Source organism: Quadrisphaera setariae, from assembly GCF_008041935.1.
Classification (GTDB): Bacteria; Actinomycetota; Actinomycetes; order Actinomycetales; family Quadrisphaeraceae; genus Quadrisphaera; species Quadrisphaera setariae.
In genome coordinates this window covers 56,727-113,848 of sequence record NZ_VKAC01000010.1, presented here as the reverse complement: position 1 = coordinate 113,848, position 57,122 = coordinate 56,727, and the positions used below count along the sequence as shown (strand labels likewise).

Genomic DNA, 57,122 nt, shown 5'->3' with positions numbered 1-57,122 from the left:
ACCGGCCAGCTCCACCAGCGCGTGCAGGCCAGCCGCGTCGAGGAAGGTGACCCCGGAGGCGTCGACCGCGGCCCGGTGCCCGTGGCGCTCCAGCAGTGCTGCGACCGAGCGCAGCTGGGCGGCCGTGGAGACGTCCACCTCACCGGACAGGCCGACGACGGGTCGCCCACCCGACCAGCGCAGGATCACGGCGGCGACGGAGGTGGCCGCAGGCGCTGCGAGGTCGTCGGGTCCGCCGTCGGACCGGAGCGCGTGCTGGCCGGGCTGGACGGGCCGGCCGAGGTGGGCCGGGCGGTGGTGGGTGGCGTTCTGGAGGGGGTGCTGTCGCACGGAGGCCTCGCCGGTGAGTCGTCCGGGGCCGCTGCCTCGACCCGCACCCACGGTAGGCCGCCCCGCCTCCTGCGACAACGGGTGCCAGGGTGGAGGGGTGCACCGCAGCGCCACCTCCCCGGAGCTGGCCCTGTGCGCTGCCGTGGAACCCGTGGTGGGCTGGGACCGCGTGGCCGTCTCGGTGGTCGTCGACCCCGAGCGCAAGCTGCCGCTGGCGGGGTCCGACCTCACGCTCCAGCGGTTCGACAACTTCCAGGAGAGCCTGGAGCAGGGCCCCTGCCGCGACGCCCTGCAGTGCGGCGCCCCCGTGCTCGTCGACGACCTGCGCGCCGCCGGGACACCGTGGCAGCTGCTCCTGAGCTGCGCCCCTGACGACTTCCCGGTCCGCTCGACCGCGTCCGTGCCGCTGCTCTCCCCCGGGTCGGAGAGGGCTGCGCTGGGGGTCCTCTCGGTGGGCCGCGACACCGTGGCCCCCTTCACCAGCGCCGAGGTCCTCGTGCTGCAGCGCCTCGGCGACGTCCTGGTGCGGCTGCTGCTGGCACGCGGCTCGCGCGGTGACCTCTTCGCCGACGTCGCCGCCGACGACCTGCCGGTGCTGCTGGGGATGCTGCGCGTGAGGCTCGGTCTCGGGGAGGCCGACGCGCTGGCCAGGCTCCGCGCCTACGCCTTCGCGACCGGGGCCACCATCCAGGAGGTCGCTGCGGACGTCGTCGCCGGGCGGGTGCGCCTGGACGACGTCGACCTGGGCTGCTGACGCCCGCTCACGCGGCACCGCGAGGAGCCCACACGATCACAGCGGCGCCGACCAGGCAGACCGCCGCGCCGACCAGGTCGTACCTGTCGGGCCGGTAGCCGTCGGCCACGGCGGCCCAGGCCAGCGAGCCCGCGATGAAGACACCGCTGTACGCCGCCAGCACCCGGCCGAACTCCGCGCTGGGCTGCAGCGCGGCGGCGAACCCGTACAGGCCGAGGGCGACCGCGCCGGCTCCGGCCCACAGCCAGCCGCGGTGCTCCCTGACCCCCTGCCAGACCAGCCAGGCACCGCCGATCTCCAGCGCGGCGGCGACGGCGAACAGGGCGGCGGACCTCAGCGGCACGCCTCATCCTGGGGGACGGGGCCCGCCTGGAGCACGACCGCGCCCCGGCCGGGTGGCCGGGGCGCGGTCGCTGCCCGTCAGGCGTGCAGGTCGAAGCGGTCCAGCTCCATGACCTTCTGCCACGCCTTCGCGAAGTCGGCCGCGAACAGCTCCTTCGCGTCGTCGGAGGAGTAGACCTCCACGACGCCCCGCAGGATCGAGCTCGAGCCGAACACGAGGTCGGCGGCGGTCGCGGTGCGCACCACGGAGCCGTCCGCGCCGACGCCCTCGTAGACGCCCTCGGCGTCCTTCGAGGTGCGCCACTGCACGCCCAGGTCGAGCAGGGTGGTGAAGAAGTCCTGCGAGAGGACGCCCACCCGGTCGGTGAACACCCCGTGGCGGGTGCCGCCGGTGTTGGCACCGAGCACGCGCAGGCCGCCGACGAGCACGGTCATCTCCTTGGCGGTCAGGCCCAGCAGGTAGGCCTTGTCCACGAGGAGGTGCTCGGCGTGCACCTTGGTGCGCGGGTCGATCCAGCTGCGGAAGCCGTCGGCCCTGGGCTCGAGCCAGGCGAAGTTCTCGACGTCGGTCTGCTCCTGGCTGGCGTCGGTGCGGCCCGGGGTGAAGCCCACGGACACCGGCGCGCCGGCGTCGGCCGCGGCCTTCTCCACCGCGGCCGTGCCACCGAGCACGATGACGTCGGCCAGCGACACCCTCGCGCCGGTGGCCGCCTCGAACTCGCCCTTGACGCGCTCGAGCACGGGCAGCACGTCGGCCACGCCCTCGTTGACGGCCCAGCCGATCTGCGGCTCCAGGCGGATGCGGGCGCCGTTGGCCCCGCCGCGCTTGTCGGTGTCGCGGTAGGACGCCGCGGCCGACCAGGCGGTGTGCACCAGCTGGGAGACGCTCAGACCGGAGTCGAGCAGGCGGGACTTGAGGTCGGCGACCTGCTCGTCGGTGACGAGCTCGTGGTCGACGGCGGGCACCGGGTCCTGCCAGATGAGCTCCTCGGACGGGACGTCCGGGCCGAGGTAGCGGGTGCGCGGGCCCATGTCGCGGTGGAGCAGCTTGAACCAGGCGCGGGCGTACTGGTCGGCGAAGTAGGCCGGGTCGTCCCGGAACTTCACCATGACCTCGTGGTAGGCCGGGTCGGCCAGGAGCGCGAGGTCGCTGGTGAGCATGATCGGGTTGTTCTTCTTGCCCGGGACGTGCGCGTCGGGCACGAGGTCCGCCGCGGCGCCGTCCTTGGGCTTCCACTGCTTGGCGCCGGCGGGGCTCTCGGTGAGCTCCCACTCGTAGCTGAACATCGTCTCGACGTAGCTGTTGTCCCACTGCGTGGGGGTGGGGGTCCAGGCGCCCTCGAGACCGCTGGTGATCGTGTCGGCGCCCTTGCCGGTGCCGAACTCGTTCTTCCAGCCCAGGCCGTTGCCGTGCACGGGGCAGCCCTCGGGCTCCTTGCCCACCAGCGCGGCGTCGCCCGCGCCGTGCACCTTGCCGAAGGTGTGGCCACCGGCGATGAGCGCCACGGTCTCGACGTCGTTCATGCCCATGCGGCCGAACGTCACGCGGATGTCGTGGGCGGACCCGAGCGGGTCGGGCTGGCCCTGCGGCCCCTCGGGGTTGACGTAGATGAGGCCCATGGTCACCGCGGCCAGCGGACCCTGCTCGAGGTCGAGCGGGGTGTCGGGACCGGTGTAGCGGTCGTTGGTCAGCCAGTCGTCCTCGGGGCCCCAGAAGGTCTCCTCGGGCTGCCAGGTGTCGCGGCGGCCGAAGGCGAAGCCGAACGTCGGCAGGCCCATGTCGTCGTGGGCGACGTTGCCGGCGAGCACCAGGAGGTCGGCCCAGGAGAGCTTGCGGCCGTACTTCTGCTTGATCGGCAGCAGCAGGCGGCGGGCCTTGTCGAGGTTGGCGTTGTCGGGCCAGCTGTTGAGCGGCGCGAAGCGCTGCGCGCCCTGGCCGCCGCCGCCGCGCCCGTCGGCGATGCGGTACGTGCCGGCAGCGTGCCACGACATGCGGATGAAGAGCGGGCCGTAGTGGCCCCAGTCCGCCGGCCACCAGTCCTGGGAGGTCTTCATGAGCTCGGCGAGGTCGCGCTTGACCTCGGCCACGTCCAGCTCCGCGAACGCGGCGGCGTAGTCGAAGTCCTCGCCCAGCGGGTCGGAGTCGCGGGAGGTCTTGTTGAGCACCGACAGGTCGACCTGGTTCGGCCACCAGTCCTGCACGCGGCGGGGGTGGTCGGTGACCGGGGTCGGCGGCTTGATCGCCGGGTTCTCGCTCTCGCTGGTGCTGGCGGTGTTCGCCTTCTCCTGCGCGATGTCAGTCACGGTGTGCCTCTCTGGTGACGGGACCTTGCTCTGGCCTGGGGGTCGGGGTGGGGGCCGCGCACGCGGGGCAGAGCCCCCAGAAGGTGATCTCGGCCTCCTCCAGCGCGTAGCCGGCGGCCGGGTCGGTGCCGTCCGGGGACGGGCCGGGCAGCAGGCAGGGAGCCTCGCCGACCACGCAGTCGACGTCGGTGATGGAGCCGCACGCCCGGCACACCAGGTGGTGGTGGTTGTCGGCCACGCGCGCCTCGTAGCGGGCGACGGAGCCGCGCGGCTGGATGCGGCGGACGACGCCGGCGTCGGTGAGCACGCGCAGCACGTCGTAGACGGCCTGGTGCGACAGCGTCGGCAGGCGGGTCCGCGCGGCCGCGATGAGCGCGTCCGTCGTGGCGTGCGGGTGGAGGCCGACCGCGTCGAGCACCGCGAGGCGGGGCCGCGTCACGCGCAGCCCCGCGTCGCGCAGGGCGTGCTCGCCCAGCGCTCGCTCGCGGGCTCCGTCGGTCACCATCGGGGTCGATCCTGGTCGCTGTTCCTGAACGAGTCAAGATCTGAGGGGGACGTCGAGGTGGACGTGCGGTGACCTCGCAGCCTCCGCCGACCGGTCGGTCAGCGGGTCGGTCAGCAGGTCGGTCAGCGGGTCGCGGCCTCCAGCAGCTCCATCACGTGCTGGTAGGGCCGGCCCGTGGCTCGGGTCATGCCCAGCTCGCAGGTGCGGTTGGCCGAGGCGTGCGCGTCGAAGGGGCGCGCCAGCACCTCCTGCGCCTCGCGGGCCGTGGCGCTGGCGGTCAGCTCGGGGTGCAGCAGCCCGCGGTCCCCCGCGTAGGCGCAGCAGCCCCACGCAGCCGGCACCACCACCTCGTCGGCGAACGCCTCCGCGACGGACCGCATCGCCGCGGTGGTGCCCGCCGTCGTCGTCGAGCAGGTGGGGTGCAGCACCACCGAGCCGAGGCGCCGGCGCACCACCAGCCGCCCCAGCAGGTGGTCCGCCGCGAACTGCGTCGCGTCGAGCACCTGCACCCGCGGGGCCCGCGAGCGCAGCAGCTGCACCAGCCCCTCGGCGCAGGAGGCGGCGTCGCACACCACCGGCAGCTCGCCACCCCGGGTGGCCTCCACCAGGGCGGGGACCACCGCCTCGGCGACCTCCTCGTACCCGCTGGCCAGGCCCTTGGACTTCCACGGCGTGCCGCAGCACAGCGAGCCCGGCTGCTCAGGGGTCACGAGCACGACACCGGCGCGCTCCGCGAGGGCCACCAGCGCCTGCGCGGCTCCGCCGCCGGGCTTCTGCGGCTGGGCCGGCGCTCCGGCGGTGGGCCCGAACAGCGCGCCGAGGCACGCGGCGAAGAGCACCGCCTCGGCTCGCTCGGACCGGGCGGCGCCGCCCAGCACCGGACGGGCGCGGCCGCCGCGGGGCAGCTCGGGCTCGTAGGAGGGCACCCGGTCGGCGCCTGCCACCGCGCGCGCGGCGCTGGTCGCCGCGCGCACGAGCGGAGCGGGCAGCAGCGAGGCAGCGGTCAGGGCCGCACCGCCGGCCCGCGTGGCGGCGCCCCAGTGACGGGCGGCTCCCGCCCAGGCGCGGTCCAGGGCGGCGGGCGCCTGCTCGGCGCGCAGCCGGCGCACGAGGTCGCCGGTGTTGATCCCGACCGGGCACGCCGAGGCGCACAGCCCGTCCACGGCGCAGGTCTGCAGACCGGCGTAGTCGTAGTCGGCCTCGAGGGCGGCGGCGAGGTCGTCGTCGCCGGCGGCCCGGGCCGCGGCGGCCTCGCGGCGCAGCACGATCCGCTGCCGCGGGGTGAGGGTGAGGTCCTTGCTGGGGCAGGCGGGTTCGCAGTAGCCGCACTCCACGCACCTGTCGACCTCCTCCTCCACGGTCGGCACCGTCTTGAGGTGGTGGAGCCACGCGTCGGGGCGGTGCTCGACCACCACGCCCGGGTTGAGCAGCCCGGCGGGGTCGAAGAGGCGCTTCACCTCGAGCATGAGGTCGTGCAGGAAGGGCCCGTACTGGCGCCGCACGAACGGCGCCATGATCCGGCCGGTGCCGTGCTCGGCCTTGAGGGAGCCACCGGCGCCGAGCACGAGGTCGACCAGGTCGGCGGTGAAGCGCTGGTACCGGGCCAGGGCGGCGGGGTCGTCGAAGCGCTCGTTGACGAGGAAGTGGATGTTGCCGTCCTTGGCGTGCCCGAAGATCACCGAGCCGTCGTAGCCGTGCTCGTCCAGCAGGCTCGTCAGACCCCGGCAGGTGTCGAGGAGGCGGTCGACGGGGACGACGACGTCCTCCAGCAGCGCGGTGGTCCCTGACGGCCGCGCACCGGCGACGGCGGTGTAGAGGCCCTTGCGCACGTGCCACAGGCCGGCGCGCCGCGCCGGGTCCGAGGTCAGCGCGGCCGGGCTCACCAGCGGCAGGCCCGCCAGCACCAGCGCCAGCGCGCCGCGCGCGTCCTCCAGCGCCTCGGGGGTGGCCGCCTGCAGCTCCACGAGGAGGGCCGCGTGGTCGACCACCTCGACGGCTGCGATCTCGGGCGGGACGTCGCCCAGCCCCTGCGCCACCCGCAGCGAGGCGGCGTCCATGAGCTCGGCGGTGGCCACCCCGGCGCCCACCAGCGCCGGCAGGGCACCGGTGGCACCTTCGAGGTCGGTGAAGACCAGCAGGCCCGTGGCGACGTGGGGGTGCACCGGAACGGTGTCGAACGTCGCCTCCGCGACGAAGGCGAGCGTGCCCTCGCTGCCCACCACGAGGTGGGTGAGGACCTCGACGGCGGTGTCGTGGTCGAGCAGGGCGTTGATGCCGTACCCCATGGTGTTCTTCATCGAGAACTGCCGCCGCACCTCGGCGACGGCGGCGGGGTCGGACAGGAGCAGCTCGCGCAGCGCGAGCAGGCCGCGGTGCAGGTCGGGCCGGTCTCGCAGCAGGCGCGCGTCGGCGTCGGGAGCTGCGGAGTCCACCACGGTGCCGTCGGCGAGCACCGCGGTCATCGCGCGCAGCGTCCGGTAGGTGTTGGCGGTGGTGCCGCAGGCCATGCCGCTGGAGTTGTTGGCCACCACGCCGCCGACGGTGCAGGCGACCTCGCTGGCCGGGTCCGGGCCGAGCGCGCGCCGGTGGCGGGCGAGGCGCGCGTTGACCTCGCGCACGGTGGCGCCGGGCTGGGCGCGCACGGTGAGCCCGCCGTCGCCCACCTCCACCCCGCGGAACCCGGCGCGGACGTCCAGGAGCAGCCCGTCGGTGACGCCCTGCCCGGACAGGCTCGTGCCCCCGGAGCGGAACGTCACGCACATCCCCAGCTCGCTGGCCCTGGCCATCGCCGCGGCCACCCCGGCGGCGTCGCGGGCGGTGGCCACGACCCGCGGCACCAGCAGGTAGTGGGAGGCGTCGTGGGCGCGGGCGCGGCGGTCGAGCTCACGACGGCTCGCGGTGAGGCCCGGCGCCCACCGCTCGGTGCCGGATGCGGCCTCCAGCGGGGTGGTGGGCAGCGCCGGGCTGGTCACCGGGGTGGTCACCGGGCCGGCGAGCGGGGTCGGGGTCGGGCTGGTCACGCGCCACCTCCGGTGGTGGGCAGGAGCAGTCGCTCGGACTGCTGCTCGGACGCTCCCGCCCAGCATCCCCCACGTCTCGAGGCCCCCAGGAGGAGGACGGCCGGCACCCTCGGCGAGCCCACCTCACCCTGGTCGTCGCCGGCTGGTGGAGGTCACCGGGCGTCGACCAGCGGCACGGGCCGCGTCGTCCTCCGGTCGCGCGCCCTCCACCCCGGGTCGGGGCCCGGAGGACCGACCCGCAGCCCCCAGGCGGATCCGCTCAGGCGCCGCGCCACCGCACCCTCGGGGGGACCGCCTGATCCCGTCACGAAGTGGACACCGACCATGAGCACCAGCACCGCAGCTCCTGCCCCCTCCGCTGCGGAGGGGGTCCGCCGCTCCCAGCGCCGCACCGCCTGCCTCCAGGCCGGCACGGTGTGCGCAGCGCTGCTCGTGCTCCTCGCCGCGCTGCTCCTCCCCCAGCACTGAGGCGGTCCACGCGGCCGGAAGGACAGGGAGGACGAGGCATGGCGCCACCCGCACGACGTCCCGGAGCGACAGGAGGCGACCGTCGGTCGGTCCGACGACCGCACCGGCCGACGCAGGTCGGTCGCCGGTCGGTCGTCCGCACGACCGCCGTGGGCCTGCTCGTCGTCCTGCTGCCGCTCGCCCTCGCGGCGCCCAGCGCCTCGGTGCCGCAGGGTCCCGGGGTCGTGGCGGTGGACGCGGGTGCAGCGCCCGACCCGTCACCGCCCTCACGTCCAGCGACGGTCACCGTGCAGGTCGTCGCGCTGGTGAGCTGCGCTGACGCCGACCAGTGGCAGCCCTTGGTCGCGGTGCCCAGCCGCACGGCGGTGAGGGGTCGTGCCGTGGAGCACGAGGCGCGAGCACCCTCACCTACAGCGTTCCCGCCGTGGACCTCCTGCCGAGGGGTGGGTCGTTCCTCGGCCCGGGAACGGCGGTCGTCCGCCTCGGGACCGAGCCAGGGGCGCCCGTCGACGTCCGCAGGGCGCTGAGGACCGGGGCGGTGCGCCTGGAGTACCGGCCGTCGGGACGCCACGCCTTCGCGCTCTCCCGTGTGGAGTACTCGCTGCGCCACGGTCCCCGGGACGCGACGGTCACCTCCTGAAGCCGACGACCGGGTGCTGGTGCTGCCCCGCACCCGCACCCCCGCTGTCAGAGGTAGGTGTCGAGCCGCCCCTGCGGGGCGCCCTCCGCGCGCTCAGCCGCGGCCGGTCGCACGTCCTCGGCCTGCCGCTGGGCCTGGTGCTGGGCCTGGCGCTCGGCGGCGGCCGCTCTGGCCTGGGTGAGCGCCGCCTGGGCGGAGGCGAGCCTGGCGGCGGCGAGCTGCACCGCCGCGGCGTTGTCGCGAGCGCGGGCGCCGGCGTCGTCGGAGCCCGGGGGGACGGTGGAGCTCCGCAGGCGCTCGGCAGCCCTGTCGTAGGCGCTGCCGGCATCACGCACGGCCCTCTCCCACGACGCGACGCCCCCCGCCGGACGAGGTGCCGCCCCGGGTGTCGCCCCCGTGATGCCCGTCATGCTCCTCCACCTCCCCTGGTGTCCCCTGATGAGCATCGGCACCGGCGCGGGGAGGGTGGATCGCCCGTTCGGGTGGCGTCGCGGGCGGCCACGGCCACGCGGTGGACGACCCGGCGTGCTGCGCGACCGCGGGACCGGTCGAGGTCCGCCCCCGGGTCTCACGGCTGGAGGACGTGAGGACGACGATGACCACCGCCACCGCCCCTGCGACCACCGCGAGCGCCAGGCCGTGGTCCCCGCCGCGGGAGGAGGCGGTGGACGCCTGCAGGGTCGCGCCGGGCGAGGCGATGACGTCGCCCAGCTGGTGGACGAACCCCGGCAGGACGGCGAGCGGCCCGCAGAGGACCGCACCCACGGGCCGCACGAGCAGCGTGGAGGTGATGGCCAGCGCGGCCGTCACGACCGTCACGTGCAGCGAGGTCGCCGGGGTCGAGAGGACGAACACGAGCACGAAGCAGTCGAACGCGTCGAGCGCCGACGCGCCGACGCCCGCGAACAGCGTGCGCCGCTGGGCCGCCGTCCACTCCGCAGAGCGCTCCGAGGACCGCTCCGAGGACCGCTCGGGCGCACGAGACACAGCCACCACCTCCGGTCGAGCTCGACCTGCGGCACCGGCGCCGCGGCACGGCCACCGAGGGCCTCGGCCGTTCTCGACCCGGGCGGGCGCGCGGGTCCTGCACGACCGCTGCGAGTCCGCTGGGGGTCAGCCCTCGGCAGGCGCCGAGGGGTCCGAGGGGTGGGCGGCGCGGGCGCCCTCCAGCACGCGCAGGACGGCGGGGGCCTGCTCGTCGGCACGGTGGACGAGCAGGAGGCGGGTCTGCAGCGAGACGTCGCGCAGCCGGGCGCAGCGCACCCCCGGCACGGCCAGCCGCGAGAAGCACTCCGGCACCAGCGCCACCGCCGTGCCCGACGCCACCAGGGCCAGGGCGGCCAGGTAGTCGCGCACCGCGACGACCGGAGGCGGCACCAGGCCCCCGGCCCGCGCGACGGCGGCGACCTCGTCCCGGGCGTCGTGGGCCTCCCCGAAGGAGGGGACGGCGAAGCGCTCCCCCGCCAGCGCCGCCGCCGGGACACCGCCGCCGTCGTCGTCGCGGTCCGGCGACCAGGTGCGGTGGCGCACGGGAAGGGCCACCAGCACCTCCTCGGTGAGGACCACCGTGCTCGCCAGGGCGGCTGGCAGCTCCGGTCGCTGCCGCAGCAGACCGACGTCGATGCGGCCGGCCACCAGCGCCTCGACCTGGTCGGGGGTGGCCATCTCCTCGATGGAGACCTCCACCTGCGAGCCGTCAGCGACGTGGGCGACCGCGTCCGCGAGGACCCCGGACGCGGCGGCGGAGGCGACGTACCCCACGCGGACCCGCCCCAGCAGCCCGCGGCCCGCGGCCCGCCCCACCGACTCGGCCTGCTCCACGGCCGCGAGCACGCGCCGCGCCTCGGGCAGGAACACCTCACCGGCGGCGGTCAGGTGGGGCGTGCTGCGGCGGCCGCGCTCCAGGAGGCGGACGCCGAGGTGGTCCTCCAGGGCCTTCAGCTGGGCGCTGACGTTGGACGTCACCGTGTCCAGCCCCTGGGCGGCGCGGGCGAAGTGCCGCGCCTCGGCCACCGCGACGAAAGCCCTCAGCCAGCGCAGGTCCACCGGCGCACCTCCGCTCTCGGCCTCGCCCTCGTCGTCCTGCTCAGCGGAAGGCGGGGATGCCGGTGATGCGCTGCCCGATGACGAGGGTGTGCACCTCGTCGGTGCCCTCGTAGGTGCGCACGCTCTCGAGGTTGTTGGCGTGGCGCAGGGCGGCGTGGTCGAGCGTGATGCCGTTGCCGCCGAGCACGGTGCGGGCCTCGCGGCAGATCTCGATGGCGGTGCGGGTGTTGTCGAGCTTGCCCACGGAGATCTGGTGCGGCGCCAGGGAGCCGGCGTCCTTGAGGCGGCCCAGGTGCAGGGCCAGCAGCCAGCCCTTCTCGATGCCCACGGCCATGTCCGCGAGCTTCTTCTGGGTCAGCTGGTAGCCGGCCAGGGGCCTGCCGAACTGCTGGCGCTCCAGGGAGTACCGCAGCGCCTCGAGGTAGCTGTCGCGGGCCGCGCCGAGCACGCCCCAGGAGATGCCGTAGCGGGCCTCGTTGAGGCAGGAGAACGGGCCGGACAGGCCGCGGGCGCCCGGCAGCAGCGCGTCGGCGGGCAGGCGGACCTCGTCGAAGGCGAGGTCGCACTGGACCGAGGCGCGCATCGACAGCTTCGCCGGGATCGGGGTGGCGGTGAAGCCGGGGGTGTCGGTGGGCACGAGGAAGCCGCGCACGCCCTCGTCGGTGGCGGCCCAGATGACGGCGACGTCGGCGATGCTGGCCAGCCCGATCCAGCGCTTGGCGCCGGTGAGCACCCAGTCGGCCCGCTCGCCAGCGCCGTCGCGGCGGGCGTGCGTCTTCATGCTGCCGGGGTCGGAGCCGGCGGTGGGCTCGGTGAGGCCGAAGCAGCCGATGATGCGGCCGGCGGCCATGCCGGGCAGCCACTGGGCCTTCTGCTCGGCCGAGCCGTGCTTGGCGATGGCGCTCATGGCCAGGGAGCCCTGCACGCTGACGGCGGTGCGCAGGCCGGAGTCCCCGGCCTCCAGCTCCAGGGCGGCCAGGCCGTACTCGACGGCGCTGCGCCCGGGACAGCCCTGCTCGGACAGGTGCATCCCGAGCAGGCCCAGCTCACCGAGCCGCGGCATGATCTCGCGGGGGAAGTGGGCGTTCTCGAACCACTCGGCGACGTGCGGCCGCACCTCGGCGTCGACGAAGGCCGCGACCGTGCGGCTGACCTCGCGCTCGGCGTCGCTGAGCAGGCCCTCCAGCCCCAGCAGGTGCGGGCGCGGCTCGGCGGGCGGCTTGGCGGCCTGCGCGGCCACCTCCGGGGTCGTCGTGGCGGCGGAGGCGGTCGGACGGTCGAGCGTGCTGCTCATCAGGACTCCTCGGACGACGGTGCGGGGACGGTGGCGCGGGGAGCGGACAACCAGGTCCGCAGGGGGTCCTCGTGCTCGCCCAGCGCCGGGGGCGCCCGGCGCGGTGCGGGCGGGGAGGGGGTGATCGTGATGGGGCTGCGCACCTGCCGGCCGACCGTGCGACCGGTGCCGTCGACGACGTCGAGGAGCGGCTCCAGGCCCAGCGACTCCGCCAGGCGCAGGCCCTGGCCGATGCTCGCGACGCGGCCGGCGGGCACACCGACGGCGAGCAGGCGCTCCTCCCACTCACGGGCGGGGGCTGCGGCCAGGCGCTCCTCGAGCACGCGGCGCAGCTCGGGGCGGTGGGCGACGCGGTCGCTGTTGGTCGCGAAGCGGGGGTCGTCCGCCAGGGCGGGCAGGCCGAGCTCCCCGCCGAGGCGGCGGAACATGCCGTCGGTGCCGCAGGCGACGGCGAGCTGGCCGTCGGCGCAGGCGAGCAGCTCGTAGGGGGCGATGGAGGGGTGGTGGCTTCCGGCGCGGGTGGGTTCGACACCGGCGCCCACGACGGCCTGCACCTGGTTGACCAGCGCGGTCTGCAGGCTGGAGAGGAGGTTCACCTCGACGTGCCCCCCGCGGCCCGTCACCCCGCGGCGCACCAGGGCGGCGAGGACGCCGAGGGCGGCGTCCTTGCCGCACAGGACGTCGACGACGGCGACGCCGGCCTTCTGGGGCTCGCCGCCGGCCTCGCCGGTGATGTGCATGAGGCCGCCGAGGGCCTGCACCACGAAGTCGTAGCCCGGCAGCTCCGCACCACCCGCCTCACCGAAGCCGCTGATGGAGACGGTCACCAGGCGCGGGTTGGCCCGGCGCAGGTCGGCCAGGCCCAGGCCCATCGCCTCCATCGCGCCGGGCCGGAAGTTCTGCACGAGGACGTCCGCGCGCAGCGCCAGCTCCCGGGCGAGGGCGCGGTCGCCCTCAGTGGCCAGGTCCAGGCAGACCGACTCCTTGTTGCGGTTGACGCTCTCGAAATAGGTGGCGCCGGTCGCGCCGAAGGGCGGTCCCCAGCGGCGGGTCTCGTCTCCGGCGCCGGGCCGCTCGACCTTGATGACGCGGGCGCCGAGGTCGGCCAGGTGCATCGTGGCCAGCGGGCCCGCCAGCACCCGGGAGAAGTCAGCGACGAGGAGGTCGGCCAGCGGGAGCTGGTCGTCCACGGCTGACGGTGCCGGGAGCTCACGCTCGGCTCGCGCCACCACGGCTCCCCTCGACGTCAGCCCGCCTTCGTGACCTGCCCGCACAGGCTGCCACTGTTCTGATGCTCACCACAAGAGCTCGTTCTGTGCTCCTGCAGTGCACAGAAACCTGTGGGCGACGCGGTGCGCGTCTCAGCAGTGCGCCTGGACCGGCGCCTCCCACGTCCACGCGAGTCGCGTGGGCGTGGGAGGAAGTGGCTCTGGACCAGCTGCACCACCGCTCAGGACCATCCCCGTCGGGACGTGCTGCTGGTCACCGCCTCGCTCCGGCTGCGTCGAGCACGGCAGGACTCCCCCGGGGGAATTCGATCCCGGACTGGCCCGACTCACCCCGCAAGGCCCCACCCTTCGATGCTGAACTCCTGTCACGCTGCTCAGCGCCGAGCCGCTGTGGGGGATCGCCTCGCTGAACGCCATGTCGAGCCGCCACCGACACCTCCACGCAGAAGGCCCCCGCCAGGGCTCGGACTGGAGCTGTCTGATCCGTAGTCAGGCGCCGGAGCGCACGAGGGGCAGAGCCGCAGCCCTCGTCACTCTCGTGCGGGAGTGCTGTAGGTCGTCCGGCGTCCCTGGCCTCCGCGGCGCACCACGACGCCCTCCGCAACCCCCTGCCGCAGCGCGTACGACACCTGGTTCGGGGTCAGCGCCGCTCGATCCACCAACTCAGCGGCCGTGGCTTCGCCGGCTCGGAGGACGTCCAGGATCCGCTCGATGTTCTCCGCCCGTGCTCCTGGGTGTCGTGGCGCCACCTGCCTCCCGCGGATGGGGGGAGTGGGCACCGCCACCTCCGTCGCAGTCGCCGATGGCGTGGTGTCCGTGTGCGCAAGAGACTCGCCAGCCAGCGAAGCCCGAGCAGCCAGGCGGTAGGTGCGGCCGCCCGCCAGACCGACGCCGTCCACGAGACCGAGGTCGACCAAGCTGCGGAGGGTGGCCTGCGCCTCGCGGGAGTCCATGGGGAACGTCTCCCTGAGGGCTCGGTTCGTGAGCTCGCCACCGTGCCTCATGATCACGAGCGCATGCCTATGGACGTCGCTGAGGTCAGCAGCGGAGGACAGCCGCGCGAGCCAGGCCAGGTCGTCCGCTCCTAGGAGCGTGTGGTTCGGCACCTGCACCGCGAAGCGGATCGCCTGGTCGTGGAAGCGGGGCTTGGTCATGCCCGCCGCGGTGAGCTCGGCCAGCACCGTCGGGATCCCCGTGGCGAGCGCCTCCACCACGCGCGCGTTCCCGGAACTGATGCGCACGTTCTGGCCGATGCGGGCGAGCCTCTGGTTCCTGAGCGATGAGACCCCCTCCTTCCCGAGGCGGTCGACGGTGAGGCTGTAGAGCCCGCCCGGGTTGGCGATGACCAGTTGCCGAGGCTCGAGCTTCACCGTGATCGCTTCGGCCATGGCGTGCGGGCCCAGGTCGCGATGAATGAGCGCGTTGCTCAGGAGCTCACGGACGGCGACGGTCGGATACTCGGGTTCGTCACGGTTGTGACCGTCGGCTCCCGACCGCAAGCGCCGACGCGTGTTGCGCTGGATCCAGCGCAACGCCTCGTCGAGCATCCTGGGGATCGGCCCGTCGAAGCGCGCAGCGTCCCCGGCCCTGGTTCCTGGAGGGTCCGAGGGGTGCGGTGCCGAGGATGCCTGGATGACGATGTTCGGAAGGAACTGCTGGGGGTAGACGCCGAGCAGCAGGAGACCAGCCACCGAGGGCGTGCGCTCATCGCCGACGAGCACACCCGTCCGGAACAGCACCTCCTGGTCGCTCATCGTCGCGAGCGGCCCGGGTGTCGCTCGGCACGCCTCGACGTAGGACTCGACGAGATCCTTCGAGAGATCTTCATAGGCAGCGCCTGCGACCGGCTCATCGTCGAAGCGGGGGGTGCCTCGCCCTGCGAGCAGCGCTTGCTCCTCCACGGCGCTCAGGGGGTAGTCACCGTCGTAAGAACGCAGGTACGCCCTGCCAGAAGCCTTGACACGGCACGGCTTGTGGGCGGAGGAGACCTCGTGGACCCGCGCCACGACGAGCCGATGACCCTCGAAGTCGACGGCCTCACTGGTGAAAGTGGCTGGAGGGTCGACCTTTCGCCGAGCGGCACTCGCCAGGGCCGCCTGAGCCCTGACGTGGTCGTACACGCCCACCGAGGAGAAGCCGGAGCGCTCATCCAGGCCGAGGACCAGAAGCCCACCGCCGGGCGTGTTGCTGAAGGCCGACAGGGTCTCAGCGATGGAGTCGGGGAACCCGTCCAGGGCCCGCTTCGCCTCGACGTCCGCCAAGTCGTTGCCCTCGGCTCGCATGGCCGCGACCACAGCGTCGAGGTCAACTCCTTGCACAGTCAGAAACCTACAACGAGCAGGCTTTCCAGGTTTGAAATATGGAAACTTCGCTTGTTGCAGGTTTCCTGGTCCCAGCGAGCCTCGGGACAGACACGAGGACGAGACAGCGACGCAGAAGGCCCCCGCCGTGGTGGGCGGGGGCCTTCTGCGTCGCTGTCTCAACGAGCGCGCCCGGCAGGACTCGAACCTGCAACCTTCTGATCCGTAGTCAGATGCTCTATCCGTTGAGCTACGGGCGCTGGAGTGCGTGGAAGACATTACCCGACGGTCAGGAGTGCTCGCGAACCGGTTCCCCCACCCGGTCGCACACCGGTCGAACACCGACCGCGCTCCAGCAGCAGGAGCGCCCCACCTGCGGGCTTTGGCGGCGGCGCGGGACGTGGGTGAGGCTCGTCGGGTGCACCGCCGTTCGTCGTCCCCGTCCGCAGCCGTCGCCGCCGGGGGCCTCGCGGCAGCCCTGGTGCTGGCGGGGTGCACCTCCGGCAGCTCCGCAGACGGCGCCCCCTCGGCTCCCCCGTCGAGCGCCGCCGCCTCCCTGGACGGGTCCGGCAGCGCCACGGCCGTCGTCCCGTCGCGGGCGTCGACGCTGGTGGCCGGAGCCAGCGCCGACGCCCTCGCGGCCGGCGCCAGCGCCGCCCTGTTCACCAGCGCCCGGCGCGCGTTGCTGGTGGGCGCCGACGACACCGACGCGCAGCAGACCGCGGCGGAGGCGGCGCAGCGCCTGGGGGTGCCGGTCCTCGTGGCCGGCGACGCGGGCGCCGCGGAGGTCGCGCGCCTGGGAGCCCAGGTGGTGCCCGTCGGGCGCGCCGCCCAGGACGGTGCGGCGCAGCGCGGTCTCGTCGTCGCCGACGACTCCGCGACCCTCCTGGGCCGGGGGGAGGACGACGACGCAGCCGCGAGCGCCCGCCCGCAGGGGACGCCCACCGCCGTCGTCCTGACCACCGGGGGCCCGGAGAGCGGGCCGGCCGTGGCGACGGCGCGGGCCGCCGGGGCGGCGGCGGTGGAGCTGCCCGGGGCCGACCCGCGCGCGGACGCGGCGCTCGTGCAGCAGCTGGGCGCGGCTCCGCAGGTGCCCGTGGTGGCCCTGGGCGACGCGTTCGGCCCCGGTGAGCGGCTGGACGAGCGCCTGGCGGTGGTGCGCACCGGGGTGCAGCTGCCAGGCCCGGCCGGGCTGGGGGGCCAGCTGCCGCTGTCGGGACGGCGCCTGGTGGCGCTGTACGGCCACCCCGGCACCCCGAGCCTCGGCGTCCTCGGGGAGCAGGACGCCACCGCCACCATCGCTCGCGCCGGGCAGGTGGCCCAGCAGTACGCCGGCCTCGACGCGCTCCCGCCGGCACCCGCGCTGGAGGTCATCGCCACGGTCGCGAGCAGCTCGCCCGGGGCCGACGGCGACTACTCCACGGAGACGCCCGTGGAGGACCTGCGCCCGCTGGTCGAGCAGGCGCTGGGCTCCGGCCTGCAGGTGGTGCTGGACCTGCAGCCGGGCCGCGCCACCTTCCTGGAGCAGGCGAAGGCCTACGAGGACCTGCTCGCCCTGCCCGGTGTCGGCCTGGCGCTCGACCCGGAGTGGCGGCTGCAGCCCGGCCAGCAGCACCTGGACCAGGTGGGCAGCGTGTCGGCCTCGGAGGTCGACGCGACCTCGGCGTGGCTCGCGCAGCTGGTGAGGGACCGGGAGCTGCCGCAGAAGGTGTTCCTCCTGCACCAGTTCAGGACGTCGATGGTCACCGGCCGGGCGTCGCTGGACACCAGCCACGACGAGCTGGCGTTCGTCGTGCACGCCGACGGCGCAGGGGCCCCGAGCGAGAAGGAGGCCACCTACCGGGCGCTGCAGGCCGGTGCGCCGCAGGGCCTGGCGTGGGGGTGGAAGAACTTCTACGACGAGGACTCCCCCACCAACACCGCGCAGCAGACGGTGGCGGAGCAGCCGAGCCCGGTGTTCGTCAGCTACCAGTAGCCGTCAGACGGCCCCGGAACGACGATGGGGGCCTCGGCAGCTGCCGAGGCCCCCATCGCCCGGAGGGCGGAGGTGGCGGGATTTGAACCCGCGATGGGCTTTAACACCCAAACCCGCTTAGCAGGCGGGCGCCATAGACCGGACTAGGCGACACCTCCTTGCGCGACACGGGAACACGCGTCGCCGCGCAGCGCACCCGTGAGCGCAGTGCCACCCTACGCCGTCCCGGTCCTCCGCGTGCAGCAGTCCCCAGGAACAGGTGCTGCAATGGTCACCGCCGGCGTGGCGCAGACCCCTCACGCTGGCGTCGGGCAGGTGCACGACCTGCCGCTCAGAGCGACGGAGGACCCCACGCTGGACGGGACCACGCGGACCGGCTCGACGGCCGCCACCCCGCCTCGCCACCGCGACCGCGGTGAGGACGCCGGCGCGGGCGGCTTCGGGCGCGCCGCCGGATGGACGGTGCTGGGCACCGCCCTGCCCGGCGCCGGGCTGCTCAACGCCCACCGGCGGGTGCTCGGCTGGCTGGCCCTGCTCCCCTTCGCGATGGCGGTGGGGGCCGCCGCGGTGGTGTGGGGCAGCGGCCGCGCCGTGGACGTCGCCCAGCGCTACCTGCTCGACGCCGACGTCCTGCTGGGCGTGGCCGTGGCGGTGGTGGCCCTGGCGCTCGCCTGGGGCGCGGTGGTCGTGGGGACGCACGTCGCGCAGCGGCGCCTCCGCGGGGTGCGCGGCCACCGGGTCGCGTCGTCGCTGCTGGTGGTGGCGCTCCTCGCCGTCGTCGCCCTGCCCGCGGCCAAGACCGTCCAGTACGCGCTGGTGTCGCGCTCCCTGCTGACCTCCCTGTTCCCCAGCGGCGGCGACGGGGCCAGCGACGAGCCGACCGGCACCGCAGCCGACCCGTGGAAGGGCATCCCCCGCGTCAACGTGCTGCTGGTGGGCGCCGACGCCGGCGCGGACCGCACCGGGACCCGCCCCGACACGGTGATCGTGGCCAGCATCAACACCGAGACCGGCGACACGGTGATCTTCGGCCTGCCGCGCCAGCTCTCCGACATCCCCTTCCCGGAGGGCTCCCCCGCCGCGGAGCAGTGGCCCACCGCGTGCGAGGCCAACGGCACCGGCGGCTGCTGGCTCAACGCGGTCTACCTCTTCGGCACCCAGAACCCGCAGCTGTTCCCGGGGGCGCCGGACCCGGGCCTGCGAGCCACCGAGCAGGCCGCCGCCGGGATCGTCGGCATGGACATCGACTACACCGCGATGGTCAACCTCGCCGGCTTCCAGGACCTCATCGACGCCATGGGCGGGATCCGCCTGACGGTCGAGCGGCGCATCCCCATCGGCGGCGGTGAGCGCCTCAGCGCGAGCGGCCGCGTGGTGGGCACCTACCCCGTCACCGGGTACATCGAGCCGGGCAGGGACCAGCTGCTCGACGGGTTCCACGCCGAGTGGTACGCCCGCTCGCGCTGGCAGTCCGACAACAACGACCGCATGAACCGGCAGCGCTGCCTCATCAACGCGGCCGTCCAGCAGTACAGCGCGCTCGACCTGGCCCGCGCCTTCCCGCAGCTGGCGGCCTCGGCCGAGCGGGACGTCACGACGGACATCCCCGCCAGCCGCCTGTCGGCGTTCGTCGACCTCGGCCGCAAGGTGAAGGAGGCGCCGCTGCGCACCCTGTCCTTCACCGAGCCGCTCATCAGCACGGGCTCCCCGGACTACGACCAGGTCCACCAGCTGGTGCAGCAGGCGCTCGTGCCGCCGGCGCCCTCGCCGTCGTCGTCCCCCACGACGACGACGCCCGCGCCGTCCTCCCCCGCGCCGTCCACGGCGACGACGGGACCGTCGGCCACCGCGTCACCGACCGACGGCTCCACGCCCACCGCCACCGAGACGCCCCCCAGCGGCGAGGCGGTCGACGCGGACAGCGTCTGCCCCGCCTGACGACGGGACTGACGGGTCGGCGGGCCGCCGACCTGGAGCCCCGGAGACGTGACCGGGGAGAGCCCCACCTCAGTGATCATGGACTTCACGAACCCGACAGGGCTCGGTGCTCACACGCGTGACGCTCGACCGTTCCGGGAAACCCATGATCACGACGGTGGAGCGGCGCTTCCACCGCGCCGAACGCCGGGTGGTTACCACACGTGACCGCTCCGGCGCGTCACGTGGCGAATCCGGCGTGGCTGGGTGACCCCGGTGGTGTGATGGCCTTCCGCCGTGCGCGACCGAGTCGCACGGGCGCGAGGGGGTCTGGTGACCGTGACAGAACCGGGGAGCTACCCGCGGCGACGCGACGTCCGCGCCTCCCGCGACGTCCGAGACGTTCGGGACGTCAGGGACGTGCGCGACGTCCGCGACCAGCAGGGAGGCCGCGAGGCCGCCCGCACCGCCACGGCCACCGCCGCGCGGCCGCAGGACGCGCGACCGCCCGCCCCGCGCCGTGCGCCCGAGGGCGCGCCGCCGCGGTCCGCAGCGAACGAGGTGACCCTCATCCACGCCGGTGACGACCCCCGCGGCCGCCACGCCAGCAGCTCCGGCGAGGGCTTCACCCGCCTCGTGCTGCTGACCGTGCTCGGAGCCGCCGTGCCCGGCGCGGGCCTCGTGGCCGCGGGCAAGCGCTTCTGGGGCTGGCTCGTGCTGCTGCCGGTGCTCGCCGTGGTCGGTGCGACAGCTGCCGTGGTGCTCACCGGGCGCCTGGTGCCGATGGCGCGCAGCGTCGCGTTCGACGCGCAGGCGATGCTCGTCATCGCCGTCGGCGCGGCCGTCGGGGCGCTGCTGTGGTGCGCGGTCATCGTGGCCACCCACGTCAGCCTGCGCCGCTCCCCCGGCGTCGGCCGCCTCACCCGCGCCCAGCGCCTCGGCTCGCTGCTGCTGGTCACCGCGCTGCTGGCCGTCGTCGTGGCCCCCTCCGCCACCGCGGCCCGCTACGCCATGGCCAACCACGACCTGCTCGAAAGCGTCTTCGGCTCCGGCAGCCGCTCGGAGAACGCGCCCGACACCGGCTCGGCGAACCCGTGGGCCGACGTGCCGCGCGTCAACGTGCTCATGCTCGGCGCCGACACCGGCTCCGACCGCGTCGGCACCCGTCCCGACACGATCATGCTCGCCAGCATCGACACCAAGACCGGTGACACCGCCCTCCTCAACCTGCCCCGCCAGCTCGAGGACGTCCCCTTCCCCAAGGGCAGCGCCGCGGCGAAGGCGTGGCCCACGGCGTGCAAGGCCGACGGCGAGGGCGGCTGCATGCTGAACGCCGTCTACCTGTTCGGCACCCAGCACGCCGACATGTTCGGCGGCACCGCAGGCGGCAACGACCCGGGCGTGGAGGCCACCAAGGAGGCCGTGGCCACCGCGACCGGCCTCGAGGTCGACTACTACGCGATGGTCGACCTGGAGGGCTTCCAGCAGCTCGTGGACGCCATGGGCGGCATCAGCCTCAACGTGCCCCGCGACATCCCCATCGGCGGCGGCCACAACCTCGAGACCGGCGGCAAGTACCCCATCACCGGCTGGATCAAGAAGGGCCAGGGCCAGGAGCTCAACGGCTACCAGGCGCTGTGGTTCGCCAGGTCGCGCGAGGGCTCGGACAACAACGACCGCATGGCCCGCCAGCAGTGCGTCATCTCCGCCGCCGTGAAGCAGTACGGCCCGGCCCAGCTGGCCGCAGCCTTCCCCTCGCTGGCCAAGGCCGCCGAGAAGAACATCCAGACCGACATCCCCGCCGACGAGCTCAACGCCTTCGTCACCCTCGGGCAGACCGTCAAGGGCGGTGACCTGCGGGCGCTGTCCTTCACCAGCGCCAACATCTCCACCGGCTCGCCCGACTACGACGCGCTGCGCGAGATGGTCCGGGAGGCCCTCGCCCCGCCGGCGCCCGCCACCGCGGCGAGCGCAGCGGCCAGCGCGTCTCCGTCGGCGTCGTCGTCCGCAGCGGTCCCGGCACCGGCGGCCAGCGCAGCCGACCCGCACCAGGCCGTCGACCCGTCGACCACCTGCTGACACCGGCTGGCCGGAGGGCCCGCACCCCGCTGGGGTGCGGGCCCTCCGTCGTCACGGAGCCGTACGGGGGCGGCATGGGCGGTGGCGCTCGGGGTAGGGGGAGCCCATGACCGATCAGCTGCAGGGACGGAAGGTCGCGGTGCTCGCCGCCGACGGCGTGGAGCAGGTTGAGCTCACCGAGCCCGTGAAGGCCATCAGGGACGCCGGTGGCGAGGTGGTGCTGCTGTCGCTGGAGAGCGGCTCCATCCAGGCCTACGAGAACGACGTGGAGCCGAAGGACACCTTCGACGTCGACGCCGAGGTCTCCGGCGCCGACCCGTCCGACTTCGACGCGCTGCTCCTGCCCGGCGGCACCACCAACCCCGACCACCTGCGGATGGACGAGGCGGCCGTGAGCTTCGTCAAGCGGTTCGTGGAGTCCGGCAGGCCCGTCGGGGTGATCTGCCACGGTCCGTGGACGCTGGTCACGGCCGACGTCGTGCGGGGCCGCACGCTGACCTCGTGGCCGAGCCTGCGCACCGACCTGCAGAACGCCGGCGCGACGTGGGTGGACGAGGAGGTGGTCCGCGACGGCGGCATCGTCTCCAGCCGCAACCCCGGTGACCTGCCGGCCTTCTGCGCGGCGATCGTCGAGGAGTTCTCCCGCAGCTCCGCGACGGCGGGCGCGTGAGCTCGAACCTGGGCGGCGGGCCCGGCCGGGGGCCCGACGGCGGCCACGGGGACGAGGGCGCGGACCGGGAGCGGCCCGGCAGCGCCAGCGAGGTGCCCGATCCCGACCCCGCGACGACCCCTGGCCTGGAGCCCGGTGGTGGCGTGGCACCCGGCGACACACCGCCCTCGGAGGCCGGGACGTCGGGCCTGTCGGCTCCCGAGCCCAGGCTCCCGAGCCGCCGGACCAACCTCGTGGTGCCGATCGTCATCGCGGTGCTCGTGGCTGCGGCGGCGCTCGCGTTCTTCGCCGCGCGCCTGTGACGGAACCGACGGACGTCGTCGTCGCCTGATCGCCGGGAGGGGCAGCGCGCCGTGCGCCGCGTGTGCTGAGGTTGCGGGGTGACCACACCGTCCCTCGGGCCGCACGCGCGCCGCGGCGCGCTGCCCTTCAACGCCTCCGAGCGCCCCACGCTGGGCGTCGAGTGGGAGGTGGCCCTCGTGGACGCCGCCACCGGGGACCTCGCCCCGTTCGCCTCGGAGGTGCTCGAGGCGGTCGGCCGCCGACCCCCGCACCCCGACGGCCGCCAGAGGGTCACCCACGAGCTCCTCACCAACACCGTGGAGCTGGTCACCGGCGTCCACGACACCGTCGGCGAGGCGGTGGCCGACCTGCACGCGGTGCTCGCGCAGGTCCGCGAGGCCGCGGCGCCCCTGGGCCTGGAGCTGGCGTGCAGCGGCACCCACCCGTTCGCCCAGTGGTCCGCGCAGACCATGACCGAGGGACCGCGGTACGCCGAGCTCATCGAGCGCACCCAGTGGTGGGGCCGGCAGATGCTCATCTGGGGCGTCCACGTGCACGTGGGCATGTCCAGCGTGCACAAGGTGCTCCCCGTGCTCGACGCGATGCTGGCCTACGCCCCCCACCTGCAGGCGCTGTCGGCGAGCTCGCCGTTCTGGGGCGGGGTCGACACCGGCTACGCCAGCAACCGCGCGCTGATGTTCCAGCAGCTGCCCACCGCCGGCCTGCCGTTCCAGTTCGCCCGCTGGGAGGAGCTGGAGGCCTACGTCGGCGACCTCCTGCACACCGGGGTCATCGACTCCTTCAAGGACGTCCGCTGGGACGTCAGGCCCTCCCCGGGCATCGGCACGCTGGAGGTCCGCGTCTGCGACGGCGTGCCCACCGAGGCCGAGCTGGCGGCGCTGACGGCGCTGACCCACTGCCTCGTGGTGGACCTGGACGCACGCCTGGAGGCGGGTGAGCTGCCAGCGGTGCTGCCGCCGTGGCACGTGCAGGAGAACAAGTGGCGCGCCGCCCGGTACGGGCTCGACGCGATCATCATCACCAGCGCCGCCGGGGAGGAGCGCCTCGTCACCGACGACCTCGACGACGTGCTCACCCGGCTGGAGCCGGTGGCGAAGCGCCTGGGCTGCAGCGAGGAGCTGGCGGCGGTCGCGCAGATCCCCGTGCGCGGCGCGAGCTACCAGCGGCAGCGCGAGGTGGCGCGCGCCGCCGGCGGTGACCTGAAGGCGGTCGTGGACTCCCTGGTCAGGGAGCTGCGGGAGGGTCGGCCGGAGCCTGCTCCGCCGACTGCGCCGGGACCGGGGGCGCCGGGCGCTTCCTGAGCCCGGCCAGGACCGCCGGGGAGGGCGCCGCAGCGCTGGCGGCCTCCAGGTTGGCGGCGCGGACCGCGTGGAAGACCTCCTCGCGGTGCACCTGCACGTCCCGGGGGGCGTCCACGCCCACCCGGACGACGTCCCCGCGGATCTCGAGGACGCGCACGGTGACGTCGCTACCGATCATGACGCTCTCACCGGCGCGTCGCGTGAGGACCAGCATCCCGCCACAGTAGCCGCGCGGTCACGGCGAGGAGGTGCGCCGCGCCGATCTGGAGGGGTTCTGCCGGGGTCTGCTGGGGTCTGGGCCGATGTGCACCGAGATGCACCGCTCCTGCAACGGTCCAGCGGCTCGCGCCTCAGGAGCGGCGCGCCCGCCGCTGCCACGAGAACACCAGGGACCGCAGGGCGTTGCCCTGGCGGACGTCGTCGTGGAGCTGGACGACGACGTCGGCGGAGTCGCTGGCGTCCCAGTCCTCGGCGGAGGCGTCGGCCGTGCGCAGCACGGTGCCGCCGAGCTCGTGCTCGACCACGCGCAGCGCCAGCGGGTCGCCCTCGGCGTCGTCGTCGACCTCGGTGATGGTGAGGCGCACGGCGACGGCGCTGCCCTCGGCGCACCCCAGCGCCCACCGGGGAGCGCGGATGCGGGCGCGCAGGCCGCCCTCGGACAGGTCGACGAGGTCGCCGGTGGTGCGCCCGGGCTCGGGGTGCTCCCACAGCACCTCCACCTGCACGGGCAGCGGTCCGGCCGCCTCGGCGCGCACGAAGTCGCGGCGCTGGTGGCGCTCGGCAGGACCGGCCGGCGCGAGCCACCACAGCGGCGCGGGCGTGCGCACGCGCTCGGCCAGCACCACGGGGAGCACCACGAGCCCGCGGGGCGTGGTCCACCGCAGCTCGAAGGCGGTGCCGTCAGCGGGCGGCTCGAGGTCTCCGGGGCGCGACGGCGGGGCGTGCACGGCGATGCGGCCGTCGCGGACGTCGTCCACGCGGGTGTCCACGGCCGGGCCGCCGAGGAGGTCCGCGCCGTCCTGCGCGCAGAGCTGGACGGAGGCCCCCAGCGCGGGCACGTGGAGGTCGGAGCCGTCGGCGGCTGACGCGCTGGCGCGCTGCGGGTTCACCGGGCGTCCTGCGCGCGCAGCCGCTTGGCCAGCACCCGCGCCCACGCGCGCGGCGAGGCGGGGCGGTCACCGAGGACGACGACGGGCTGCGGCAGCCCCAGAGCGGCCGCGGGGGCGCTCGTGGCGTCGACGTTGACCAGCGCCAGGGCGTCGACGGGCGTCACGGCGCCCAGCTGCTCCAGCCAGGCGGCGGTGTCGGGCAGCCGACGGGTGGCGTCGACCACGGCCCACACCTCGTCGGCGCCGAGGGCGGCGAGCACCTCGCCCATCGCGGCGCGGTGCGCGGCGCTGGCGCCGATCGGCGCGGGCAGCGCCACCACGAGGGGGCGGCCGTCCTCGCGGGCCCTGAGGGCCTCGGCGTTCACGGCCAGGGCGTCGGTGAGGACCACGGCCCCCGCGGCGGCGCGGCGCTGGACGACGGCGACGTCGGCGGCGTGCAGGCCCATCCCCGCGCCGAGGCGGCGGGCCAGCTCCAGCGCGGCCGCGGGCTCGCCGAGCACGCCGATCACGGGGGCGGGACCGGTGACGGGCCGGGGCCTGCTCGCCTGCTGCTCCGCGATGTGCGCGGCGATGCGCCGCAGCACCTCGGTGCGGTCCGACGGCAGGTGGTGCAGCCACTCCTGCGGCACGCCCAGGTCGGCGAGGCGCTCGGCCAGCGGGTGGGCCGTGGGGACGGCCGCGCGGTGCGCCGGGGTCACCGGCGGGACGGGAGCGGGCGTCGCTGCGACGGGGGCCGGGGCGTGCACCGGAGCAGCCGCGACGTGGTGCGGCGCAGGCGCCGGGGCTGGTGCGACGGGGAGGTCGACCGGCGGCTGGGCGAGGACGGCGGGCCGCAGGGCGTGCGCACTGGGCGGCGGGACCGCGACCACGGGCGTGTCGGGCAGCACGGTCACCTGGCGCTGGGCTGCAGGCTGCGCTGCCGGGGGGATCGTCGGCGGTGCGGCCCGAGGCGCCACCAGGCGCCCCGCCGTCGGGGGCGCTGCCGCACCGGAGACCACGGACTTGATGACCTCGGCCACCGGCGTCAGCGCGGGCGGCGGGGCGGCGGGCTGGCGGGCCGGCGCAGCGGCAGGGGCAGCCGCGAGGGGGGAGGTGGGGGTGCCGCCGCTGACGACGCTGTTGAAGATGCTGTCGAACCCGGACAGCGAGGCGGGCACCCCGTCAGCGGCCTCGGCGGCCGCGAGGAGCTGCTCGATCCCCTCGGCGGTGTTCGGCACGGCGGGCAGCGCCGTGGTCGCCGGGCGCAGCGCGGCGCCGCCCCCGCCGGCCACGAGGGCGGCGGGAGCGGCGAAGGCGGGCTGGGGCGCGCTCGTCACGGCCGGGGTGTCGACCTCGACGGTGACCTCGAACTGCTCGCGGGCGAAGAAGCCGACGAACCCGCCGACCCGCACCCGCTCGGCCTTGATGATGCGGACGCCTGAGCCGTGCTCAGCGCGCACCCGCTGGAGGAGCGGCTCTAGTGCCGGCCCCTCAAGCAGCAACCGCGTTGGCGCCATGGACGACTCCCACTGTCTCGATCACCAGCTCAGGCCCGGAGACCTCGGAGTAGGACAGCACCGCGACGGCAGGAGCGGACATCGCGACCAGGCGGCGCAGCGGGGCTCGGAGCGCCGGCGCGCACACCAGGACGGGTGTGTACCCGGCGTCCTCGGCCATCTGGACCTTACGGGCTGCCTCGTCCACGACGGCCTCGACACGCCCGGGGTCGAGCGAGAGCTGCGGGCCGGCGTCGGTGATGCGCAGCGACTCCACCATCTGGTGCTCCAGCAGCGGGTCGAGGGTGAGCACCCGGAGCCTGCCGTCGCGGACGTGCGGGGCGGCGACGGCCGGGCCGAGCGCGGCGCGGGCCGCCTCGACGAGGGAGGCCTGGTCGGAGCCGACCTTGGCGCGCAGCGAGAGGCCCTCGTAGATGCGGGCGAGGTCGCGGACCGGCACGCCCTCCTCGAGCATCGCCTGCAGCACGCGCTGGATCTCGCCGAGCGAGAGCAACGCGGGCACCAGCTCCTCCACCACCGCGGCGTCGGTGGACTTGAGGGAGTCGGTGAGGGACTTGACGTCCTCGCGGGAGAGCAGGCGGCCGGCGTTGGTGCGCACGATCTCCGCCAGGTGGGTCACGAGCACCGAGGCCCTGTCGACCACGGTCGCGCCGGTCATCTCCGCCTGGTGGCGCAGCTCCGCGGGCACCCACTTGCCGGCCAGGCCGAACACCGGCTCGGTGGTGGAGGTGCCGGGCAGGCCGTCGAGGTGGTCGCCCAGGGCGAGCACCTTGCCGGCGGGCGCCAGGCCGGTGCCCACCTCGACACCGGAGATGCGGACCGCGTAGGTGGACAGCGGCAGGTCGAGGGAGTCCCGGGTGCGCACCGGGGGGATGACGATGCCCAGCTCCAGCGCGATCTTCCGGCGCAGGGAGCGCACCCGGTCGAGCAGGTCGCCGCCGGAGGCGGTGTCGACCAGGTCCACGAGGTCGGGGGCGAGCACGATCTCCAGCGGGTCGACGCGCATCTGCTGCATCAGCTGCTCGGGCGTCTCCGGGGTGGCCGCGGCCGGGGAGGCGGCGTCGAGGTCGATGACCTTCTCGTCGGTCTGCTCGGCGGGGACGCGCTGGGCCAGCAGGAGCATGCCGGCGCCGAGGACGAGGAAGGGGAGCTTGGGCAGGCCCGGGATGAGGGCGATGGCGATGGCGCCGGCACCGCTGATCCGCAGGGCGGTGCGGTTGCGCAGCAGCTGGGCCGCGGCGTCGGTGCCGAGGTCGCTCTGGGAGGTGGCCCGGGTCACGATGAGGCCGGTGGCGACGGACATGAGCAGCGCCGGGATCTGGGTGACCAGGCCGTCGCCGACCGTCAGCAGGCTGTAGGTGTGCAGCGCGTCCGCGGGCGACATGCCCTTCTGGACCATGCCGATGACGAAGCCGCCGATGAGGTTGATGAGGATGATGATGATGCCGGCGATGGCGTCGCCCTTGACGAACTTGGCACCACCGTCCATCGCACCGTAGAAGTCGGCCTCGGCGGTGACCTCGGCGCGGCGCGTGCGGGCGGTCTCCTCGTCGATGAGGCCGGCGTTGAGGTCGGCGTCGATGGCCATCTGCTTGCCGGGCATCGCCTCGAGGGTGAACCGGGCGCCGACCTCGGCGACGCGGCCCGCACCGTTGGTGATGACGAGGAACTGGATGACCACGAGGATCGTGAAGATCACCAGGCCGATGACCAGCGACCCGCCGACGACGAAGTCGCCGAAGGCGTGGATGACCTTGCCGGCGTCCCCGTCGCGCAGGATCAGGCGGGTGGAGGCGACGTTCAGGCCGAGCCTGAACAGCGTGGCCACCAGCAGCAGCGACGGGAAGATGGAGAAGTCCAGCGGTCGCTTGACGTACATCGCCGTCAGCAGGATCAGCAGCCCCAGCACGATGTTCAGGGCGATGAGGAAGTCGAGCAGCTGCGACGGCAGCGGCACCACCAGCAGCAGGATGATGCCCACGACACCCAGTGGCAGCGCCAGGGTGCTCAGGCGGCGGAAGTTCACGGTCACTCGCTCCCTCGTCCTCGCGCCGCACCCCTGAGGGGTGTGCACGATCGGTGGCTGTCCGTGGCCCTGCGTCGCCGTCCTGGCTCAGAGTGCATCGGCAGGTGCCGCCGTTCACTTGAACGGAGCAACGGCGCGCACCGACGGAGGGGTTCCGCTCACTCCCCCGGCCTGATGGTGCGCCATCCGAGGCGCCGTGCGCGGACGCCACGCCTCCCCGCCCATCACGGTGACGATCACGCGCCTGAGCGCCACCTCCGCGCCCCGCGGTGGGGCGCCTGAGGCCCGGTGGGGATCCTCAGGTCCGCTTCCGGGCCCGGACCCGGGACTCAGCCTGCCCAGCGGGCCTCAGGTTCCCCACCCCCGCCCCGACGATCAAGCATCTGAGCGTCACACCGGCGGGCTCGACGAGCTGGTCGTGGAGCACAGCTGCATGGGCGTCGTGCGGTCAGGCCGGGACGGGCAGGGCACCCGCCAGGGGGGTGACGTGCACGCCCTTGGCCGCGCCGCGCTGGCGCAGGGCCATGACGAAGGCCAGCACCTGGGCGACGGCCACGTAGAGGTGCGGCGGCACCTCCTGGTCGACCTCACAGGCCGAGTGCAGCGCACGGGCCAGCGGGATGTCGGCGACCATCGGCACGCCGTGCTCGGCGGCCTTCTCACGGATCTTCGCGGCCACGTGGCCGGCACCCTTGGCGACGACGCGGGGAGCACCGCGCTCGGCGTCGTAGCGCAGCGCCACGGCGACGTGGGTCGGGTTGACCATGACGACGTCGGCGGTGGCGACGTTGGCCATCATGCGGTTGCGGCTCATCTGCCGCTGCTTGGCCCGGACGGCGCCCTTGATGAGCGGGTTGCCCTCGGAGGACTTCATCTCGTCCTTGACCTCCTGGCGCGTCATCCGCAGCTCCTTGAGGTTCTTCCGCTTGGCCACCGCGTAGTCGACCACCGCGAGCGCGAGGCCGGCGATGACCGCGGTGCGGATGAGCGAGACGGCGCTGCCCTGCACGGCGGTGACGATGTTGGCCAGCGGCAGCATCTCCGAGGTCAGCAGCACCGGGAGCACGGCCTTGATGGTCATCCACAGGACGGTGCCGATGATGGCCGTCTTGAGCAGCGACTTGGCCATCTGCCACAGCTGCTGCGGGCTGACCATCTGCTTGAGGCCCTTGATGACGTCGAGCCGCTTCCAGTTGGGCTTGGCCGCCTGGGTGGCGAGGTGCATGCCCCCCTGGGCCGCGCCGGAGACGAGGGCGACCACCACGGTGACCGCCGCGAGCGGCCCCAGCATGAAGGCGATGGCCGATCCCGCCATGGCCAGCGACCGCATGACGAGCGCTGGGTCTGGGGTGGCGGCGACGTCGTCGAGCAGGCCGAACAGCGGCTGCAGCCTCTCGCGCCCGGCGTCCAGCGCCATCGGCACGGTCATCACCGCGGCCGCGAGACCCAGCCAGGCGCCGAGGTCGGGGGTCTTGGCCGACTGGCCCTTCTTGCGGGCTTCCTTGAGCTTCTTGGCTGTGGGTTGTTCGGTGCGCTCCTGCCCGTCACCCCCGCTCACGGCGCGGCCGCCGCAGCGGCGGCCGAGGAGCTGAGCACCTGGACCTGCGTGTCGACAGCGGTCTCCGTCAGGGTGCTGGAGACCGCCGGCAGCATGGCGACGGCGAAAGCGGCGACGGCGAGCGTCACGAAGATCTTCAGCGGGAAGCCGAGGGAGAACGCCTGCAGCGACGGGGCGGCGCGGGTGAGCAGGCCCAGCCCGACGTCGGCGAGGAAGAGGACGGCGATGAGGGGGCCGGCGATCTGCAGCGACGAGATGAGCAGCTGGGCCGTTCCGTCGGTGACCACCCGGGAGACCACCTCGAAGGAGAGCTGGTCGGACAGGCCGAGCACCTTGAAGCTGCTGGTCATGCCGTGGAGCAGGACGAGGTGGCCGTTGCTGGCGAACAGCAGCGTCATCACCACCAGCTGGTAGTAGCGGCCGAAGACGGCCGCACCGGACTGCATCTGAGGGTCGAAGGCCTGGGTGAGCTGGAAGCCGCCGAAGAGGTCGATGAGCGCGCCGGCCGCCTGCACCGCCGCGAAGACGAGGTAGCAGCAGAAGCCCAGCGAGGCTCCCACGAGCACCTGCCAGAGCGCGGACGAGGCCAGCGCTCCGGTGTCGAGCGAGAGGGTGGAGAAGTCCATGGTGCCGCCGACCGCCAGCGTGAGGGCCAGGGCGAGCAGCGCCTTGACGCGCGCCGGGATGGCGCGGTGGGCGAACGGGGGGGCGATCACGAGCCACGCGGTGATGCGGAGCATCACCAGCAGGTAGCCCGTGAGCACCTGCATCGAGAACTCAGGCAGCGTCATGGCGTCCGGCCTCAGCCCAGCGCGAGGAGGTCGGGGATCCTGTCGAACAGGCCGGTGGTGAAGCCGGTGATCTCCGCCAGCATCCAGTGCCCGGTGATGAGGAGCACCACGCCCACACCGATGGCCTTGGGCACGAAGCTGAGCGTCGGCTCCTGGATCTGGGTGACCGACTGGAAGAGCGAGATGGCGAAGCCGATCACCAGGGCCGTCACGAGGAACGGAGCGGAGAGCTTGGCGGCGATGAGCATCGTCTGCACGGCGATGTCGATGACTGCGGAGTCCATGGCTACGTGTAGCTCCCCACCAGGGCCGTGACGATGAGGCCCCATCCGTTGACCATGACGAAGAGCAGCAGCTTGAAGGGCAGCGACACGGTCACCGGCGGGAGCATCATCATGCCCATCGCCATCAGCGCGCCGGAGACCACGATGTCGATGACCAGGAACGGCACGAGGATGACGAAGCCGATGATGAACGCCGCGCGCAGCTCGGAGAGCACGAAGGCCGGGATCAGCGTCAGCAGCGGGACGTCGGCCGGGTTGGCCGGGTTGGGCCGGTCGGCGGCGCGGGTGATGAGCGCGAGGTCCTCACCGCGGGTCTGCTTGAGCATGAAGGTCCGCAGGGGCTCCACGCCGAGGTGGTAGGCCGTCTGCTGGTCCATGGTGCCGGCCAGGAACGGCTGGATGGCGACGTGGTTGATGTCGTTGAGCACCGGCGCCATGACGAACAGCGACAGGAAGAGCGCCAGTCCGGCGAGCACCTGGTTGGGCGGGACCGTCATGAGGCCCAGGGCGTTGCGGGTGATGCTCAGCACCACGATGATCTTGGTGAAGGCCGTGCACATGAGCAGCAGCGCCGGGGCCGCCGAGAGCAGCGTGATCGCGATGATCATCGTGAACGTCGAGCTGGGCTTGCCGTCGACGCCGTTGATGTTCACCGAGACCCCGGGGGTGCTGGGCTCGGTCGGAGCGGTGGGCGCCTGGGGGGCGGTGGCACCGGCGACCAGCTCCAGCGGGGGCAGCTGCACGACGCGGTCAGCGCTGGCGGCTGACGTCGTCGTCGACGACGTGGCTGCCGAAGCGGTCGGGGCGGTGGCCGTGGCCGCGAGGCCCAGGACGCTGAGCACCAGGGCCAGCAGGACGACGGCGGAGCGGGTGCGGGCAGGGCGGGTCGCCCGCTGCGCGGTGGCGAGGAGCCGGCGGAGCGGGGAGGTGCTGGCGGTCATCTCCTCGTCGTCCTCTCACGGATCACGTCGAGCGCCTGGGTCCAGGTCGCGGGAGACAGGGCGGTACCGGCCAGCGGGGAGGAGCTGCGCTGGCTGGTCGGGCTGGTCGGGCTGGTGGAGCCGGTGGTGCTGGACAGGACCTTGCGGCGTCCCCACCCCCGCGGCTCCCCCGCGAGGGCGGCGGCGACCGCGTCCCCGTCACCGTCCTCGCCCACCTCGCGGGGGGCGGGGACGGTGACCGCGGGGCGGACGGGCTCCGGCTCGAGCACCGCGGACAGCGGCGTGCGGGCCAGGAGCTGGACGGACTGCTCGGTCACCCCGAGCACGAGGGCCTCGTCGCCGACGCGCAGCACGGTCACACCGCTCGAGCGGCCGAGCGACTGGCGCCCCACCACGGCGAAGCGGCCGGCGTCCAGACCGGCACCCGCGCCGCGGCGGCGCATCGTCCGGTACAGGAGCCACATGATGCCGAGCACTGCAGCCAGGGAGGCGGCGACGCGCAGCGCGGTGACGGCGAGGTCCACGGTCAGCCCTCGGCGCCGGGCTGGATGATCTCGGTGATGCGCAGGCCGTAGTCCTCGTCGACGACGACGACCTCGCCGCGGGCCAGCAGCCGGCCGTTGACCATGAGGTCGGCCGGAGCGCCGGCGGCGCGGTCCAGCTCGATGACCGAGCCGGGGGTCAGGGCGAGCAGCTCCTTGACCGACATGCGGGTGCGGCCGAGCTCGACCGTGAGGACCATCTCGACGTCGCGCAGCAGGTGCATCCCGCTGCCGCTGCGCTGGGCCGGGAGGGTCGCCGCGAGCGGGCTCGCGGTGGCGGTGGGGGCGCTGGGGGTGGTCGCGGCGAGCGACAGGCCCAGCCACGCGACGACGTCGCCGCCCTCGCCGCCCACCAGGGGCGCCCACACCGCAGCGGCCTCGGCGCCCCGGGCGATCGCCGCGGCGACCTCCAGGGTCTCAGCGGCGGCGGGGACCGCCGGGCCGAGGGAGGCGACGGCCGCCTGCAGCGCCGGGGAGAGCGCGTCGGCCAGGGGCAGCGGGCCGCCCTCGGCGGAGGCGAGGGCCTCCTGCAGGCCGCCGTCCACGATCACGGTGACGACGCCGGAGGCACCACCCGTGAAGGAGACCACGACGGCGCTGCCGGTGGTGGACGACGCGTCGGGGGCGAGCGACCCGTCGGTGGGACCGAGCACCAGCGGCGTCGGGGAGGGCAGCAGCGCGGCAGCGGCGGCAGCGGCCGTGCTGAGCTGCTCGGCGGTGGCGGAGGTGAAGGTCGTCGTGCTCATCGGTCGTTCTCCTCGTCCGGGCTCACCACGAGGCAGGCCAGTCGGTTGCCGCTCGCGCCGGCCACGGCGCGGGCGAGGACGACGTCGTGGGTGACGACGTCCAGGGGGCGGGTGGTCGGGTGGGGGATGCGCACGACGTCGCCGACCTCGAGGGCGAGCACGTCGCTGGGGCGCATGACGACGGGGATCATGCGAGCGGAGACGTCGACGGGCAGCTCGGGCACCGTGACGCCCAGCGTGTCCGCCGCCTCGGCGCGCACGCGCAGCTCGTCCTCGGAGCCGGCGGCCTCGCCGCTGGCCTGGTGCAGGCGGGCCATGAGCGGGCCCATCGGCAGCATCATCGTCGCCTCGACGGGCTCGCCCTCCTCGACGAGGGCGATGCCGAAGGTCGCCACCAGCACGACGTCGGCCGCGGCGGCCAGCTGCAGGAACTGCGCGCTGGACTCCAGGGTGCCGAGCACCGGCTTCATGGGCGCCACGGTGGCGAAGGCGTAGGCCAGCTCCGCGAGGACGCGGGTGACGAGGTCGCCGAAGAGCCGGCGCTCGATCTCGGTGGGCTCGCGCTCCTCGCTCGTCACCACGGTGCCGTGGCCGCCCAGGAGGAAGTCGAGGCTGGAGAACGCGGTCTCGGCGCTCAGCTGCAGGAGGCCCGCGGGGCCGCCGGCGTCGGGCCGGAACGTGAAGAAGGCGCCGTAGCCGGGCAGCGAGCGGACGTACTCGTCGTAGCTGCGGGCGGAGACGCTGGTGAGCGTCACCTGGCTGGTCTGGCGCAGCCGGGTGAGCATGAGGGTGGACCACTGGCGCGCGAAGGTCTCGAACGCCATCTCCAGCGCTCGGGTGTGCTCGCGGGCGAGAGTCGTGGGTCGTCGGAAGTCGTAGGGCGTGACGACGCCACGCCGGCGCTTCCGGCCGGTCGGTGCGGGTGTCTCGACGGTCACAGCCCAGTCATCGGCAGAACGGGTGGAGAGGTTGAGCCGATCGGGTGACCTCGTGCCCGCCGGGCTCGACCCTGGGGGTCCAGCCCGGCGGGCGCCGGAGGTCGTCCTCGGTAGAACTGCAGGTCAGAGACCTGCGGGTGAGGTCACTGCATGACGTACTGGGTGAAGTAGACGTCCATGACCTCGTCCTCGTACTTCTTCTCGATCTTCTCGGTGAGCTCCTTCTTGACCGCGTCGCGCTTGGTGGGGTCCGCGAGGTCGGTCATCGACATGCCGCTGTAGAGCTCGATGGCGGTGTCGAGCGCCTTGCTGCCGTCGACGTTCTCCGTCACCGCGGCGGTCTGCTGCAGGGCCAGGCCCAGCTTGAGGTAGTGGCCCTCGGCGAGGTTGATGCTGATCGGGTCGATGGAGACCACCGCACCGGCCACGGGCTTCGGCTCCTCCTTGGGGGCCGCGTCGGCCTTGCTGCTCTTCATCACGAAGAAGTAGTAGCCGGCGCCGCCGAGCACGAGCACGGCCACGACGATCATGATGAGCAGCTTCTTCTTGCCCTTCTTGCCGCCCGCCTCGTCGGTGGCGTCGCCCTTGGCGGGCGTTGCGGTCCTGGCCTCAGCCATGGGTGTCTCCCTCGGTCGTGGTGGCGGTGGTGGCGGTGGTGGAGGTGCTGGCGGTGCTGGCCTTCCCGGAGGTGGCCGCGATCGTCCCCGCGAAGAACGGGACGAGGTCGCGGACCTGGGGGGCCTGGTCGGACTCGGCGACGATGTCGACGCGGCGGTTGCCGTCGATCGCCTCGGGGCTGTCGGTGGGGAAGAGCGGGCGGGTGTCGCCGTAGCCGGTGGCCCGCAGGCGGTCTCCGGCCACGCCGTCGGCGTCGGTGAGGTGGAGCACCACGGAGGTGGCCCGCGCCGAGGAGAGCAGCCAGTTGTTGGCGTACGGACCGCCCTTGAGCTGGAGGTGGTTGGCGTGGCCCTCCACCGAGATGCCCCCCTGCTCGTGGGCGAGCACCGGGCCGATGGCGTCCAGCACCTGCAGGCCGCGCGGCTGGATGTCGGCGCTGGCGTTGGCGAAGAAGATGTCGTTGGCGACCACCCGGATCTCCAGGCCCCGCTCGGTGATGGTGGTCTTCACCGCGTCCTGCAGGCCCTTGGCCGCGAGGGCGTCGATGACCTGGTCCTGCAGGCCCTTCAGCCGAGCGGCCTCCACACGGGCCGCCAGCTCGTCACCGGCGCCGGTACCCGCGGCGGGTCCCGCGACGGAGGTGCTGGACTGGTTGCTGGTCGAGGACGCCGGCGGGGCGTCCATGATGACCATCGGCGAGGTCGGCTTGTTGTCGATGGCGGAGTCGGTCGACCCGTCGTTGATGCCGCTGCCGCCGGTCTGCGGCAGGGCCTCGTTGCCGAAGCCCTGCGCCAGCGAGGTGCGCAGCTCCTCGAACTTCTTGACGTCGATGGAGCTCATGGCGAAGAGCACGAGGAACAGCGCCATGAGCACCGTCATCATGTCGGCGTAGGAGACGGCCCACCGCTCGTGGTTCTCGTGCTCCTCCTCGTGGCCGCCGCCGCGCTTGGCCTTGCCCTTGCCGTGGCTCATCAGGCCGCCGCCTTGGCCTTGCCCGTCTCGGGCACCAGGCTGCGGAGGCGCTGGCCGACCAGGCGCGGGTTGGCACCGGCCTGCACGGCCATGAGGCCCTCGACCACCAGCTCCATCTGCGCGGCCTCGGTCTCCGAGAGGCGCTTGAGGCGGGCGGACAGCGGCAGCAGGATGATGTTGGCGGTCAGCAGGCCCCAGAAGGTCGCGACGAGGGCCGCGGCGATCATGTGGCCGAGCTTCGCGGGCTCGGAGAGGTTCTCGAGCACGTGCACCAGCGACACGACCGTGCCGATGATGCCGACGGTCGGCGCGTAGCCGCCGGCGGTGGCGAAGAAGTTGGCGCCGACCTTGTCGGTGGCCTTCTTGGTGTCGATCTTGGAGTGGAGCATCTCGCGCAGGTCCTCGGGGTCCGCGCCGTCGATGGCGGCCTGCAGCCCGTCCTTGAGGAACTTGTCGTCGACGTCCTTGGCGGCGTCCTCCAGGGCCAGCAGGCCCTCGCGGCGCGCCTTCTCTGCCAGCGACACGATGGTGTCGATGGTCGACTCCATGTTGACGGCCTTGCCGGTCAGCGCCTTGATGAGGGCGTTGATGATGATCGGGAGGTCCGCCATGCGGATGCCGGTGAAGCCGGCGCCGATGGTGCCGAGGATCACGAGGATCATCGGCGGGATGAGGACCACCGACATCGGGCTGGAGCCCTCGAGGATGATCGCCAGGAGGATGGCGCCGAACGCGATGCCGAGGCCGATGAGGCTTGCCGGATCCATCAGTGCTCCTCCTCCGTGGTCAGGGTGGTCGGGTTGTGGGCGCTCTGGCGGCTGGCGAGCCGCTCGGTGAGCGAGGCGACGGGCGTGAGGTGCGGGTGGGCCTCGCCGGCACGGGGCGCGGGGACGGCGGCGTCGTCGTCCTGCTCCGCGGACAGCTCCGCCTCGGCGGCGGCGCGGCCGAGGTCGCGAGCCGTGGCCACGACGCTGGCGCGGTAGTCGCGCACGAGGGCCACGACGTCGACGACGCTCTCCTGCACCAGGAACTTGGTGCCGTCGATGAGCGTGAGCACGGTGTCCGGGGTGGACTCCACACGCTCCAGCAGGTCGGGGTTCACCGCGAACGGCGGGCCGTTCAGGCGCGTCACGACGATCACAGGATCCGTCCCTAGAGTCTGCGGGGCCTTCCGTGACCCCTGTCAGTCCGTCCATCGGCGGCGCCGGGACGTGTGTGAGTGCTTGTGGCCGGTGGGCTGCGGGCCCTCCCCGACCGGGTGAACGCCACCCGGGTGAGACCCGGGAGACACCGCGGGAGGACGTCGTGACGACGCCCTCCCGCGGTGCTCACTGCCCTGTCAGTGCTGTCAGGGTCAGCGCTTCATGTTGCCGAGCTCCTGCAGCATCTCGTCGGAGGCGGTGATGACGCGGGAGTTCGCCTGGAAGCCGCGCTGGGCGACGATCAGGTTGGTGAACTCCTGGGAGAGGTCGACGTTGGACATCTCCAGCGTGCCGCCGGCGATGGAGCCGCGGCCGGCGACGTTGGCCGGCCCGACCTGGGCGAAGCCCGAGTTGGTGGTGCTCGAGTACAGGGAGTTGCCCGACTTCGTCAGACCCGACGGGTTGGAGAAGTTGGCCAGCGCCACCTTGCCGAGGACCTGCTTGAAGCCGTTGTCGAAGGTGCCCGTGATGGTGCCGTCAGCACCCAGCGCGAACGCCGCGATGGAGCCCGCCGGGGCACCGTCCTGCGCCGAGACCGTTCCGGTGCTCTGGCTGCTGGTGGTCACACCGGCGTTGTTCTTCACGGCGTTGGTGCCGGCGTAGCCGGTCACGTTCTTCCAGTCGAACGCCAGCGCACCCGAGAGCCCCAGCGCCTGGCCGGCCGCAACGGTCGTGGTGCCGACGGTGGCGCCGGCGGTGGTGAGGTCCGGGGTGCCGTCGGCCTTGAAGGTGACCTTCGCCCCGGTGTCGGTCAGCGCTCCGGCGGCCGGCGTCGAGCTGGCGTTGTACGAGTACGCCTTCCACTCGTCGTTGGTGGAGCCGCCACCTGCGTTGTGCACGAAGACGAGGCTGACCGGCACGGCCTTGCCGAGGTTGTCGTACCCCGTCATCGTGACGGGGCCGAAGGTGCTGCCGGGGTCGGAGGTGTTGAGGGCCGACAGCGTGGTCGTCCCGCTGGTGATGGTCGTACCTGCCGCCTTGACCGGGGCGTCGTCGGCGAAGTTGCCCGCCATGGAGAAGGTCTTGGTGCCCTGCGGCTGGCGCAGCTGACCGGCGGGGATGGTGAGGTTGGTCGTCTGGCCGGTGGTGGGCACCGAGCCGTCGGGGTTGGCGGCCCAGCCCTGGAGGATGGCGCCGTCGGCGGTGACCATCTGGCCGAGGGCGTCGAACGAGAACGACCCGGCGCGGGTGTACATCTGCTCGTTGCCCTTGTTGACCACGAAGAAGCCGTCGCCCTGGATCATCATGTCGGTGCTCTTGCCCGTGAGCTGGGCGGCGCCCTGCGTGAAGTTCGTGGTGATGCCCGCCACGCGCACGCCGAGGCCGATCTGCGCGGGGTTGGTGCCACCGTCACCCGCGGTGGCGCGGCCGGCGGCAGCGACGACCTGGCTCAGGGTGTCCTGGAACTGCGTGGTGGACGACTTGAACGCCGTGGTGTTGACGTTGGCGATGTTGTTGCCGGTGACGTCCATCAGCGTCTGCTGGCTGCGGAGGCCCGAGATGCCGGCGTAGAGCGAGCGGAGCATGCGTCTCTCCTGTTCACGGGGAAGCCAGCCGCGAAGGGGGTCGCGGGCTGGGTGGCGCGGTGCATGCCGTCCGTGGCAGGTGGTGCGCGTCCGTGCCGGACCTCGGGAGCACCGTGGGCGCCGTCCTGGCGCTGGTGCCTCGAGGGCCGTCGTGGGGGTGTCCGTCAGGACGTGGGGGCGGCCTCGTCCTTGGACGTCGAGTCGCTGGACGAGCCGGAGGTCGACCCGGTGGTGGCCGTGGTCGTCGTCGTGGTGGCCGCGGTGGCGGGCTTCACGGTGGTGATCTGGTCGATCGCCACGGTCTGCTTGCCCACCACGAGCTTGGGCGTGGCGTCGCTGAAGTCGGCGCTGTCCACGAGACCGCTCTGCTTCGTGCCGTCGGCGTCGGTCCAGGAGACCTCCTTGCCGACGAACGACGACGCCGACAGGCGCATCTGCAGGCCGAACGCCTCGCGCTGCGTCGTGGCGAGCTCGGTGAGCTGCTCGACGGTGCTCAGCTGCGCGGTCTGCGCCATGACCTGGTTGGAGTCCATCGGGGAGGACGGGTCCTGGTAGCGCATCTGCGTCACCAGGAGCTGGAGGAACTGGTCCTTGCCGAGGGACGTCTTGTCCTTGGCCACAGCAGCGCTGCCGTTCATGCTGTTGACGGCGACGCTGTTGGGGGTGCTGCTCGCCTTGGCGGCGGTGAGGTTGACGAGCGCGTTCTGCTTGGCGAGTGCGGTGATGTCGGTCATCGCACCTCCTGGAGGGTCGAGGCCCTGGCGGCCGGCCAGTCGGTCGAGGGCCGTACGAGGCCCTCAGACGAGGACATCGACAGCTCGGGCCCCGAACTGAAGCCCCAGCCTCGGCGACCGCACGTCCGCCACGTCCTCTGCGCCCTGTCGGCCCAGGTCAGCGCCCCGGTTCGCGCTCCAGGACGTGCGCTGGCCGCCCTCGGAAGCGCCGAAGCCGCGCGCCTGTCCCCCGGCCGACGACGCGGCGTCGCCGAGGTCCAGGGAAGCGTTGGAGCCGGTGGCCGCGAGGTCGCGGCGCAGGTCGTCCACGGCCAGCTTGAGGGCCTCACGGGCCGCCTCGGTGCCGCCGTGCAGGGTGATCTGCACGCCGCTGGCGCTGATGTCCGCGACGACGCGCACGCTGCCGATGGCGTCCGGCGTGACCTGGACGGTGAGGCGGTGCACGCCCTCCCCCAGGCCCGGGAGCGCCACGAGCTTGGGCGTGAGCTGCGGCACGAGCTGCGCGGCGTGCGCAGCGGCGGTGGAGTGCGTCGGAGCCGCCGGGGCCGTCGACGTGGCGGCGGGGGTGCTCGGCAGGACGACGGCGGCGGGCACGGCCGGTCCAGCCGCTCCAGCGGCCCCGTCGACCTTGCTGGGCGTCTGCGAGGTCGCAGGGGCGCTCGTGGCGCCCGACAGCACGGCGCGGTCGCTCGCGAGCGAGGTGGCCAGGGCCGCCGACGCCGCTGCCGCGGCCGCAGGGGGCTGCGTGGCGGCCGAGGGGGCCTGACGGCCCTCCGCGCCCGGACGTCCGTCACCGGTGCTCGACCCCGAGGCCTGGTCTCCCGACGCAGCGGCGGTCGCCGTAGCCGTGCCGGCCAGCGCGGCAGCCAGGCGGTCACCGGAGGCCGTGCCCTCCCCGGCGCCCGCCGGAGCAGCGGACGAGGACGAGTCCTTCGCGCCGGCCACCGAGGCGTCGGCACCGGCGGCGGCCGAAACCCACGGCGGGGTGGCGGAGCCGGTAGCGGTCGGCGCCGCGGGGTTCTGGGCGGAAGCGACGGCGACCTGCGCGGTCGGCGCGCCCGCGGCAGCGGTCGTGGTGCCTGCGACGGCCGGCGAGGTGGCCGCCCCCTTCGCGGCCGCGTCGGCGGCAGGGGCCAGCGCTGCGGCGATGGCGGCGCTGAAGATCGAGGTCGCGACCGGAGTCGTCACCCCGGCGGTCCCGGTGGCAGCCGGTGCGGGGTCGGTCGCCTCGTGGCCGTCCACAGCCCCGAGCTTCCGCGAGGACGCGTCGGAGGGTGCGCCGTCGTTGTCGTCGTCGGTGGCCGCGTCGCGGTGCGCCGGGCGGTCGTCGCGGCGGGAGCCGTCAGCGGCGTCGCGCTGCGCGCGGTCAGCCCGCTCGGCGGCCTTGTCCGCGGCGCGGTCGGCCGCCCGGTCGGCGGCGCTCTGAGCGCGGTCAGCGGCCTTCTCGGCGGCGCGGTCGGCCGCCCGGTCCGCGGAGCCGCTGTCGCGGACGTCCCGGCGCGGGGCGTCGTCGTCGCGGACGGCCGAGCGGTCGTTGGTCCGCTCGGCGGCGCGGTCGGCCGCCCGGTCGGCGGCACGGCTGGCGGACTGCGAGGAGGCGCGCTCCGCCGCGGCGCGCTCGGAGGTGGCGGTCTGGCTGCTGTGCTCGGCGAGCAGCGCGGCGAAGCCGTCAGCGCTGCCCGAGGCGGCGCCCGAGGGGCGAGCGGTCTGCGTGGACGGGACCACCGCGGTGGTGCGGGTGGAGGCGACGAACGTCATCAGTTGCTCCCGTTCAGCAGGCCGGTGACCTTGCGGACGTAGTTCTGGGTCTCGGTGAAGGGCGGGATGCCGCCGTGCTTGGCCACGTTGCCCGGGCCGGCGTTGTAGGCGGCCAGGGCCAGCGGCACGGAGCCGTCGTAGCGGTCGAGGTGGCTGCTCAGCAGGCGGGCGGCGCCGTCGACGGCCTGGGCGGGGTCGAAGGCGTTGACCCCGAGGTCCGCGGCGGTGCCGGGCATCAGCTGCATGAGGCCGCGGGCGCCGGCGGGGCTGACGGCGCGGGCGTTGCCGCCGGACTCCACCTGGGCGACGGAGGCCAGCAGGCCCTGGGGAAGGTCGTAGCGGGACTCGGCGGCGGCGAAGAGCGAGCCGTACTGGCCGGTGGCCGTGGCGGCGGAGGTGCCCGTGCTGCCCGCGGAGGGGACGGCCGAGCGGAGCACGGAGGAGCGCAGGTAGCTGAGGCCGTCAGCAGCAGAGCCGGCGGTGGAAGCGTCCGATCCGCCGGTCACGCGGCGGATGGTCATGGGCGTCTCCCAGACCTTGGAGATCTTCACGATGTCACCGGTCTGCGGAGCGTGGATCATCTTGCCGTCGCCCACGTAGATGCCGATGTGCGAGCCGCCGTCGAGCACCACGAGGTCACCGGGCTGCGCCTGGTCCAGGGAGGGCACCTCGGTGCCCACCTTCGCCTGCTGCGCGGCGGTGCGCGGCAGCGTGATGCCGTTCTCGCGCATCACCAGCTGGGTGAAGCCGGAGCAGTCGAGGCCGGTGGAGGGGTCGGTGCCGCCCCACTTGTAGGGGACGCCGAGGTACTTCGTCGCATCGCTGACGATGTCGTCCCCGCTGGTGCCGCTGGTGCCGGACATCTGCGCCTGCGCCTGGGCGAGGGCGTCGGCGAACATCGAGCTGGAGGACCCGGTGCCGCTGAGGGCGCTGCTGGTGCCGAGGGAACCGGCCGGGGCGGTACCGGTGAGGGCGGCGATGCGCTGCTGGACCATGAGCACGCGGCTCTGGACGTCGGCCAGCGGGTCGGCGACGGTGGGCACGCTCACGAGGAGGCCTCCGGGGCGGTCTGGTCGTCGGTCGGGGAGTCGGTGAGGTCGATGGACTCGACCGGGTCGGTGGGGCGGCGGCTGCCGCGCTCGTCGAGCAGCGCCTGCTCGGCGCGGGCAGCTGCCTCGCGCTCGGCGGCGGCGTGGTGCTCCTGGAGCCGCTCCAGGGCCTTCACCCGGGCGCGGGCGGCGGCGAGGACGGAGGCGGCGTGCTGGGCCTCGGCGTCGGCCTGGACCACCAGCTCGACGCTCTCGGCGTAGCGGGCGGCCATCGCACCGCGAGCGGCGACCGCCGCGGCGAAGGCGCGCTCACCGCCGCTCTCGGGGAAGCCGGCCTCGGCCAGCACGGCCCTGCGGCCCACCGACGCGGCGCGGGCGGTGCCGGCCCGCCGGGTGGCGGTGCCGGCCTCCGCGGCGGCGACGTCGGCCTGGACCTGCCGCACGCGCAGCAGCTGGGCGAGGCGGAAGGCCATCAGCCACCCACCACCGGGGTGGCGTCGACGACGGAGCGCAGCTGGCCCCAGGCGTCGGCGAGACCGGTGCGCTCCTCGACGTCCTGGCGCAGGAAGCCGTCGATGAGCGGGCGGGCGGCGATGGCGGCGTCGGTGAGGGGGTTGGCGCCGGGCACGTACGCCCCGACGTCCACCAGGTCCTGCGCCTCGCGGCGGGCGGCCATGAGGCGGCGCACGTGCGTGGCGTCGTCGCGCTGCTCGCGGGAGGTGACGCGGGTGGCGACGCGGGAGACCGAGCCGAGCACGTCGATGCTGGGGAAGTGCCCGGCGGTGGCCAGGGCCCTGTCGAGCACCACGTGGCCGTCGAGGATGGAGCGGGCGGCGTCGGCGATGGGCTCGTTGTGGTCGTCGCCGTCCACGAGCACCGTGTAGATGCCGGTGATCGAGCCGGTGTCGCTGGTGCCGGCGCGCTCGAGCAGGCGGGGCAGCAGGGCGAAGGTGCTCGGCGGGTAGCCGCGGGTGGCGGGGGGCTCCCCCACCGACAGGCCGATCTCGCGCTGCGCCATGGCGAAGCGGGTGAGGCTGTCCATCATCAGCAGGGCGTCGCGACCGGTGTCGCGGAAGTGCTCGGCGATGCGGGTGGCCACCATCGCGGCGCGCAGGCGCACCAGCGGCGGCTGGTCGGAGGTGGCGACGACGACGACGGAGCGCGCCAGGCCCTCGGGGCCGAGGTCGTCCTCGAGGAACTCGCGGACCTCACGGCCTCGCTCACCGATGAGGGCGATGACGTTGACGTCGGCGGAGGTGCCGCGGGCGATCATCGACAGCAGCGTCGACTTGCCGACGCCCGAACCGGCGAACAGGCCGAAGCGCTGGCCGCGGCCGGCGGGCACCAGGGTGTCGAGGGCGCGCACGCCCAGGGCGATCGGGGTGTCGACGCGCTGGCGGGTCAGCGGGTCCGGCGCGGCGGCGTCCACGGACTCCCAGCTGCTGGCCTCGAGCGGGCCGCGGCCGTCGATCGGCTGGCCGAGACCGTCGAGCACGCGGCCCAGCAGGCCGTCGCCGACGGGGGCGCGCAGCGAGCGGCCGAGGGCCATGGCCCGCTGGCCGGCGTGCAGGCCGTCGCTGCGGCCCAGGGGCATGCACTGCACGCCGCCGCGGCCGACGGCCACGACCTCGGCGTCGACGCCCTCGGTCGCCGTGGGCGCGTCGGGCAGCAGCCGGACCAGGTCGCCCACGGCCGCCTGCACACCCGTGACGTCGACGGTGAGGCCGACCACGGAGCGGACGGAGCCGGTGCGCTGGGGGGCGCCCGCGGCGGCGGCGCGGCGCAGGACGGTGGTGAGGGGGCTGGCCGTCGTCGTCGTCATCATCGTGCTCCTCTCCGGGAAGGTCAGTCGTCGAGCTGGGTGCTGGTCTGCGTGCTGGGCGGGACCGTCACAGGTCGTCCACGTCGAACACCTCGAGGCGCTGGCGGGAGCCGCCACCTCGGAGCACCGAGCGCATCCGCGCCAGGGCGGTGTCGATCCGGGCGTCCACCGAGCCGCCGGGGAAGTCGGCGACCGCGTCGCCCGAGGCCAGGCGCGGGTCGGCGGTGAGCTCGACGCCGGTGCGGCCTCCCAGCGCGGCGACCTCCTGCTCGGGGTCCACGGCGCGCAGCGCGGCCAGGTCCCCGGGGTTGATGCGGACCTGCACCACCTCCTCCTCCGGCGAGGCCGACAGGGCCCGGGAGATGGCGGCCGTGGCGCGGGCCCGGGCGTCGGCGGCGTCGAGCTCGTGCCCGATGAGCACCTCCGCCAGGTCGACGGCGCCGGCGGCCACCGCGTCGGCGGCCTCCGCCACCGGCTGGGCGGTGCGCTCGCGCAGCTGCTGGGCGGCGGCCTCCAGGGCCGCCACCGCCACCGCCACCGCGGCGCGCAGCTGGGCGCGCTCGGCGGCCGCGGCGGCTGCGGCTGCCGCCGCCGCGTCGGCCTCGCGGGCCGCGGCAGCGGCCACGCCCTGGGCCCAGCCGGCGGCGTACCCGGCCGCGCTGCTGGCCGCGTCCGGGACCGGCGCCGCGGGAGCGGCGGCCGGGCCCCGACGGAGACCCGTGATCGGCGCGAAGACCGCCGCCGAGATGGAGGGGGCGAGCAGCTCAGGCGACGTACTCATCGTCCGACTCCCTCTGGATCTGGATCTGGCCGGACTCCTCGAGGCGGCGGATGACCGAGACCACCGCGGCGCGACCCTCCTCGGCCGCCGACAGGCGGACCTGGCCGAGCAGCTCGATCTCCTCGAGGAGGTTCTCGCGGGCCCGCTCCGAGACGTTGCCGAGCACCTTGTCGCGCAGCTCGGTCCGCACGCCCTTGAGGGCGACGGCGAGGGTGGCGGCGTCGACCTCGCGCAGCACGATCTGCATGGCGCGGTCGTCGAGGGTGAGGATGTCGTCGAAGGTGAACATCTGCGCCCGGACGATCTCCGCGAGCGCCGGGTCGCGCTTGGCCAGCTCCTCGAGGAGGTGCTTGCCGGTGCCCGGGTCCGCGCGGTTGATGATCTCCACGAGGGGCTGGACGCCCCCGACCGTGGCGGTCGACTGCGGGGTGAGCACCGTGGAGGCCTTGCGCATGATGGTCTCCGCGACGATCGCGATGACGTCCGGCGGGGTGCGCTCCATGGTGGCGATGCGGTGCGCGACCTCGGCCTGCATGTCGGGCGCCAGGCCGGTCATGGCCGCGGAGGACTTCACCGGGCTGAGGTGGGCGAGCACCAGCGCGATGGTCTGGGCGTTCTCGCCGGTGAGGAAGGTCAGCACCTGGCGGGCGTCGGCCTCCTGGAGGAAGTCGAACGGCTGCCCGATCTGGCCGGCGGTGACGCGGTCGAGCAGCTCACCGGCCCGGTCCTTGCCGAGGGAGCTCTCCAGCAGCGACCGGGCGAAGCCCATGCCGCCGGTGCCGAGCTGACCGGTGCCGGTGAGCTCGTTGTAGAACTCCACGAGCACGTCGTCGGCGGTGGTGGGCTCGATCTCGCCGAGGAGCACGATCTCGGTGGTGAGGGCCTCGATCTCCTCCTCGTCCATCTGGGCGAGCACCTTGGAGGAGCGCTCCTTGCCCATCTGGACCAGCATCACGGCGGCCTTCTGGGGGCCGGTCATCGTCGCCGCGTTCAGCGGCGCCAGGGCGGTGGATGCCATCGGTCAGACCTTCCGGGTGTCAGCGAGCCAGCCGCGGAGGAGGTCGGCGACCTCGGCCGGCTGCTGGTCGACCAGCTCGCCGACCTCGGCGCGACGCAGCGCGGCGGGGTCCGGGGCGGAGGGGGTGAGCTGCGGGGCGCCCGGGGCGCCCAGGGCGGCGACGCCGTCCGGGCCGATGACCGGACCAGCAGGGTAGAGCCGCTCGAGCTCGCCGAGGTCGAGCGACTCGCGGGACGGGCGGCGCTTGGCGGCGCGCCGCCAGGCGATGAAGACCACCAGCAGGAAGACCAGGGCCAGGAGGCCGACGGCGCCCTGCGTGATGAGCTTGGTCTGCGCGGCCTTGGCGTCCTCGGCCTTGGCGGCCTCGAGGTCCTTGGCGGCGGCGTCGGCAGCGGAGGTGTCGAAGGTCGCCTGGGTCACCGAGAGGGAGTCCCCGCGGGTGTCCAGCACGCCGGCGGCGTTGGCGATGGTCTCCTGCAGCTGCGGCATGCCCATGGCCTTCGCGGCCTTCTCGTCCACCACCACGGCGATGGACTGGCGCTTCAGCGTGCCCGGGGCCAGCTGGCTCGTCGTCGTCGTCTTGTTGATGGGGTTGTTGACGGTCGACTGCTCCTTGTCGTACCCGTTGCCACCGGCTCCGCCGTTGGTGGTGGTGGTGGTGCCGTCGACGCCGAGGACGCCGTTGGTGCCGAGAGCGCCGCCGGTCTGGCCGTTGGTGCCGGTGTACTTCTCGGTGGACGTGCTCGAAGACAGCGGCGGGAGCTGCTTGGGGTAGTCGAACTCCTCCTTGACCTCGTTGGTCGTGTCGAAGTTGAGCTCCGCGCTCACCGAGGCGATGGCCTTGCCCGGGCCGAGCACCTTGTCGAGCACCTGCTGGATGGAGGCGGCCTTGTCGGACTCGTACTGCTGGGTGCGGGCGTCGCTGGAGCCGGAGCCCGTGAGGCCCTGACCCGCAGCGGAGAGGAGCCGGCCCGTCGAGTCGCTGATGGTGACCTGGCTCGGGTCGAGGTTCGGCACGCTCGACGCGGTCAGGTTGAGGATCGACTGGATCTGGCTGTCGGTCAGCGTCTTGCCGGGGGTCGTCTCGACCAGCACGGACGCGGTGGTCTTGCCCTTGTCGTCGGTGAAGACCGTCTCCTCGGGGACCGCGATGTGCACCACGGCGGTGCGCACGCCGTCCAGCTGCTCGATGGTCTTGGCGAGGTCCGCCTCCATGGCGCGCTGGTAGTTCGCCTTCTCCATGAACTGCGAGGTGGTGATGCCCGAGCTGGCGAGGACCGCCGAGCCGGAGCTGCTGTCGCTGGGCAGGCCCGCTGCCGCGATCTTCATCTTCTCGGCGTCGACGGACTCACGGGCGATGGAGATGCCGGTGCCGCCGTTGGTGGCCTCGAACGGCACGCCGTCCTGGGTGAGGATGTCGGCGATGGCCTGGCCGTCGGTGCCGGAGAGGTTGGCGTAGACGGGCACCAGGCTGGGTGTGGAGACCCACCGGCCGAAGGCGGTGGCGCCCAGGACCAGCACGGCCACGCCGATGACGGCGATGACCTTCTGACCCAGCGTCATGGCGGAGACGGACGAGCCGGCGCTCTTGAGCCGGTCGAGCAGCTGCGGGGGCATCAGACCTGCATCCTCATGATGTCGTTGAAGGCCTCGAGGGCCTTGTTGCGGATGGCGACGGTGACCTCAGTGGCCATGGAGGACTTGGCGGCCGCGATCATGTAGTCGTGGACGTCGTCCAGGTCTCCGGTGGCGGCCTGGACGGCCAGGTCGGAGGCGTTGGCCTGGAGGCGCTGCACGTTCTCGAGGCTCGAGTTGAGCGTCGCCGCGAAGCTGGAGCCCGTGGCTCCCACCGCGCCGACGCCCGCCGCGGTGCCCGTGCCGGAGGTGGCGGTGGTGGCCGTGACGCCGGAGGTGTACGGGGAGGTGACCGCTGCCGCACCGGTGCTGGAGCCGGTCGCGCTGGTCGACCCGAGCCCCTGCATCCCGTTCAGCACGCTGGAGAGCCCGTCGAGGGCGGGGATGCTCATCTCACTTCTTTCCGATCTGCAGCGCGGCCTCGTAGGAGCTCTTGGCCCGGTCCACCACGGCGGCGTTGGCCTGGTAGGCGCGCTGCGTCATGATCAGCTGCCCCATCTGGCTGGCCAGGTCGATGTCGGGGTACTTGACGTAGCCGTTCTCGTCGGCCAGCGGGTTGTCCGGCTCGTGGACCATGCGGCCCGCGCCGCTGCCGAACTGGACACCGGTGACCCGGACCCCGCCGGCCTGGTTGCCGTGGTCGGAGCCGTACTCGACGGCGCGCGCGGTGACGAAGCGCTGCCGGAAGGCGTCGCCGCTGGTGCGCGACGCGTTGTTCATGTTGGCGAGGTTGTCGCTGATCGCGTCCATCCACTTGCGGGCCACGGTCATGCCGCTGCCCGCAGCGCCCATCGCGTCGAAGAGTCCCACGGTCCGCCGCCTCAGCTCGTGCGCAGCGCGGTCTGGACGGACGTGAGCTTGTTCGAGATCGCCTGCGTCAGCAGCTGGTAGCGCAGCTGCGTGTCGATGCTGGACAGCGTCTCGGTCTCGAGGTCGACGTTGTTCCCGTCCTCGCGCGTCGGGTCCGTCGAGCGGCCCTCGGTGGCGCGGGCGACCCCGGTGCCGCCGTTGACGGCGGAGCGCAGCGCGCCCTCGAAATCGACGCGGGCGGCCAGGTAGTGGGGGGTGTTGATGTTCGCGATGTTGTCGGCGGTGGCGCGCTGGCGCGCTGCCAGACCGTCGAGGGCGCTCTGCAGCGCGTTGGAGCTGACGGAGTCGAACACGGGGAAGACCTCCACGAGCCGACCGGGAGGGCGCCTGCCGCGAGGGGCTGGTGCTTGCTGCCGGTGTGACCTGTGGCCGATCCGTGGCCGCTGGTGAGCTGTCCGTCGCTCAAAGGAGTTGTCGGCAGCGGCGCCGCAGTCCTTGAGCCGTCCGGGTGAAGCAGTTCGTACGAGGGTTCAGCAGGTCATCCGGCGAGGGAGGCCGCGATGTCCATGGCCTCCTTGAGCGCCTGCAGGTAGGCGGTGGCCGTGCGGTCGTCGACGCCGTCGATCTGCTGACCGGGCACGCGTCCTTCGCACGCCATGAGCGCCTTCAGCGCCTGCCCCACCACACCGCGGTGCTCGACGACGGCGGCGCGCACGTCCTCGGCCACGTTCACGTCGGCCAGGAGCTCGGCCGGGGAGACGCCGACCACCTCGGCGGTCGCCGAGAGCAGGCCAGCCGTGTAGGCGGTGTGCGGGTCGGAGGGGACCATGAGCGAGCAGGCGCTCGCGCGGTGCAGCACGTGCGTCATCACCACGCGCTGCTGGGAGCTGCTGCCCGTGGGGCTGAGCGCCGTCAGGGTGGCCCACGACGTCAGCGGCTTCGGACCGAGCAGCACCATCGCCTGCCGGACCGAGGAGACCTTGGTGGTGGAGGCCACCATCGACGACGACGCCGCGCGCAGCACGCGCATGCTCAGGCCGGGGTCGTTCTCCACGAGGCGCTCGACCTCGCGCAGGTGCGTCTCGGGGTTGGTCAGCGCGGCGATGAGCTGCAGCGCCACCAGCTGGGAGCTCTGCAGCGTCTTGGCGGTGAGCGTCTGCGGGCGCTCCAGCCCGAAGCCCTGGAACAGGTCGACGCCCAGCGAGCGGCACAGCTCGACGTCGTCGTCGGTCTCGAGCCGCTCGACCACGATCTTGGCCTCGGGCGCCTCCCGGCGCACCAGTTCGACCAGCTCGGCCACGCGCTCCCGGCGGTCCGGGTCGAGCACGAGCTTCACGTACTGCACCAGCGGCAGCGCGGGCAGGCGCCACTCCTCGCCCTCGAAGTCGTCCAGGGCCAGGGCGTAGCCCTCGTCGCGAAGGCGGTGCATGCCGGCGAGCACGGCGTCGTCGATGGGGATGTCCTCGGTGACCTCGAGCACCATGCGCTCGGCGCCGGTGAGCAGCGGGAGGTCGCCGACGACGAAGGAGCGCGTGAGGTTGACGAACAGCGGCAGCCCGCCGCTGATCTCCTGGGGGTCGAAGTCGGTGAAGGTCGCCGAGAGGATGTGGGAGGTCGCGGCGTCGTGCTCGGCCGCGGTGGTCAGCTCGGAGGTCTGGGACCCCTCAGCGGCGCGGAAGAGCAGCTCGTGGGCGAACAGGTCGAGGTCGGACGTGAAGATGGCCTGCCGGGCGACCACCACCAGCACGGTGCCGTCGGGGGTGGCCCCGGCGCCGTGGGTGCTGCGAGCGGTGGTCTCAGCTCGCTGGGTGGTGGTCATGGCGGTTCCTCAGGCCTCGGCGTCGACGTACATGGGGATCCCGGCGTGCGGGCGGACCTGCGTCTCCTCGGCGACGCGGGCGTGGCGGCGGTTGGCGACCATCGCGCGGGCCAGGTACGCACCGGCGTCGAGCTGGCGGGCCAGCAGCACGCGGGCGCGGTGGGCGAGCTCCATCGGCACGGGTCCGAGGGAGCCGTCGAGCTGGTGGAACAGCGCGCTGCGCTGCGCGACGGCCTCAGCGGCATCGGACTGCGCAGCGGCGTCAGCAGCGGAGTGCAGGTGGTCGAGGAGGTTCTCGACGTCGTTGACGTCGAGCTCGAGGGCGTCCAGCGCCCGCACCCAGGCGGTGCGCCAGTGCTCGCTGCTGCCGGGCAGGGCGATGGTGCTGCTCACGCGGTCATCCCTCCCATCGGCAGGCTGCGCTGCACCGACGTCTCCGTGTGGGGCAGCACCAGGCTCGAGGCGGCCTGGTTCCAGGCGTCGCGCAGGGGCTCGACGACTGCGAAACATGCATCGACGCGCTCGGCGTCCTGCTTGACGTTGGCCTGGGCCAACTCAGTGAGGAGGAAGGCGTAGAGCGCACGGAGGTTGTCCGCCGCTTCCCAGTCGGACCCGTCCAGCGCGACCGTCAGGGCGTTGAGGATGCTCTGCGCGTTCATCAGCGCCTTGTGCGACGCCTCCCGCTCCCCCGCCCGCAGACCCGCGGCACCGCGGGCGAGGTCGGCGAGGAGGCGGTCGAAGAGGCGGAGCAGCATGACCTGCGGCGAGGCGCCGGCGGCGCCGTCCTGCAGGAAGCGGGCGCGCATGGAAGCGGGAGCGGGCACGGGAGATCCCTTCCGTCAGCGGTGAGGTGGTGGTGCTGTGGACGCGGACGCCAGCGTCAGTTGGTCTCGAGCTGCTTCAGCGCGGTCGTCAGAGCCGAGCTCTGCGACTGCAGCTTCGACAGCGCCGTCTCCATGGCCGAGAACTGGGCGTTGAGCGTCTTGGAGCGGATGGCGAGGCGGACGTCCCAGGCGCTGATGTCACTGCCGAGCCTGGTGTTGCTGCTCTGCATGGCCGCCACGAGGCGGCTGACGGTGCCGGTGGTCGGGCTGGTCTCGTTGCCGGACAGGCTCGCCTGGCTGGCCACGGTGTTGACCGCGGTGCCCAGCTGGGTGAGCAGCGTGCTCGAGATCGCGGGGTTCTTGCTGATGAACGCCGTCAGCTTGGTGGTGTCGACAGCGACGCTGCCGTCGGTCTTCACCTCGATGCCCGTGTCGGCCGTGGTCGCGCCCACCGCTGCCGCTGCGTCGGAGACCGCTCGGGTGAGGGCGTCGGAGATGCCGCGCAGCACCGAGTTGCCGGCGAGCAGGCCACCGTTGACGGACGACGCCTTGGCGGGGGGAGCGGGCGCCGTGGTGTGGAAGTCGATGTCGTCGAGCACCGCTGCGATCTGCGAGACGACACCCCCGACGGAGGTGGCCGTCGCAGCGGCGTCGCGCGTGGTGGTCACCGTGGCCGTGGTGTTCACCGCGGCGCTGCTGCCCAGGGTCACGTCGAGTCCTGCCACCACACCGGTGAAGGTGTTGGACTTGGACTTCTGCGTGATGCCGTTGACGCTGATCTCAGCGTCGGCTCCGGCATTGCCGTTCTCCTTCTCCGAAGCGACGGAGGCGTTGCTCGAGTCGGTGAGCGTCAGGGCGAAGTCGGGGTAGCTGCCGCTCTTCGCGGTGAGGACCAGGTGATCCGCGCCGTTGGAGTCGGGGATGACGGCGGCGGTGACGCCCTCGTGGTTGGCGTTGATGGCCGCAGCGACGTCAGCGGCGCTGTAGCTCGCAGCGGAGAAGGTCTTGGTGACCCCGGCGGCGGTCATCGTCACCGGGAAGCTGGTCGCACCGGAGGGCGGGGTCCAGGAGGTCTTCGAGGTGTCGGTCGTACCGGTGAACTCGCGGCTCTCGGCCACGGCGAGAGCGTTGACCCTGATGGCGAGGTTCCCCGCCGTCGGCGTCCCGGTCACCGTGGCAGTCACCGCCTTGGCGGTCGCCGTGTCGGCGGAGCTGGTCGTGGCGACGGCCATCGTCTTGAGCGCCGTGCCGGTGGACAGCGCCGCGGCGGACGTGGTGAGGGAAGCGAGCTTGGCGTTGATGGCCTGGAGCGCGCTCAGCTGCGCCTGACCGGTGGAGAGCTTGCCCTTGAGCACGGTCTGGGGAACCGCTTCGAGGGCGAGGAAGTTCTTGATGAGGCCAGCCGTGTCGATGCCGCTGGCGAGACCTGAGATCGACGCCGCACCGCTGGTGGACGTGCTGAGACTGGACGTCGACGAGGTCACGGGAAGCCTCCGGAGGCTGACGAGGATCAGGGAGAAGTGGCTGAGGAGCCGACGACCACGACGCCGGGCGAGTCGCCTCGCCCGGCGTCGTGGTGTCGGGGTGGATCAGCCCTGGAGCAGGGAGAGGATGCTGCTGGGCAGGTTCTTGGCCTGCGACAGCATCGAGGTGCCGGCCTGCGACAGGATCTGAGCGCGGGTGAAGTTGACCATCTCGGACGCCATGTCGGTGTCCGTGATGCGGCTCTGAGCAGCAGACAGGTTCTCAGCAGTGGTGTCGAGGTTGTCGACCGTGTACTGGAACCGGTTCTGCAGCGCACCGAGGGAGGCGCGAGCGTTCGACACGTTCTTGATGGCCGTGTCGATGGCGGTGATCGCCGAGACCGCGGTGGACTGCGACGACAGGTCGAGCGAAGCCACGCCCAGACCCCCAGCGCCGAAGGAGCCCGCCGCAACAGCCGCCACAGCGGACGCCGCGTTCACAGACGCGGTGCCCGTGTTGGAGACGGTCGCGCCGAAGTTCAGCGTGAGGCCGCCAGCCGGCACAGTCGCCGCACCGAGGAAGGTGACGTTCGACGAGACGCCCACGGACGCGCCCCCGGCGGTGACCGTGAAGGTGTCACTGGCAGCGCTGTACGTGAAGACGGCGTTCACCGAGGCGGCCTGAGCCGTCAGGATGGCCGCCACCGAGGCTCCGACGATGTCGTTGTTGGTGCTGGCGAAGGTGCCGCTCACGCTGAAGTTGACAGTGACACCGTTGATCTTCGCGCTGAACGTGGTCGCCGAAGCACCGGAGATCGTCGTCGTCGCCGCGTCCGCGAACGTGCCGGTCGAGGTCAGGCTGGCGAGGATCGCCGTCTGAGCAGCGACGGCCGAAGCAGCAGCCACCGAGGCTGCGCCGGAGTCGATCGCAACCGCGATCACGTTTCCGGTGCTGGACGTCCCGTTGGCCTTGTAGCCGATCTGGAAGTCGTAGCCGGTCTTGTAAGTGCCGTCGAGCAGGTTGACGCTGTTGAAGGACGAGGTGTCGGAGATGCGGGTGAGCTCGGCCTTCAGGGCGGTGGCCTCGGAGTTGATGGCCGTGCGCGAGTCGGTGCTCTGGCTGCCGTTGGCCGACTGGACGGCCAGCGTGCGGAGGCGCTGCAGGATGGCCTGCGACTGGCCCAGGGCGCCATCGGCGGTCTGGACCAGGCTGATGCCGTCCTGCGCGTTCTTGGACGCCTGGTTGATACCACCGATCTGGGCCTTGAGGCCCTCGGAGATGGCCAGACCGGCGGCGTCGTCAGCAGCGCGGTTGATGCGCAGACCGCTGGACAGCTTCTCGAGCGAAGCGGACAGGCCGGCCTGCGTCTTGTTCAGGTTGCGGTAGGCGTTGAGGGCCTGGATGTTCGAGTTGACGGTCAGAGCCATGGTGATTTCCTCCGTGAGTGTCAGTGGTGCTGATCGAGCCCGTCCGTGGGCTGACACCCCGTCCATCGGTCCGCGACCGGTGCACGTGAGGATTTCCTCGCGCTCATCGCGGCGTCCCCCATTCGGCTCAAGGCCGAGGGCTGCGGCGCCGATGAGCGCCACATGGACATCACTCCTCCTGCGAGCGAAGACATCACCGTCGTCCTCATCGACAGCACCACCCCTGATGCGCTGGTGCGGTGCGTGCAGCAGGTCGTGCGCACCGGGGGCGGCTGCCAGGTCGTGGTCGTGTCCGCTCGTGCGACGTCCCTTCCCAGCCACCTCGCACGTCGCACCCGCACGGTCCGCGTGTCGGAAGCCGCAGCGCTGGACGGTGCCGCGGCGTCCGAGGCGAGCGCCAGGGCGCTCGTGCTGGTCGCACCCACGAGCGCCGCCTTCTCCACCGGTTGGCCGGCCGCTGTGCGTGAACGCGCACGCGTCCACAGCCAGACCATCAGCGTGGTGGGCGCCCACGGGCGGAGCATCCTGGTGGTCCCGCGTGCTGTGACGGATGTGCGCGCGAGCCGCAGCTCGTGGGTGGGGGCTACCGGTCTGCGCCTCCGGGAGTCCGCCCAGGAGGTCACGGCTCGGCGGACGATCAGTGCCGTGATGATCGTCAAGGACGAGGAAGAGGTGCTCGACGAGTGCCTCACCGCCCTCGTTCCCTTCGTCGACGAGGTGGTCGTCTACGACACCGGGAGCACCGACCGCACCGTGGACATCGCCCGCTCCCACGGGGTCGTGGTGGTCGAGGGGTACTGGAACGACCACTTCGGGGACGCCCGCAACCGCGCTCTCGAACACGCGACGAGTGACTGGGTCATCCAGGTCGACGCCGACGAGGTGATGGAGGGCGACGTCGATGCCTGGCGCCGCCAGCTCGACACCGATCCGTACGACCAGATCTCCATCACGATCATCTCGACGGCGCACCGCGGCAGCACGACGGGCCTGACGACCCAGCCCTCCCGGATCTTCCGCCGCGGGTACTACCGGTGGACGGGAGCGCTCCACGAGTACCCGCTGGCGCTGCCCGGGATCCCCGCTCGAGGCATGTCGCCGCAGCAGCCTCCGGTCCGCCTGATGCACAGCGGCTACCAGCCCCAGCGGACGGCAGAGCGCAACAAGGCGATGCGCAACCTCGCCCTGTCCACCAAGGAGCTCGAGGCGACCCCGAAGGGCGACCCGGAGCGCGCGGTCCTCCTGAGCAACCAGGGCCGCACCCTTCTGTGGGCGGGCAAGACCGACGAGGCGCTGGAGGTCTTGGAGGAGCTCCGCACCACCCCCGGCAACCCCACCTCGATCGTCATCGGTGGGCGTGCAGCCCTCGAGGTGCTGCTCGCCAGTCACCGCACCGACGAGGTCGAGCCGTGGCTGGAGGTCATGGCCTCCAGCGGCGAGGCCCCCGGCAACATCGCCGTGTACCGCGCTCGAAAGCACATCAAGCTCAACGAGCCGACGGCCGCGCTCGACGCGGTCAGCTCGCTCACCGACGGTGGCGGCACGGACCCCTGGGGCATGCCCTTCGACCCCGCTCGCGCCCAGGTCATCGAGGCAGCGGCGAAGATCAGCCTCGGAGACCCGCACACCGGAGCGGACCTCCTGTTGGACCTGGTGCGCACCGCCTCCGACGCCGTGCCGTTCGACCTCATCGTCAACGCGGTCAGCGCAGCCGGCCGGCGCCTCGTCGAGATCGCCGGGATCGCGCCCAACCAGTTCATCGAGCGCACGATCCGCGAGGCCTCGGCGATGCACCCCGTCGTCGCCCTCGAGTGGTTCGAGGCCCTCCACGAGGCGAACCCCCACGACCGGCGGCCCGTGGTCGCAGGCAACCTGTTCGCCGCCCGTGCCGCGTGGACCGTCGCGCTGGCCTGGAGCGTCCGGGCACGAGAGCTCGGCCTCGAGGAGGTGTGCGCGCTGCGAGGGCTGGGCGAGAACCAGTCCATGCCGGTCGCCGACCGTGTGATGGCCTGGCTCGTGCTCGCCTCCGTCCTCGGAGAGCACGACGCGCCGGAGCAGGTTTCCCGTCTGGTCGCTCACACGGACCCGCGGGACCTCCTCGTCCTGCGCAGCCACGCCGAGCAGCACGGCCTGGACGCGAGCACCCTGGTCACGTCGGCGAGGATCAGCCTGTCGAGCACCGCCGCCACCCCCCTCGTCCTGATGGGGGAGCAGCGGTGAGCGTCGTGAGCGACGCGAACACCGCTAGCCGGTCCTCGACCGTCGACAGGAGTCGCACCGCGGTCGTCATCGGTCGTGGTGGCGCGGCGGGCAGCATCCAGACGCTGGCCACCCTGCAGTCGGTGGTGCAGGAGTGGGAGGGCAGGGGTGGCACGTGGGACGTCGAGCTCGTCATCCCCAGGGACGGCTCGACGGAGTCCCTGGTCGGGTGCCTGGACGGTGACCTCACCGTCCACTACGACGTGCTCGACGTCTCCTCCGTGCTCAGCGCCGTGCGCGCCCGGGGCTCTGAGCCGACGGTGCTGGTGGCCGGCGACTCGGCCTCCGTCGGAGGCGGTGCGAGCTCGTCGACGAAGATCCGCGTCCCGCTCGTCGACGAGCAGGGCATCGACCCGTGGACAGGGGACCGGCTGGAGTCGCTGAGCAACTTCCACCCCGCTGCCGACGGTCTGGGGGTCCTGACGTGGGAGCGAGACTTCGATCCCGCGGTCAAGCATCCGGTGGTGGTCTTCACCAACCTCTCCGTCGCCCGGGCGGCCGCCTACCGGGCGCACACCAAGGTCGCGTGGCTGATCGAGTCGCCCGAGGTGTACTCGGAGGCCACCGCTTTCGTGACCGCCAACCCCAACCTCTTCGACCTCGTCATCACCAGTGACGCCCACCTGGCGCGATCGCTCCCACGGGCCGTGACCGTGCCCCTGGCCGGGTGCTGGGTGCCACCGGAGGACCAGAGGCTGGCCGAGAAGTCACGCGACGTCTCGATGGTCGCCTCGGGCAAGGGCTTCACGTCCGGGCACCGCATGAGGCACCACGTGATCCCGCACCTGCAGGGTGTCGACCTGTACGGGCGAGGACTGCACGGCGTGCCCAACCTCGGCGAGGTCAGGAACAAGGCGGACGCCCTCCTCCCCTACCGCTACTCGATCGCGGTGGAGAACACGTGGACCGACGACTTCTTCTCCGAGAAGATCATCGACTGCTTCCGCACCGGGACCATCCCCATCTGGTGGGGCACGTCCGCGGTCCTCAACCACTTCAACCCCGACGGGATCCTGACGTTCAAGACGCTCGAGGAGCTCCAGGCCGCGCTGCGGACAGCGACACCCGAGCACTACGCAGAGCGCCTAGACGCCGTGCGGGACAACTACGAGCGTGCTCGCGCCTGGCGAGTCGTGGAGGACCGCATCCAACCCCATCTCCTCCCGTACCTGTGAGCACCACCCACCCCTGTCACCCGAAGGGCTCAAGGCAGTCGCCCTTCCGGCCGATGGATGACTACCGCACTGCACCGCTGAACGACCAGTTCCGCGGGGAGAGGAGCACCCGATGAGCATCGTCATCACCGAAGGCGGCGCGACGTCAGTGATCAGCCTTCCTGCCGAAGCCGAGACGAAGCCGTTGAAGGTGCTCGTGACCGGTGGCGGCGGGATGCTGGCCAGGGCCATCGCGACCGAGGTCAGGAACGACCGGCACCCTCACCTCAAGGTGACATTCGCCCACAGGAGCGCCGCCGACCTCACCAGTCCTGCCGAGAC

Annotated in this window: 55 protein-coding genes and 2 tRNA genes (2 of these 57 cut by a window edge); 12 read left to right on the top strand and 45 right to left on the bottom strand. The window is 73.3% G+C overall.

Translation table 11 applies throughout. The features are described from left to right. Positions 1-330: the 5' portion of an STAS domain-containing protein gene (locus FMM08_RS16605; protein ID WP_222710859.1), read on the bottom strand. 186 nt of this gene lie to the left of the window's left edge; only the first 330 of its 516 coding nucleotides appear in the window; it begins with the start codon at positions 328-330; the stop codon falls past the left edge of the window. Positions 331-427: 97 nt separating this feature from the next. Between FMM08_RS16605 and FMM08_RS16600 the strand changes: the two genes are divergently transcribed. Then, positions 428-1,084, top strand: a complete 657-nt coding sequence (locus FMM08_RS16600; protein WP_187279803.1) for a GAF and ANTAR domain-containing protein — start codon at positions 428-430, stop codon at positions 1,082-1,084. A gap of 7 nt (positions 1,085-1,091) precedes the next feature. Here FMM08_RS16600 and FMM08_RS16595 read toward each other — a convergent pair whose 3' ends face one another. The 4 genes from FMM08_RS16595 to FMM08_RS16580 all read right to left on the bottom strand — a co-directional run bounded on the left by FMM08_RS16595 (position 1,092) and on the right by FMM08_RS16580 (position 7,255). Further along, positions 1,092-1,427 carry a YnfA family protein gene (locus tag FMM08_RS16595; RefSeq protein WP_147927492.1) on the bottom strand — a complete coding sequence of 112 codons (336 nt, stop codon included), beginning with the start codon at positions 1,425-1,427 and terminating at the stop codon, positions 1,092-1,094. A gap of 77 nt (positions 1,428-1,504) precedes the next feature. Beyond that, positions 1,505-3,730: a catalase/peroxidase HPI gene (katG, locus tag FMM08_RS16590; RefSeq protein WP_147927491.1), complete on the bottom strand. Its 2,226-nt coding sequence runs from the start codon at positions 3,728-3,730 to the stop codon at positions 1,505-1,507. Then, positions 3,723-4,235, bottom strand: coding sequence for a Fur family transcriptional regulator (locus tag FMM08_RS16585; RefSeq protein ID WP_147927490.1), 513 nt, complete (start codon positions 4,233-4,235; stop codon positions 3,723-3,725). The genes katG and FMM08_RS16585 overlap by 8 nt, the downstream gene beginning before the upstream one ends. 122 nt (positions 4,236-4,357) lie before the next feature. Next, positions 4,358-7,255, bottom strand: coding sequence for an FAD-binding and (Fe-S)-binding domain-containing protein (locus tag FMM08_RS16580; RefSeq protein ID WP_222710858.1), 2,898 nt, complete (start codon positions 7,253-7,255; stop codon positions 4,358-4,360). 324 nt (positions 7,256-7,579) lie between these two features. On the opposite strand from FMM08_RS16580, the gene FMM08_RS23130 reads away from it, so the two are divergent. Together FMM08_RS23130 and FMM08_RS16575 are read left to right on the top strand one after the other, a co-directional pair. Continuing rightward, positions 7,580-7,723: a hypothetical protein gene (locus tag FMM08_RS23130; protein ID WP_187279802.1), complete on the top strand. Its 144-nt coding sequence runs from the start codon at positions 7,580-7,582 to the stop codon at positions 7,721-7,723. A 424-nt stretch (positions 7,724-8,147) separates the two neighbouring features. Then, positions 8,148-8,363, top strand: a complete 216-nt coding sequence (locus FMM08_RS16575) for a hypothetical protein (RefSeq protein WP_147927488.1) — start codon at positions 8,148-8,150, stop codon at positions 8,361-8,363. A 47-nt stretch (positions 8,364-8,410) separates the two neighbouring features. Here the strand turns inward: FMM08_RS16575 and FMM08_RS16570 are convergent, their stop codons facing one another. From FMM08_RS16570 to FMM08_RS16540, 7 genes are all read right to left on the bottom strand, one after another. Further along, a complete protein-coding gene (locus FMM08_RS16570) occupies positions 8,411-8,698 on the bottom strand; it encodes a hypothetical protein (protein ID WP_147927487.1) in 288 nt (95 codons plus the stop codon). Continuing rightward, entirely contained in the window at positions 8,691-9,350 is a 660-nt protein-coding gene (locus tag FMM08_RS24240) for a hypothetical protein (RefSeq protein WP_147927486.1), read from the bottom strand. Before FMM08_RS24240 ends, FMM08_RS16570 begins: the two co-directional genes overlap by 8 nt. 126 nt (positions 9,351-9,476) lie before the next feature. After that, positions 9,477-10,409: a LysR substrate-binding domain-containing protein gene (locus FMM08_RS16560; RefSeq protein ID WP_147927485.1), complete on the bottom strand. Its 933-nt coding sequence runs from the start codon at positions 10,407-10,409 to the stop codon at positions 9,477-9,479. Positions 10,410-10,449: 40 nt separating this feature from the next. Next, positions 10,450-11,703 (bottom strand): acyl-CoA dehydrogenase family protein, encoded by a 1,254-nt coding sequence (locus tag FMM08_RS16555; protein ID WP_147927484.1) that lies wholly within the window; start codon positions 11,701-11,703, stop codon positions 10,450-10,452. Then, positions 11,703-12,893, bottom strand: a complete 1,191-nt coding sequence (locus FMM08_RS16550) for a CaiB/BaiF CoA transferase family protein (protein ID WP_147927483.1) — start codon at positions 12,891-12,893, stop codon at positions 11,703-11,705. The genes FMM08_RS16555 and FMM08_RS16550 overlap by 1 nt, the downstream gene beginning before the upstream one ends. Before the next feature lie 569 nt (positions 12,894-13,462). Beyond that, a complete protein-coding gene (locus tag FMM08_RS16545) occupies positions 13,463-15,250 on the bottom strand; it encodes an ATP-binding protein (protein WP_222710857.1) in 1,788 nt (595 codons plus the stop codon). 169 nt (positions 15,251-15,419) lie between these two features. Then, a tRNA-Arg gene (locus tag FMM08_RS16540) sits at positions 15,420-15,492 on the bottom strand. A gap of 158 nt (positions 15,493-15,650) precedes the next feature. Between FMM08_RS16540 and FMM08_RS16535 the strand changes: the two genes are divergently transcribed. Continuing rightward, a complete protein-coding gene (locus FMM08_RS16535) occupies positions 15,651-17,207 on the top strand; it encodes a hypothetical protein (RefSeq protein WP_147927481.1) in 1,557 nt (518 codons plus the stop codon). A gap of 67 nt (positions 17,208-17,274) precedes the next feature. Here FMM08_RS16535 and FMM08_RS16530 read toward each other — a convergent pair. Continuing rightward, positions 17,275-17,365: transfer RNA gene (locus FMM08_RS16530), tRNA-Ser, on the bottom strand. 40 nt (positions 17,366-17,405) lie between these two features. On the opposite strand from FMM08_RS16530, the gene FMM08_RS16525 reads away from it, so the two are divergent. The 5 genes from FMM08_RS16525 (at position 17,406) to FMM08_RS16505 (ending at position 23,477) form a co-directional block, all read left to right on the top strand. Continuing rightward, the gene (locus FMM08_RS16525; protein ID WP_147927480.1) at positions 17,406-19,145 is read left to right on the top strand and encodes an LCP family protein; all 1,740 of its coding nucleotides are present in this window, start codon (positions 17,406-17,408) and stop codon (positions 19,143-19,145) included. A gap of 312 nt (positions 19,146-19,457) precedes the next feature. Then, positions 19,458-21,203: an LCP family protein gene (locus FMM08_RS16520; RefSeq protein ID WP_147927479.1), complete on the top strand. Its 1,746-nt coding sequence runs from the start codon at positions 19,458-19,460 to the stop codon at positions 21,201-21,203. Positions 21,204-21,309: 106 nt separating this feature from the next. Further along, positions 21,310-21,873, top strand: a complete 564-nt coding sequence (locus FMM08_RS16515) for a type 1 glutamine amidotransferase domain-containing protein (RefSeq protein WP_147927478.1) — start codon at positions 21,310-21,312, stop codon at positions 21,871-21,873. Further along, the gene (locus tag FMM08_RS16510) at positions 21,870-22,175 is read left to right on the top strand and encodes a DUF6480 family protein (RefSeq protein WP_255472493.1); all 306 of its coding nucleotides are present in this window, start codon (positions 21,870-21,872) and stop codon (positions 22,173-22,175) included. Before FMM08_RS16515 ends, FMM08_RS16510 begins: the two co-directional genes overlap by 4 nt. A gap of 78 nt (positions 22,176-22,253) precedes the next feature. Next, a complete protein-coding gene (locus FMM08_RS16505; RefSeq protein ID WP_187279801.1) occupies positions 22,254-23,477 on the top strand; it encodes a glutamate--cysteine ligase in 1,224 nt (407 codons plus the stop codon). Here the strand turns inward: FMM08_RS16505 and csrA are convergent. From csrA to FMM08_RS23990, 32 genes are all read right to left on the bottom strand, one after another. After that, the gene (gene csrA, locus FMM08_RS16500; protein WP_147927477.1) at positions 23,401-23,691 is read right to left on the bottom strand and encodes a carbon storage regulator CsrA; all 291 of its coding nucleotides are present in this window, start codon (positions 23,689-23,691) and stop codon (positions 23,401-23,403) included. The genes FMM08_RS16505 and csrA overlap by 77 nt on opposite strands. Positions 23,692-23,827: 136 nt before the next feature. Then, the gene (locus tag FMM08_RS16495) at positions 23,828-24,586 is read right to left on the bottom strand and encodes a PilZ domain-containing protein (protein ID WP_147927476.1); all 759 of its coding nucleotides are present in this window, start codon (positions 24,584-24,586) and stop codon (positions 23,828-23,830) included. Further along, positions 24,583-26,025, bottom strand: coding sequence for a hypothetical protein (locus FMM08_RS16490; protein ID WP_147927475.1), 1,443 nt, complete (start codon positions 26,023-26,025; stop codon positions 24,583-24,585). The genes FMM08_RS16495 and FMM08_RS16490 overlap by 4 nt, the downstream gene beginning before the upstream one ends. Positions 26,026-26,056: 31 nt before the next feature. Further along, on the bottom strand, positions 26,057-28,108 hold the full coding sequence (locus FMM08_RS16485; protein ID WP_147927575.1) for a flagellar biosynthesis protein FlhA: 2,052 nt from the start codon (positions 28,106-28,108) through the stop codon (positions 26,057-26,059). A gap of 448 nt (positions 28,109-28,556) precedes the next feature. Beyond that, positions 28,557-29,666 carry an EscU/YscU/HrcU family type III secretion system export apparatus switch protein gene (locus FMM08_RS16480; RefSeq protein ID WP_147927474.1) on the bottom strand — a complete coding sequence of 370 codons (1,110 nt, stop codon included), beginning with the start codon at positions 29,664-29,666 and terminating at the stop codon, positions 28,557-28,559. Further along, positions 29,663-30,457 carry a flagellar biosynthetic protein FliR gene (locus FMM08_RS16475; RefSeq protein ID WP_222710856.1) on the bottom strand — a complete coding sequence of 265 codons (795 nt, stop codon included), beginning with the start codon at positions 30,455-30,457 and terminating at the stop codon, positions 29,663-29,665. Before FMM08_RS16475 ends, FMM08_RS16480 begins: the two co-directional genes overlap by 4 nt. An 11-nt stretch (positions 30,458-30,468) precedes the next feature. Next, positions 30,469-30,741, bottom strand: a complete 273-nt coding sequence (locus FMM08_RS16470) for a flagellar biosynthetic protein FliQ (protein ID WP_147927473.1) — start codon at positions 30,739-30,741, stop codon at positions 30,469-30,471. Positions 30,742-30,743: 2 nt separating this feature from the next. After that, a complete protein-coding gene (gene fliP / locus FMM08_RS16465) occupies positions 30,744-31,682 on the bottom strand; it encodes a flagellar type III secretion system pore protein FliP (RefSeq protein WP_147927472.1) in 939 nt (312 codons plus the stop codon). Continuing rightward, positions 31,679-32,206 (bottom strand): FliO/MopB family protein, encoded by a 528-nt coding sequence (locus FMM08_RS16460; protein ID WP_147927471.1) that lies wholly within the window; start codon positions 32,204-32,206, stop codon positions 31,679-31,681. Before FMM08_RS16460 ends, fliP begins: the two co-directional genes overlap by 4 nt. A 2-nt stretch (positions 32,207-32,208) precedes the next feature. Beyond that, positions 32,209-32,970: a flagellar motor switch protein FliN gene (gene fliN, locus FMM08_RS16455; protein WP_147927470.1), complete on the bottom strand. Its 762-nt coding sequence runs from the start codon at positions 32,968-32,970 to the stop codon at positions 32,209-32,211. After that, a complete protein-coding gene (locus FMM08_RS16450) occupies positions 32,967-33,908 on the bottom strand; it encodes a flagellar motor switch protein FliM (protein ID WP_147927469.1) in 942 nt (313 codons plus the stop codon). The genes fliN and FMM08_RS16450 overlap by 4 nt, the downstream gene beginning before the upstream one ends. Before the next feature lie 143 nt (positions 33,909-34,051). Further along, entirely contained in the window at positions 34,052-34,525 is a 474-nt protein-coding gene (locus FMM08_RS16445; RefSeq protein ID WP_147927468.1) for a flagellar basal body-associated FliL family protein, read from the bottom strand. Then, the gene (locus FMM08_RS16440; RefSeq protein WP_147927467.1) at positions 34,518-35,498 is read right to left on the bottom strand and encodes an OmpA/MotB family protein; all 981 of its coding nucleotides are present in this window, start codon (positions 35,496-35,498) and stop codon (positions 34,518-34,520) included. The genes FMM08_RS16445 and FMM08_RS16440 overlap by 8 nt, the downstream gene beginning before the upstream one ends. Beyond that, on the bottom strand, positions 35,498-36,265 hold the full coding sequence (locus tag FMM08_RS16435) for a motility protein A (protein WP_147927466.1): 768 nt from the start codon (positions 36,263-36,265) through the stop codon (positions 35,498-35,500). The genes FMM08_RS16440 and FMM08_RS16435 overlap by 1 nt, the downstream gene beginning before the upstream one ends. Next, positions 36,265-36,630: a flagellar FlbD family protein gene (locus tag FMM08_RS16430; protein ID WP_255472490.1), complete on the bottom strand. Its 366-nt coding sequence runs from the start codon at positions 36,628-36,630 to the stop codon at positions 36,265-36,267. Before FMM08_RS16430 ends, FMM08_RS16435 begins: the two co-directional genes overlap by 1 nt. Before the next feature lie 222 nt (positions 36,631-36,852). Continuing rightward, on the bottom strand, positions 36,853-38,226 hold the full coding sequence (locus FMM08_RS16425; protein WP_147927464.1) for a flagellar hook protein FlgE: 1,374 nt from the start codon (positions 38,224-38,226) through the stop codon (positions 36,853-36,855). 164 nt (positions 38,227-38,390) lie between these two features. Then, on the bottom strand, positions 38,391-38,960 hold the full coding sequence (locus FMM08_RS16420; RefSeq protein WP_147927463.1) for a flagellar hook capping FlgD N-terminal domain-containing protein: 570 nt from the start codon (positions 38,958-38,960) through the stop codon (positions 38,391-38,393). A gap of 63 nt (positions 38,961-39,023) precedes the next feature. Beyond that, positions 39,024-40,718 carry a hypothetical protein gene (locus FMM08_RS16415; protein WP_147927462.1) on the bottom strand — a complete coding sequence of 565 codons (1,695 nt, stop codon included), beginning with the start codon at positions 40,716-40,718 and terminating at the stop codon, positions 39,024-39,026. Next, the gene (locus FMM08_RS23995; protein WP_304653993.1) at positions 40,718-41,767 is read right to left on the bottom strand and encodes a transglycosylase SLT domain-containing protein; all 1,050 of its coding nucleotides are present in this window, start codon (positions 41,765-41,767) and stop codon (positions 40,718-40,720) included. Before FMM08_RS23995 ends, FMM08_RS16415 begins: the two co-directional genes overlap by 1 nt. Beyond that, positions 41,764-42,240 (bottom strand): flagellar FliJ family protein, encoded by a 477-nt coding sequence (locus FMM08_RS16405; RefSeq protein ID WP_147927461.1) that lies wholly within the window; start codon positions 42,238-42,240, stop codon positions 41,764-41,766. Before FMM08_RS16405 ends, FMM08_RS23995 begins: the two co-directional genes overlap by 4 nt. Further along, the gene (locus FMM08_RS16400) at positions 42,240-43,589 is read right to left on the bottom strand and encodes a FliI/YscN family ATPase (RefSeq protein WP_147927460.1); all 1,350 of its coding nucleotides are present in this window, start codon (positions 43,587-43,589) and stop codon (positions 42,240-42,242) included. Before FMM08_RS16400 ends, FMM08_RS16405 begins: the two co-directional genes overlap by 1 nt. Before the next feature lie 67 nt (positions 43,590-43,656). Further along, complete coding sequence (locus FMM08_RS16395) at positions 43,657-44,370, bottom strand: FliH/SctL family protein (protein ID WP_147927459.1); 714 nt, start codon at positions 44,368-44,370, stop codon at positions 43,657-43,659. Continuing rightward, positions 44,354-45,388: a flagellar motor switch protein FliG gene (gene fliG / locus FMM08_RS16390; RefSeq protein WP_222710855.1), complete on the bottom strand. Its 1,035-nt coding sequence runs from the start codon at positions 45,386-45,388 to the stop codon at positions 44,354-44,356. The genes FMM08_RS16395 and fliG overlap by 17 nt, the downstream gene beginning before the upstream one ends. A gap of 3 nt (positions 45,389-45,391) precedes the next feature. Further along, positions 45,392-47,005, bottom strand: coding sequence for a flagellar basal-body MS-ring/collar protein FliF (gene fliF, locus FMM08_RS16385; protein ID WP_147927458.1), 1,614 nt, complete (start codon positions 47,003-47,005; stop codon positions 45,392-45,394). Beyond that, on the bottom strand, positions 47,005-47,370 hold the full coding sequence (fliE, locus tag FMM08_RS16380; protein WP_147927571.1) for a flagellar hook-basal body complex protein FliE: 366 nt from the start codon (positions 47,368-47,370) through the stop codon (positions 47,005-47,007). Before fliE ends, fliF begins: the two co-directional genes overlap by 1 nt. A gap of 46 nt (positions 47,371-47,416) precedes the next feature. Next, entirely contained in the window at positions 47,417-47,815 is a 399-nt protein-coding gene (locus FMM08_RS16375) for a flagellar basal body rod protein FlgC (RefSeq protein WP_147927570.1), read from the bottom strand. A gap of 29 nt (positions 47,816-47,844) precedes the next feature. Next, entirely contained in the window at positions 47,845-48,186 is a 342-nt protein-coding gene (locus tag FMM08_RS16370; RefSeq protein ID WP_147927569.1) for a flagellar basal body rod protein FlgB, read from the bottom strand. Positions 48,187-48,371: 185 nt separating this feature from the next. Beyond that, positions 48,372-49,652: an EAL and HDOD domain-containing protein gene (locus FMM08_RS16365; RefSeq protein WP_147927457.1), complete on the bottom strand. Its 1,281-nt coding sequence runs from the start codon at positions 49,650-49,652 to the stop codon at positions 48,372-48,374. A gap of 9 nt (positions 49,653-49,661) precedes the next feature. After that, a complete protein-coding gene (locus FMM08_RS16360) occupies positions 49,662-50,045 on the bottom strand; it encodes a hypothetical protein (protein WP_147927456.1) in 384 nt (127 codons plus the stop codon). Further along, the gene (gene fliS, locus FMM08_RS16355; protein ID WP_222710852.1) at positions 50,042-50,476 is read right to left on the bottom strand and encodes a flagellar export chaperone FliS; all 435 of its coding nucleotides are present in this window, start codon (positions 50,474-50,476) and stop codon (positions 50,042-50,044) included. The genes FMM08_RS16360 and fliS overlap by 4 nt, the downstream gene beginning before the upstream one ends. A gap of 56 nt (positions 50,477-50,532) precedes the next feature. After that, positions 50,533-51,960 (bottom strand): flagellar filament capping protein FliD, encoded by a 1,428-nt coding sequence (fliD, locus tag FMM08_RS16350; RefSeq protein WP_147927455.1) that lies wholly within the window; start codon positions 51,958-51,960, stop codon positions 50,533-50,535. A 105-nt stretch (positions 51,961-52,065) separates the two neighbouring features. Continuing rightward, entirely contained in the window at positions 52,066-53,529 is a 1,464-nt protein-coding gene (locus tag FMM08_RS23990; protein WP_222710851.1) for a flagellin N-terminal helical domain-containing protein, read from the bottom strand. Here FMM08_RS23990 and FMM08_RS16340 point away from each other — a divergent pair, their 5' ends adjacent. The 3 genes from FMM08_RS16340 to FMM08_RS16330 form a co-directional block, all read left to right on the top strand. Then, positions 53,530-55,587 (top strand): tetratricopeptide repeat-containing glycosyltransferase family 2 protein, encoded by a 2,058-nt coding sequence (locus FMM08_RS16340; RefSeq protein WP_147927454.1) that lies wholly within the window; start codon positions 53,530-53,532, stop codon positions 55,585-55,587. It abuts the gene before it with no gap. Beyond that, on the top strand, positions 55,584-56,801 hold the full coding sequence (locus FMM08_RS16335; RefSeq protein WP_147927453.1) for a glycosyltransferase family 10 domain-containing protein: 1,218 nt from the start codon (positions 55,584-55,586) through the stop codon (positions 56,799-56,801). The genes FMM08_RS16340 and FMM08_RS16335 overlap by 4 nt, the downstream gene beginning before the upstream one ends. Before the next feature lie 112 nt (positions 56,802-56,913). Continuing rightward, on the top strand, positions 56,914-57,122 hold the beginning of the coding sequence (locus FMM08_RS16330) for an NAD-dependent epimerase/dehydratase family protein (RefSeq protein ID WP_147927452.1). Its footprint extends 796 nt past the window's final position; only the first 209 of its 1,005 coding nucleotides appear in the window; its start codon is at positions 56,914-56,916; the stop codon falls past the right edge of the window.

Coding starts and splice junctions, on each gene's coding strand:
- FMM08_RS16585 (WP_147927490.1), bottom strand. CDS start 4,235: ATGGTGACCGACGGAGCCCGCGAGCGAGCGCTGGGCGAGCACGCCCTG.
- FMM08_RS23130 (WP_187279802.1), top strand. CDS start 7,580: ATGAGCACCAGCACCGCAGCTCCTGCCCCCTCCGCTGCGGAGGGGGTC.
- FMM08_RS16555 (WP_147927484.1), bottom strand. CDS start 11,703: ATGAGCAGCACGCTCGACCGTCCGACCGCCTCCGCCGCCACGACGACC.
- FMM08_RS16515 (WP_147927478.1), top strand. CDS start 21,310: ATGACCGATCAGCTGCAGGGACGGAAGGTCGCGGTGCTCGCCGCCGAC.
- csrA (WP_147927477.1), bottom strand. CDS start 23,691: ATGCTGGTCCTCACGCGACGCGCCGGTGAGAGCGTCATGATCGGTAGC.
- FMM08_RS16475 (WP_222710856.1), bottom strand. CDS start 30,457: ATGACGCTGCCTGAGTTCTCGATGCAGGTGCTCACGGGCTACCTGCTG.
- FMM08_RS16470 (WP_147927473.1), bottom strand. CDS start 30,741: ATGGACTCCGCAGTCATCGACATCGCCGTGCAGACGATGCTCATCGCC.
- fliP (WP_147927472.1), bottom strand. CDS start 31,682: ATGACCGCCAGCACCTCCCCGCTCCGCCGGCTCCTCGCCACCGCGCAG.
- fliN (WP_147927470.1), bottom strand. CDS start 32,970: ATGAGCACGACGACCTTCACCTCCGCCACCGCCGAGCAGCTCAGCACG.
- FMM08_RS16445 (WP_147927468.1), bottom strand. CDS start 34,525: ATGGCTGAGGCCAGGACCGCAACGCCCGCCAAGGGCGACGCCACCGAC.
- FMM08_RS16440 (WP_147927467.1), bottom strand. CDS start 35,498: ATGAGCCACGGCAAGGGCAAGGCCAAGCGCGGCGGCGGCCACGAGGAG.
- FMM08_RS16435 (WP_147927466.1), bottom strand. CDS start 36,265: ATGGATCCGGCAAGCCTCATCGGCCTCGGCATCGCGTTCGGCGCCATC.
- FMM08_RS16425 (WP_147927464.1), bottom strand. CDS start 38,226: ATGCTCCGCTCGCTCTACGCCGGCATCTCGGGCCTCCGCAGCCAGCAG.
- FMM08_RS16420 (WP_147927463.1), bottom strand. CDS start 38,960: ATGACCGACATCACCGCACTCGCCAAGCAGAACGCGCTCGTCAACCTC.
- FMM08_RS16415 (WP_147927462.1), bottom strand. CDS start 40,718: ATGACGTTCGTCGCCTCCACCCGCACCACCGCGGTGGTCCCGTCCACG.
- FMM08_RS16405 (WP_147927461.1), bottom strand. CDS start 42,240: ATGGCCTTCCGCCTCGCCCAGCTGCTGCGCGTGCGGCAGGTCCAGGCC.
- FMM08_RS16400 (WP_147927460.1), bottom strand. CDS start 43,589: ATGACGACGACGACGGCCAGCCCCCTCACCACCGTCCTGCGCCGCGCC.
- FMM08_RS16395 (WP_147927459.1), bottom strand. CDS start 44,370: ATGAGTACGTCGCCTGAGCTGCTCGCCCCCTCCATCTCGGCGGCGGTC.
- fliG (WP_222710855.1), bottom strand. CDS start 45,388: ATGGCATCCACCGCCCTGGCGCCGCTGAACGCGGCGACGATGACCGGC.
- fliF (WP_147927458.1), bottom strand. CDS start 47,005: ATGCCCCCGCAGCTGCTCGACCGGCTCAAGAGCGCCGGCTCGTCCGTC.
- fliE (WP_147927571.1), bottom strand. CDS start 47,370: ATGCAGGGGCTCGGGTCGACCAGCGCGACCGGCTCCAGCACCGGTGCG.
- FMM08_RS16375 (WP_147927570.1), bottom strand. CDS start 47,815: ATGGGCGCTGCGGGCAGCGGCATGACCGTGGCCCGCAAGTGGATGGAC.
- FMM08_RS16365 (WP_147927457.1), bottom strand. CDS start 49,652: ATGACCACCACCCAGCGAGCTGAGACCACCGCTCGCAGCACCCACGGC.
- FMM08_RS16340 (WP_147927454.1), top strand. CDS start 53,530: ATGGACATCACTCCTCCTGCGAGCGAAGACATCACCGTCGTCCTCATC.